62 protein-coding genes (1 of these 62 running past the window's edge) are annotated in these 57,671 nt (G+C 38.5%); 27 read left to right on the top strand and 35 right to left on the bottom strand.

Going from position 1 to position 57,671, the window contains the following annotated elements:
* The 19 genes from BIZ36_RS16900 to BIZ36_RS16810 all read right to left on the bottom strand — a co-directional run.
* Positions 1–179, bottom strand: partial view of a GNAT family N-acetyltransferase gene (locus BIZ36_RS16900; protein ID WP_187459077.1) — the beginning only. It extends 421 nt beyond the left edge of the window; the window shows 179 of its 600 coding nt (coding positions 1–179); its start codon is at positions 177–179; its stop codon lies beyond the left edge, outside the window.
* Between the two features lie 92 nt (positions 180–271).
* Positions 272–1,027 carry an imidazole glycerol phosphate synthase subunit HisF gene (gene hisF / locus BIZ36_RS16895; protein ID WP_187459076.1) on the bottom strand — a complete coding sequence of 252 codons (756 nt, stop codon included), beginning with the start codon at positions 1,025–1,027 and terminating at the stop codon, positions 272–274.
* A 120-nt stretch (positions 1,028–1,147) separates the two neighbouring features.
* Positions 1,148–1,879 carry a 1-(5-phosphoribosyl)-5-[(5-phosphoribosylamino)methylideneamino]imidazole-4-carboxamide isomerase gene (gene hisA, locus BIZ36_RS16890; RefSeq protein WP_187459075.1) on the bottom strand — a complete coding sequence of 244 codons (732 nt, stop codon included), beginning with the start codon at positions 1,877–1,879 and terminating at the stop codon, positions 1,148–1,150.
* Positions 1,880–1,950: 71 nt separating this feature from the next.
* Entirely contained in the window at positions 1,951–2,541 is a 591-nt protein-coding gene (hisH, locus tag BIZ36_RS16885) for an imidazole glycerol phosphate synthase subunit HisH (protein ID WP_187459074.1), read from the bottom strand.
* A 74-nt stretch (positions 2,542–2,615) separates the two neighbouring features.
* Positions 2,616–3,752, bottom strand: coding sequence for a bifunctional histidinol-phosphatase/imidazoleglycerol-phosphate dehydratase HisB (hisB, locus tag BIZ36_RS16880; RefSeq protein ID WP_187459073.1), 1,137 nt, complete (start codon positions 3,750–3,752; stop codon positions 2,616–2,618).
* Entirely contained in the window at positions 3,749–4,795 is a 1,047-nt protein-coding gene (gene hisC / locus BIZ36_RS16875) for a histidinol-phosphate transaminase (RefSeq protein WP_187459072.1), read from the bottom strand. Before hisC ends, hisB begins: the two co-directional genes overlap by 4 nt.
* A gap of 12 nt (positions 4,796–4,807) precedes the next feature.
* The gene (gene hisD / locus BIZ36_RS16870) at positions 4,808–6,094 is read right to left on the bottom strand and encodes a histidinol dehydrogenase (protein WP_187459071.1); all 1,287 of its coding nucleotides are present in this window, start codon (positions 6,092–6,094) and stop codon (positions 4,808–4,810) included.
* Between the two features lie 2 nt (positions 6,095–6,096).
* Positions 6,097–6,519, bottom strand: a complete 423-nt coding sequence (locus BIZ36_RS16865) for a GNAT family N-acetyltransferase (protein WP_222937447.1) — start codon at positions 6,517–6,519, stop codon at positions 6,097–6,099.
* On the bottom strand, positions 6,519–7,376 hold the full coding sequence (gene hisG / locus BIZ36_RS16860; RefSeq protein ID WP_187459070.1) for an ATP phosphoribosyltransferase: 858 nt from the start codon (positions 7,374–7,376) through the stop codon (positions 6,519–6,521). Before hisG ends, BIZ36_RS16865 begins: the two co-directional genes overlap by 1 nt.
* Positions 7,377–7,577: 201 nt before the next feature.
* Positions 7,578–8,393: a prohibitin family protein gene (locus tag BIZ36_RS16855; protein ID WP_187459069.1), complete on the bottom strand. Its 816-nt coding sequence runs from the start codon at positions 8,391–8,393 to the stop codon at positions 7,578–7,580.
* A gap of 9 nt (positions 8,394–8,402) precedes the next feature.
* Positions 8,403–10,427: a vWA domain-containing protein gene (locus BIZ36_RS16850; RefSeq protein ID WP_187459068.1), complete on the bottom strand. Its 2,025-nt coding sequence runs from the start codon at positions 10,425–10,427 to the stop codon at positions 8,403–8,405.
* A gap of 61 nt (positions 10,428–10,488) precedes the next feature.
* Positions 10,489–11,235, bottom strand: coding sequence for a 3-oxoacyl-[acyl-carrier-protein] reductase (gene fabG / locus BIZ36_RS16845; RefSeq protein ID WP_187459067.1), 747 nt, complete (start codon positions 11,233–11,235; stop codon positions 10,489–10,491).
* A gap of 116 nt (positions 11,236–11,351) precedes the next feature.
* The gene (gene sucD, locus BIZ36_RS16840; RefSeq protein ID WP_187459066.1) at positions 11,352–12,224 is read right to left on the bottom strand and encodes a succinate--CoA ligase subunit alpha; all 873 of its coding nucleotides are present in this window, start codon (positions 12,222–12,224) and stop codon (positions 11,352–11,354) included.
* A gap of 97 nt (positions 12,225–12,321) precedes the next feature.
* A complete protein-coding gene (locus BIZ36_RS16835; protein ID WP_187459065.1) occupies positions 12,322–13,254 on the bottom strand; it encodes a UDP-3-O-(3-hydroxymyristoyl)glucosamine N-acyltransferase in 933 nt (310 codons plus the stop codon).
* Between the two features lie 22 nt (positions 13,255–13,276).
* Positions 13,277–13,843, bottom strand: a complete 567-nt coding sequence (gene efp, locus BIZ36_RS16830) for an elongation factor P (RefSeq protein ID WP_187459064.1) — start codon at positions 13,841–13,843, stop codon at positions 13,277–13,279.
* Positions 13,844–13,894: 51 nt separating this feature from the next.
* Positions 13,895–14,680, bottom strand: coding sequence for an acyl-ACP--UDP-N-acetylglucosamine O-acyltransferase (gene lpxA, locus BIZ36_RS16825; RefSeq protein ID WP_187459063.1), 786 nt, complete (start codon positions 14,678–14,680; stop codon positions 13,895–13,897).
* A gap of 1 nt (position 14,681) precedes the next feature.
* A complete protein-coding gene (locus tag BIZ36_RS16820) occupies positions 14,682–16,067 on the bottom strand; it encodes a bifunctional UDP-3-O-[3-hydroxymyristoyl] N-acetylglucosamine deacetylase/3-hydroxyacyl-ACP dehydratase (protein ID WP_187459062.1) in 1,386 nt (461 codons plus the stop codon).
* Complete coding sequence (gene lpxD, locus BIZ36_RS16815) at positions 16,048–17,124, bottom strand: UDP-3-O-(3-hydroxymyristoyl)glucosamine N-acyltransferase (protein ID WP_353616854.1); 1,077 nt, start codon at positions 17,122–17,124, stop codon at positions 16,048–16,050. The genes BIZ36_RS16820 and lpxD overlap by 20 nt, the downstream gene beginning before the upstream one ends.
* Positions 17,121–18,332, bottom strand: coding sequence for an HD domain-containing protein (locus BIZ36_RS16810; RefSeq protein ID WP_286174907.1), 1,212 nt, complete (start codon positions 18,330–18,332; stop codon positions 17,121–17,123). Before BIZ36_RS16810 ends, lpxD begins: the two co-directional genes overlap by 4 nt.
* 160 nt (positions 18,333–18,492) lie before the next feature.
* On the opposite strand from BIZ36_RS16810, the gene porX reads away from it, so the two are divergent.
* The 6 genes from porX (at position 18,493) to BIZ36_RS16780 (ending at position 23,351) form a co-directional block, all read left to right on the top strand.
* Entirely contained in the window at positions 18,493–20,034 is a 1,542-nt protein-coding gene (porX, locus tag BIZ36_RS16805) for a T9SS response regulator signal transducer PorX (protein ID WP_187459060.1), read from the top strand.
* A 12-nt stretch (positions 20,035–20,046) separates the two neighbouring features.
* Entirely contained in the window at positions 20,047–20,457 is a 411-nt protein-coding gene (tsaE, locus tag BIZ36_RS16800) for a tRNA (adenosine(37)-N6)-threonylcarbamoyltransferase complex ATPase subunit type 1 TsaE (RefSeq protein ID WP_187459059.1), read from the top strand.
* Between the two features lie 203 nt (positions 20,458–20,660).
* Positions 20,661–20,801 carry a hypothetical protein gene (locus BIZ36_RS16795; RefSeq protein WP_187459058.1) on the top strand — a complete coding sequence of 47 codons (141 nt, stop codon included), beginning with the start codon at positions 20,661–20,663 and terminating at the stop codon, positions 20,799–20,801.
* A gap of 88 nt (positions 20,802–20,889) precedes the next feature.
* Positions 20,890–21,564, top strand: a complete 675-nt coding sequence (locus BIZ36_RS16790) for a hypothetical protein (protein ID WP_187459057.1) — start codon at positions 20,890–20,892, stop codon at positions 21,562–21,564.
* Between the two features lie 101 nt (positions 21,565–21,665).
* Positions 21,666–22,865 (top strand): alanine dehydrogenase, encoded by a 1,200-nt coding sequence (locus BIZ36_RS16785; protein ID WP_187459056.1) that lies wholly within the window; start codon positions 21,666–21,668, stop codon positions 22,863–22,865.
* Between the two features lie 105 nt (positions 22,866–22,970).
* Positions 22,971–23,351 carry a DUF4258 domain-containing protein gene (locus BIZ36_RS16780; RefSeq protein ID WP_187459055.1) on the top strand — a complete coding sequence of 127 codons (381 nt, stop codon included), beginning with the start codon at positions 22,971–22,973 and terminating at the stop codon, positions 23,349–23,351.
* Between the two features lie 40 nt (positions 23,352–23,391).
* On the opposite strand, the gene BIZ36_RS16775 is transcribed toward BIZ36_RS16780, so the two are convergent.
* Complete coding sequence (locus BIZ36_RS16775; RefSeq protein WP_187459054.1) at positions 23,392–24,558, bottom strand: proline dehydrogenase family protein; 1,167 nt, start codon at positions 24,556–24,558, stop codon at positions 23,392–23,394.
* A 127-nt stretch (positions 24,559–24,685) separates the two neighbouring features.
* Here BIZ36_RS16775 and aroB point away from each other — a divergent pair, with 127 nt between their 5' ends.
* Positions 24,686–25,750: a 3-dehydroquinate synthase gene (gene aroB, locus BIZ36_RS16770; RefSeq protein ID WP_187459053.1), complete on the top strand. Its 1,065-nt coding sequence runs from the start codon at positions 24,686–24,688 to the stop codon at positions 25,748–25,750.
* Between the two features lie 114 nt (positions 25,751–25,864).
* Complete coding sequence (locus BIZ36_RS16765; RefSeq protein WP_187459052.1) at positions 25,865–26,194, top strand: hypothetical protein; 330 nt, start codon at positions 25,865–25,867, stop codon at positions 26,192–26,194.
* Between the two features lies 1 nt (position 26,195).
* On the opposite strand, the gene BIZ36_RS16760 is transcribed toward BIZ36_RS16765, so the two are convergent.
* The 4 genes from BIZ36_RS16760 to BIZ36_RS16745 all read right to left on the bottom strand — a co-directional run bounded on the left by BIZ36_RS16760 (position 26,196) and on the right by BIZ36_RS16745 (position 29,364).
* Positions 26,196–27,083 carry a YihY/virulence factor BrkB family protein gene (locus BIZ36_RS16760; RefSeq protein WP_187459051.1) on the bottom strand — a complete coding sequence of 296 codons (888 nt, stop codon included), beginning with the start codon at positions 27,081–27,083 and terminating at the stop codon, positions 26,196–26,198.
* Positions 27,080–27,595 carry a DinB family protein gene (locus tag BIZ36_RS16755; RefSeq protein ID WP_187459050.1) on the bottom strand — a complete coding sequence of 172 codons (516 nt, stop codon included), beginning with the start codon at positions 27,593–27,595 and terminating at the stop codon, positions 27,080–27,082. The genes BIZ36_RS16760 and BIZ36_RS16755 overlap by 4 nt, the downstream gene beginning before the upstream one ends.
* A gap of 69 nt (positions 27,596–27,664) precedes the next feature.
* Positions 27,665–28,144, bottom strand: coding sequence for an Lrp/AsnC family transcriptional regulator (locus BIZ36_RS16750; RefSeq protein ID WP_187459049.1), 480 nt, complete (start codon positions 28,142–28,144; stop codon positions 27,665–27,667).
* Between the two features lie 92 nt (positions 28,145–28,236).
* On the bottom strand, positions 28,237–29,364 hold the full coding sequence (locus BIZ36_RS16745) for a M14 family metallopeptidase (protein ID WP_222937446.1): 1,128 nt from the start codon (positions 29,362–29,364) through the stop codon (positions 28,237–28,239).
* A 289-nt stretch (positions 29,365–29,653) separates the two neighbouring features.
* Here BIZ36_RS16745 and BIZ36_RS16740 point away from each other — a divergent pair, with 289 nt between their 5' ends.
* Together BIZ36_RS16740 and BIZ36_RS16735 are read left to right on the top strand one after the other, a co-directional pair.
* Positions 29,654–30,037: a helix-turn-helix transcriptional regulator gene (locus BIZ36_RS16740; protein ID WP_187459048.1), complete on the top strand. Its 384-nt coding sequence runs from the start codon at positions 29,654–29,656 to the stop codon at positions 30,035–30,037.
* A gap of 33 nt (positions 30,038–30,070) precedes the next feature.
* Positions 30,071–30,502, top strand: a complete 432-nt coding sequence (locus BIZ36_RS16735) for a hypothetical protein (RefSeq protein WP_222937445.1) — start codon at positions 30,071–30,073, stop codon at positions 30,500–30,502.
* 160 nt (positions 30,503–30,662) lie between these two features.
* Here BIZ36_RS16735 and BIZ36_RS16730 read toward each other — a convergent pair whose 3' ends face one another.
* The 4 genes from BIZ36_RS16730 to BIZ36_RS16715 all read right to left on the bottom strand — a co-directional run bounded on the left by BIZ36_RS16730 (position 30,663) and on the right by BIZ36_RS16715 (position 36,741).
* A complete protein-coding gene (locus BIZ36_RS16730) occupies positions 30,663–31,619 on the bottom strand; it encodes a sterol desaturase family protein (protein WP_187459047.1) in 957 nt (318 codons plus the stop codon).
* Positions 31,620–31,727: 108 nt separating this feature from the next.
* Positions 31,728–32,159 carry a large conductance mechanosensitive channel protein MscL gene (gene mscL, locus BIZ36_RS16725; RefSeq protein ID WP_187459046.1) on the bottom strand — a complete coding sequence of 144 codons (432 nt, stop codon included), beginning with the start codon at positions 32,157–32,159 and terminating at the stop codon, positions 31,728–31,730.
* A gap of 3 nt (positions 32,160–32,162) precedes the next feature.
* Positions 32,163–34,853, bottom strand: a complete 2,691-nt coding sequence (locus BIZ36_RS16720) for a DNA gyrase/topoisomerase IV subunit A (RefSeq protein ID WP_187459045.1) — start codon at positions 34,851–34,853, stop codon at positions 32,163–32,165.
* A gap of 25 nt (positions 34,854–34,878) precedes the next feature.
* Positions 34,879–36,741 (bottom strand): DNA topoisomerase IV subunit B, encoded by a 1,863-nt coding sequence (locus BIZ36_RS16715; protein ID WP_187459044.1) that lies wholly within the window; start codon positions 36,739–36,741, stop codon positions 34,879–34,881.
* A gap of 222 nt (positions 36,742–36,963) precedes the next feature.
* Here BIZ36_RS16715 and BIZ36_RS16710 point away from each other — a divergent pair, with 222 nt between their 5' ends.
* Complete coding sequence (locus BIZ36_RS16710) at positions 36,964–37,869, top strand: DnaJ C-terminal domain-containing protein (RefSeq protein WP_187459043.1); 906 nt, start codon at positions 36,964–36,966, stop codon at positions 37,867–37,869.
* Positions 37,869–38,159, top strand: coding sequence for a chaperone modulator CbpM (locus BIZ36_RS16705; protein WP_187459042.1), 291 nt, complete (start codon positions 37,869–37,871; stop codon positions 38,157–38,159). The genes BIZ36_RS16710 and BIZ36_RS16705 overlap by 1 nt, the downstream gene beginning before the upstream one ends.
* 8 nt (positions 38,160–38,167) lie before the next feature.
* Here BIZ36_RS16705 and ychF read toward each other — a convergent pair whose 3' ends face one another.
* Entirely contained in the window at positions 38,168–39,262 is a 1,095-nt protein-coding gene (gene ychF, locus BIZ36_RS16700) for a redox-regulated ATPase YchF (protein ID WP_187459041.1), read from the bottom strand.
* A gap of 125 nt (positions 39,263–39,387) precedes the next feature.
* On the opposite strand from ychF, the gene BIZ36_RS16695 reads away from it, so the two are divergent.
* Complete coding sequence (locus BIZ36_RS16695; protein ID WP_187459040.1) at positions 39,388–42,066, top strand: TonB-dependent receptor; 2,679 nt, start codon at positions 39,388–39,390, stop codon at positions 42,064–42,066.
* A 68-nt stretch (positions 42,067–42,134) separates the two neighbouring features.
* Here BIZ36_RS16695 and BIZ36_RS16690 read toward each other — a convergent pair whose 3' ends face one another.
* Positions 42,135–42,488 (bottom strand): 4Fe-4S dicluster domain-containing protein, encoded by a 354-nt coding sequence (locus tag BIZ36_RS16690; protein WP_187459039.1) that lies wholly within the window; start codon positions 42,486–42,488, stop codon positions 42,135–42,137.
* 111 nt (positions 42,489–42,599) lie between these two features.
* On the opposite strand from BIZ36_RS16690, the gene BIZ36_RS16685 reads away from it, so the two are divergent.
* The 6 genes from BIZ36_RS16685 to BIZ36_RS16660 all read left to right on the top strand — a co-directional run bounded on the left by BIZ36_RS16685 (position 42,600) and on the right by BIZ36_RS16660 (position 47,450).
* A complete protein-coding gene (locus tag BIZ36_RS16685) occupies positions 42,600–43,640 on the top strand; it encodes an acyl-CoA reductase (protein ID WP_187459038.1) in 1,041 nt (346 codons plus the stop codon).
* Between the two features lie 130 nt (positions 43,641–43,770).
* On the top strand, positions 43,771–44,835 hold the full coding sequence (gene serC / locus BIZ36_RS16680; RefSeq protein ID WP_187459037.1) for a 3-phosphoserine/phosphohydroxythreonine transaminase: 1,065 nt from the start codon (positions 43,771–43,773) through the stop codon (positions 44,833–44,835).
* A gap of 51 nt (positions 44,836–44,886) precedes the next feature.
* Positions 44,887–45,837: a D-2-hydroxyacid dehydrogenase gene (locus BIZ36_RS16675; protein WP_187459036.1), complete on the top strand. Its 951-nt coding sequence runs from the start codon at positions 44,887–44,889 to the stop codon at positions 45,835–45,837.
* A gap of 103 nt (positions 45,838–45,940) precedes the next feature.
* A complete protein-coding gene (locus tag BIZ36_RS16670; protein ID WP_187459035.1) occupies positions 45,941–46,564 on the top strand; it encodes a DUF937 domain-containing protein in 624 nt (207 codons plus the stop codon).
* 97 nt (positions 46,565–46,661) lie between these two features.
* On the top strand, positions 46,662–47,120 hold the full coding sequence (locus tag BIZ36_RS16665; RefSeq protein WP_187459034.1) for a DUF6146 family protein: 459 nt from the start codon (positions 46,662–46,664) through the stop codon (positions 47,118–47,120).
* 27 nt (positions 47,121–47,147) lie between these two features.
* Complete coding sequence (locus BIZ36_RS16660; protein WP_187459033.1) at positions 47,148–47,450, top strand: DUF6787 family protein; 303 nt, start codon at positions 47,148–47,150, stop codon at positions 47,448–47,450.
* Positions 47,451–47,470: 20 nt separating this feature from the next.
* Here BIZ36_RS16660 and BIZ36_RS21335 read toward each other — a convergent pair whose 3' ends face one another.
* The 5 genes from BIZ36_RS21335 to folE form a co-directional block, all read right to left on the bottom strand.
* Positions 47,471–48,352: a sterol desaturase family protein gene (locus BIZ36_RS21335; protein WP_187459032.1), complete on the bottom strand. Its 882-nt coding sequence runs from the start codon at positions 48,350–48,352 to the stop codon at positions 47,471–47,473.
* A 44-nt stretch (positions 48,353–48,396) separates the two neighbouring features.
* Positions 48,397–48,882, bottom strand: a complete 486-nt coding sequence (locus BIZ36_RS16650; protein WP_187459031.1) for a monoheme cytochrome C — start codon at positions 48,880–48,882, stop codon at positions 48,397–48,399.
* The gene (locus BIZ36_RS16645; RefSeq protein WP_187459030.1) at positions 48,882–50,102 is read right to left on the bottom strand and encodes a sulfite oxidase; all 1,221 of its coding nucleotides are present in this window, start codon (positions 50,100–50,102) and stop codon (positions 48,882–48,884) included. Before BIZ36_RS16645 ends, BIZ36_RS16650 begins: the two co-directional genes overlap by 1 nt.
* A gap of 384 nt (positions 50,103–50,486) precedes the next feature.
* Positions 50,487–50,786, bottom strand: coding sequence for a hypothetical protein (locus BIZ36_RS16640; RefSeq protein ID WP_187459029.1), 300 nt, complete (start codon positions 50,784–50,786; stop codon positions 50,487–50,489).
* Positions 50,787–50,854: 68 nt separating this feature from the next.
* Complete coding sequence (gene folE / locus BIZ36_RS16635; protein ID WP_187459028.1) at positions 50,855–51,454, bottom strand: GTP cyclohydrolase I FolE; 600 nt, start codon at positions 51,452–51,454, stop codon at positions 50,855–50,857.
* Between the two features lie 175 nt (positions 51,455–51,629).
* On the opposite strand from folE, the gene BIZ36_RS16630 reads away from it, so the two are divergent.
* The 8 genes from BIZ36_RS16630 to BIZ36_RS16595 form a co-directional block, all read left to right on the top strand.
* The gene (locus BIZ36_RS16630) at positions 51,630–52,307 is read left to right on the top strand and encodes an ABC transporter ATP-binding protein (RefSeq protein ID WP_187459027.1); all 678 of its coding nucleotides are present in this window, start codon (positions 51,630–51,632) and stop codon (positions 52,305–52,307) included.
* Positions 52,308–52,316: 9 nt separating this feature from the next.
* Entirely contained in the window at positions 52,317–52,871 is a 555-nt protein-coding gene (locus tag BIZ36_RS16625) for a CPBP family intramembrane glutamic endopeptidase (protein WP_187459026.1), read from the top strand.
* Positions 52,868–53,632: a TIGR02757 family protein gene (locus tag BIZ36_RS16620; protein WP_187459025.1), complete on the top strand. Its 765-nt coding sequence runs from the start codon at positions 52,868–52,870 to the stop codon at positions 53,630–53,632. Before BIZ36_RS16625 ends, BIZ36_RS16620 begins: the two co-directional genes overlap by 4 nt.
* Before the next feature lie 104 nt (positions 53,633–53,736).
* Positions 53,737–55,011: a hypothetical protein gene (locus BIZ36_RS16615; RefSeq protein ID WP_187459024.1), complete on the top strand. Its 1,275-nt coding sequence runs from the start codon at positions 53,737–53,739 to the stop codon at positions 55,009–55,011.
* 80 nt (positions 55,012–55,091) lie between these two features.
* Entirely contained in the window at positions 55,092–55,553 is a 462-nt protein-coding gene (locus BIZ36_RS16610) for a GyrI-like domain-containing protein (RefSeq protein WP_187459023.1), read from the top strand.
* 1 nt (position 55,554) lies between these two features.
* A complete protein-coding gene (locus BIZ36_RS16605) occupies positions 55,555–55,974 on the top strand; it encodes a DUF1801 domain-containing protein (protein WP_187459022.1) in 420 nt (139 codons plus the stop codon).
* Between the two features lie 76 nt (positions 55,975–56,050).
* Positions 56,051–56,809 (top strand): SDR family NAD(P)-dependent oxidoreductase, encoded by a 759-nt coding sequence (locus BIZ36_RS16600; protein ID WP_187459021.1) that lies wholly within the window; start codon positions 56,051–56,053, stop codon positions 56,807–56,809.
* Between the two features lie 6 nt (positions 56,810–56,815).
* Positions 56,816–57,671, top strand: an 856-nt coding sequence (locus BIZ36_RS16595) for a helix-turn-helix domain-containing protein (protein WP_286174898.1), incomplete at its 3' end; no start/stop codon positions are given.

Below are 57,671 nucleotides of genomic sequence, written 5' to 3'. Positions count from 1 at the left end.
ACGTATCCCGTACGGTACGACTTGTCGAATAAATATTCCATCAGCACACGCATCCGTTGCTTTCGTTTGGCATCTTGCTTTACTACAAAATTGATAGAACTATCATCATGTATGGGTTCAAAGGCGTCCATTAAGATGTCTACCACTAAGTCTCTGTCTTCTTTGGTTGCTTTTATCAATTGTATTCTTTTTACTTAATCATCAGGATAAATTTTCCCAACAATGCTCAAGTTGCCACTTTAAAAAAGTGCATCTGGCTTGGGAATTAAGGTTACATCCTAACGGGAATTCCTTCTTCCTTTAATTCCTTTTTTAAATCTCCAATACCTATTTCCTTAAAATGAAAAACGCTGGCAGCCAATGCTGCATCTGCCTTTCCTTCTTTAAATGTATCTGTAAAATGCACTACTTTCCCTGCTCCTCCCGAAGCTATTATTGGAATATTCAACTCTTGGGAAAGTTTGGCCAAGGCCTCATTGGCAAAACCATCTTTGGTACCATCGTGGTCCATGGATGTAAATAAAATTTCTCCGGCTCCGCGCTCTTCCACTTCTTTGGCCCATTCAAACAACTTGCGTTCCGTGGGTACCTTTCCTCCTACCAAGTGCACGATCCACTCCCCCTCTATTTGCTTGGCATCAATGGCCACCACTATACATTGGGAGCCAAATTTAGCCACCAAATCATTGATCAATTGTGGATTTTTTACGGCGGATGAATTGATGGAAACTTTATCCGCTCCATTTTGAAGCAGGACATCCACATCTTCCACAGACGAAATTCCACCACCAACGGTAAAGGGAATGTTTATTTTTTCTGCAACCCTATATACAAGGTCTGCCAAGGTTTTTCGTTTTTGCTCAGTAGCGGAAATATCCAGAAAAACCAATTCGTCCGCTCCCTCTTTGCTATAAATTTCAGCAAGTTCCACGGGGTCACCTGCATCACGAAGGTCAACAAAATTGACACCTTTTACAGTTCTTCCGTCTTTAATATCCAAGCAAGGTATAATTCTCTTTGCCAGCATTGTTTCTCTTCTAATTTATCGAAAAGGATGGTTTTTTCAGCCGATTTTTAATTCAAAAGCCCCCAAATTAATAACAAATTTGAAATCTAGTCGCACACCTAAAGTGTTTTTTCTTCTTTTTTAAGCACCATGTTCCAAAACAAATCCTTCCAATTGCTTCAAAGAAATTTTATTTTCATAAATGGCCTTCCCAATAATAGTCCCCTCACAACCCATTTCCGCTAATTTTGGGAGTTCATCAAAAGTTGAAATTCCACCAGAAGTAATCAATTTTACCTCTTCACACTCGCCCAAAATTCTATTGTAGAGTTCAAATGACGGCCCTTGAAGCATACCATCTTTGGAAATATCGGTACAGATAACATAGGAAACCCCTTCTTTCTGATAGCCTTGAATAAAAGGAATAAGCTCTTCATTGGATTCTTCTTGCCAACCGGACACAGCAATTTTTTCATCCATGGCATCCGCGCCAAGGATAATCTTATCTGCTCCGAATTTTCGTAACCAATTCACAAAAGTATTGCGGTCCTTAACGGCTATACTCCCGCCAGTTATCTGGTTGGCCCCGCTCTCAAAGGCTATTCGAAGGTCCTCATCGGATTTTAGTCCACCCCCAAAATCAATTTTCAAACTAGTTTTGGTGGCAATTTGTTCCAAGATTTTATGATTGACAATATGTTTGGACTTTGCACCATCTAAATCTACCAAGTGCAAATACTCAATGCCATGATCCTCATAGGCTTTCGCCATTTCCAAAGGGTTTTCATTATATACTTTTTTGGTATCGTAATCTCCTTTGGAAAGTCTAACACATTTACCCTCAATGATATCTATGGCAGGGATTATTCTCATTATTTTGTACTTTTTCGTTGTTCGTTGCTTCTAGTTCATCTTGGAAATGCAACAAATTGATTATACTAACACTAATTGGATTTTATGCCTAAAAAGTTTTTCAATATCTGTTCGCCCACTTCGCTACTTTTTTCTGGGTGAAACTGAACCCCATAAAAGTTATCTTTTTTCAAAGCGGCGCTGTAGGCCACATCATATTCTGAAGTAGCAATGGTCTCATCACAGAGCGGAGCGTAAAAACTATGTACCAAGTAAATGTGTTCCTTGTCGTTAACCTTATCGAATAGTCCACTTTTTAATGAGGTTATCTGGTTCCATCCAATTTGTGGCACTTTTACATTTTTTGAAAAGCGAATTACATCCACATCAAAAATACCTAACCCACTGGTGTTGCCTTCTTCAGATTTATTGCACATAAGCTGCATTCCCAAACATATACCTAAGACCGGTTGTTTTAATTCGGGAATCAATGCTTGCAAACCACTTGAGTTTAACATTTTCATAGCACTGCTGGCCTCCCCTACGCCTGGAAAAATGACCCTGTCCGCACTATTAATTTCTTCTGGGTCATCACTCAAAACGGCCGTATGCCCTAAGCGTTGAATGGCAAATTTTATACTTTGTATATTTCCTGCGCCGTAATTGATAATTACAATTTTCATTTATTTGGTATTGAGTATCAAGTGATGAGTACAGAGCAAATATTAAAAATCAAATACTTTGTACTCACTACTGTTTAAAGCATTCCCTTGGTACTGGGAAGCACCATTTTTTCAGTATCCCTTTTTACGGCCATTTTTATGGACTTGGCGAAAGCCTTAAAAATCGCTTCTATTTTGTGGTGTTCATTGGTGCCTTCGGCTTTTACATTAAGATTGGCCTTGGCCCCATCAGTAAACGATTTAAAGAAATGATGGAACATTTCAGTAGGCATGTCCCCCACCATTTCACGATTGAATTGAGCTTCCCAAACCAACCAATTCCTTCCTCCAAAATCGATAGCTACTTGGGCAAGACAATCATCCATGGGCAAACAAAAGCCATACCTCTCAATACCCAATTTATTGCCAAGGGCTTGGGCAAAAACCTCCCCAAGGGCAATTCCTGTATCTTCAATGGTGTGGTGTTCATCTACTTCTAAATCACCATCTACTTTTATAGTCAAATCCATTTGTCCATGTCTGGCCAATTGGTCTAACATGTGATCAAAAAATGCAAGTCCCGTTTTAATATCACTCTTTCCGGTACCGTCTAGGTTTAAATCAATGAAAATATCGGTTTCATTGGTTTTTCTTCGGATGCTTCCCGTACGGTCCTTCAGCTTTAAAAACTCATATATCTTCTGCCAGTCATTGCTTTCCAAGGCGATATAATCATCCAACTCCTCCCGTTTTACGGTGATTTCACCTGTTCCCAAGTTGGTTTGGTCATTGATAAAAATACCTTTTCCGCCCAGGTTTTTGGCCAATTCCACGTCGGTCAATCGGTCGCCAATGACAAAAGAGTTTTCCAAATCGTATTCCTCTGAAAAATAATCCGTAAGCAAGCCAGTACCTGGTTTTCTGGTATTGGCATTCTCGTGGGGAAAGGTCTTATCAATAAAAACTTTATCAAAAACAACTCCCTCGTTTTCAAAGGCTTTCATTATAAAATTATGTACGGGCCAAAAAGTATCTTCCGGAAAGGCATCAGTACCTAAACCATCTTGATTGGTTATCATTGCCAACTCATAATCCAATTCTTTGGCAATTTTGCCCAGCCAAGTAAATACCTTGGGGTAGAACACCATTTTATCAAAGGCGTCTATTTGTTCGTCTACTGTCTCTTTTATGATGGTACCATCACGATCTATAAAGAGGACTTTTTTCTTCATTTACTCAAACTTTTAAGTGCTGTCACCAGCTTTATATTTTCATCTTTTGTCCCAATAGTAAGTCTTAGGGTATTTTCACAAAGCGGTTGCGTACTTCTATTTCTCACAACAACACCTAATTGCAACAATTCATTGTAGCGTTTTGTGGCGTCATCTACTTTTACAAGAATAAAATTGGCATCAGAAGGATAAATTTCTGTTACGAAATCTACTTGAGGCAGAACGCTCAGCAATAACCTTTTCTGCTCCAAAATTTCATTTACTTCGGATAGAATTCTTGCGGGATTGGAAACCCGTTTCAAGGCATGGGCCTGGGTAAGCTCATTAACATTATAAGGGGGCTTAATTTTATTCAGAACAGAAATGATTTCTCTGGAAGATATACATATTCCCAATCGGATACCTGCCATTCCATATGCCTTTGAAAGGGTCTGGGTTACCACTAAATTCTCGAAATCATCCAATCTGCTTGTCCACGACATCTGATTGGAAAAGTCAATATAGGCTTCATCAACAATCACCAAACCGTCAAAATTATTCAGTATTTCTTCGATTGCTTCGGTCTTGAAACTATTTCCCGTTGGGTTGTTTGGTGAACAGATAAAAATGATCTTTGTGTTCTCATCTACCTTGTTCAAGATTTCCGAAACATGTGGTTGAAAATCGGTAGTTAGTAGTACTTCCCTATTTTCAATATTATTGATATCCGCCAGTACCTTATACATACCGTAAGTGGGTGGCAATGTGATAATATTGTCCTTACTAGGCTCACAAAATGCACGGAATAATAGGTCCAAAACTTCATCACTACCATTTCCTAAAAGAATATGGAGCGTACTTATCTTTTTTTGCTCTGCCAACACCGATTTTAAGTTTCGCTGCTGTGGATCGGGATACCGGTTTACCCCGTTCTCGAAGGGATTCTCATTGGCATCCAAAAAAATCATTCGCGAACCATCGCTCACGTACTCATCACGCGCAGAAGAATAGGGTTTTAATCCCTTTACGTTTTCCCTTGTGATATTTTCTAAACTAAAGCTCATTTGCCTTTCTTATTATTTCGCTAGACTTTTTAGCCGTAAGGTTACGGCATTTTTGTGTGCTTCCAAACCTTCGGCAGCTGCCATTAACTCTATTGCTTCGCCAATTTCTTGTATGCCCTCTGCCGATATTTTTTGAAAAGTCATACTCTTCATAAAACTATCCAAATTTACTCCACTATACTGTTTGGCATATCCATTAGTAGGCAAGGTGTGATTGGTACCCGATGCATAATCTCCTGCACTTTCAGGGGTATAATTGCCAATAAAGACCGAACCTGCATTATGAATTTGATCAATAAAATAATTCTCGTTCTCTACACAAACAATATAATGCTCTGGACCGTACACATTAATCAGTGCTGCAGCTGTTTCGTCATCCGAAACATAGATAAGTCTGCTATTGTCAATAGCTTTTTGGGCGATGTCCTTCCTGGGAAGTTTTTCTAACTGTAGAGCTACTTCTTTCTCCGTTCTTTCAATCATTTCTATGGAAGTAGAGACCAAAATCACCTGACTGTCCACACCATGCTCCGCTTGGCTCAATAAATCGGAAGCAACAAATGAGGCATTGGCACTATCATCTGCTAGTACCAATAACTCGCTGGGACCTGCAGGCATATCTATAGCCACGCCATATTTGGTGGCCAATTGCTTGGCAACGGTTACATATTGGTTGCCAGGCCCGAAAATTTTATAGACCTGAGGAATACTTTCCGTACCAAAAGTCATCCCGGCAACTGCCTGAATTCCACCTACCTTAAAAATTTGGGTAACCCCACAAAGGTGGGCCGTGTAGAGAATTGCAGGGTGAATCTTTCCTTTTTTGTTGGGGGGAGAACACAAAACAATTTCTTTGCATCCAGCAATCTTAGCAGGAATGGCCAGCATCAAAATTGTTGAAAACAAAGGAGCCGTACCTCCAGGAATGTAAAGTCCCACTTTCTGAATGGGTCTTTTTTCCTGCCAACATTGAACACCGGGAGCCGTTTCTAAAGAAACTCTGTCCGTAGCCTGTGCTTGGTGAAAAGCCTCAATATTCTTTTTTGCCAGTTGAATGGCATTTTTTAGGTCTTCAGAAATAACTGTACTTGACTCCGCAATCTCTTCTTTTGTAACCAATAGGTTTTCTACCAAAACCCCATCGAACTTCTCGGTATATTTTTGAAGTGTTTGGTCCCCGTTTTCTTTTACTTCCGTAAAAATAGCTTCTACAGTATCTTCAATATCCGCTAAGGTTTGCGTGGGTCTTTTTAAAACTTCACCCCAGATACTCCGGTCCGGATTGTATATCTTGTTCATTTTTAACGTAATTTTTTTTGGTAGTGATAACCAATAGGTTTGTAACCCAAATTGGACCAAAATTTGTTTCCACCCTCATTCTCTATATAACAATTAAGCTCGGAAGCCTCACAGCCTTGCTCCTTAGCGTAATTAAGAATCCATTCCACCAACTGATTTCCTAGACCCTGGCCCTGATATCCTTTTTTTAAATACACATTGTCCAATTCTACATGTTTACCAACGTAGTACTTGATCAATATCCAAATCCCAGAAATACCAATTAATTTTTCGCCGTCATAGATTCCGGCACAATGGTAGTTATGGGCTATCATTTCTTTTTGCCGGCTTCTTAGAATTTCTTCCGTTATATGCGGATTCAATTCTCGTAAGAGTGGAATGGTGACTTCCAATTGGTATTGTGGTATGATTCGGATTTGGTACACTATAAAACCATTTTCTCAATGGGGCACACCAAGATACCTTCCGCTCCAGCTTCTTTCAACTCACCGATCACATCCCAAAATTTCTCTTTGTTGATTACGGTATGTACAGAGCTCCAACCTTCTTCTGCCAAGGGCAAAACGGTAGGGCTGCGCATGCCCGGCAAAAGCGCTAAAATAGCATCTAATTTATCATTGGGAGCGTTTAAAAGTACATATTTGGACTGGCGTGCCTGTAAAACCGATTGAATCCTAAATTGCAATTTCTTAAGGATTTCTTTTCGTTCTTGGGAAATTTGAGGACTTACGGCCAAAACCGCTTCGCTGGTCAACATCACCTCTACCTCTTTGAGGTTGTTTTTAAAAAGCGTACTGCCGCTGGAAACTATATCGCAAATGGCATCAGCAAGACCAATATTTGGAGCGATTTCCACAGATCCGTTGATAATGTGTAAATCTGCTTTAACCCCGTGTTTATCCAAATACATGTTAACGGTGTTGGGGTACGATGTTGCAATACGCTTCCCTTCAAAATCGTGAACCGATTTATATTTTACGGATTTTGGTACCGCCAAACTCACTTTACATTTAGAAAAGCCTAATTTCTCAACAATATCAATGTCCTCCCCTTTTTCAATAAGAACATTTTCTCCGATAATGGCAATATCAACTACCCCATCCCGCAAATATTGCGGAATATCCCCATTACGTAAATAGAAAACCTCCATTGGAAAATTACGAGCGGAAGCCTTTAACTGATCCTTCCCATTGTCTATGGAGATACCACAGTTCTGCAAAATAAGTAGGGAATCTTCATTCAACCTTCCCGATTTCTGAATAGCAATTCTAAGTTTTGTCATTTTCTACTCTGTTGTGTTCAAATTTTGTCACTTATTCTAAAAAGAAAACCCGTTTGATTTCTCAAACGGGTCGTAAATATGTTGTAACACTACAATACATTATTACCTCGCTTGAGAGCAAGTGCAAAAATGATGATGTGTGTTTCTGTATTTCATTACGCTCGTAAAATTAAAACTTAATTTTTACCGTACAAATTTATTTTAGTTATTTCCCAAAATCAAAGGAAGTCCGCTTTCACCAGAACCAACCACGACTACTTTGGCATTGGGCGATTTTGAAAGTTCTAGCGTTGCATCAATACCCTTATCCTGCAAAATTTTATCTGTCAAGGAGGCACTTAAAATTCGGTTGGCATCTGCCTTACCTTGGGCTTCAATACGTACTTTTTCCGCTTCCTTTTCAGCCGTCACCAATCGGAATTCGTATTCCAAAGATTCTTGCTCTTGCTTTAATTTACGCTCAATAGCTTCCTTTATGGTGGTAGGTAGCGTTACATCTCTCACCAAAATTTCATTTAATTGAATGTACTGGCCATCCACAATTTTTTTGGTCTCTTCAAAAATTTCACGTTGAATGGCATCCCTTTTACTGGAGTACAATTGTTCTGGGGTGTACCGCCCTACTACACTACGTGCCGCCGAACGAATAGCAGGCAGTAAAATGCGCTCTTTATACATCTCGCTCTTCTCCTTATGCAGCCTTCCTAAATCCTCATATTTAGGCTGAAACCAGGTTGAGGCCTCTAGTTGAATGTCTAGTCCGTTGCTGGAAAGCACTTTCATTTTTTCGTATACTTCTTGTTGGCGCACCTCGTAAACGAATACTTTGTTCCAAGGCGCTACAATATGAAAACCTTCACCCAAAGGAGGTTCATCGGTAACCACACCGCCCGAAAAGGTTTTATAAAGCACGCCTGCCTCCCCGGAACCTATGGTTACCGCAGATTTTGATATAATGATTACAAGTACAATTAATGCGAATATCGCCGGAAGGGCGATTTTTGGTAATTTATCCATGAGTCAAGTTTAGATTAATCCTATATATTTTCTAATAAACCACTCCGCCGCCAAGGAAATAGCTATGATGACCAGCAGTATTTGAAAATCTATCAAAGATACGATATTTTGACTGCTAACTTGGGTGGGCACCAAGCGCTGGTCATTACTTAAAGTATCTTTTAAAGCCTCCAATTCTTTTGGAAAATAAAGATTCCCATTGTTACGTTCAGAAAGTCTTTGTAGCTTTTTATAATTGGTAGACAGGAACTGCTTTTCTATATCAAAATCCAAGATGGTAAAACTACCTGATTTGCTTAAATTTTCATTTTTCACCGAAACGGTAAAGTCATACTTTCCCGGTTTTAAATTGCTTAAATCCGCCTCGTAATACTTATTTTTGAGAAGCATGGGAATTTCCTGTTTGAATTTTCCATCTGCATTCTTTAAGGAAATATTCAGGTTTGCATCGGCATTAAAGACAAAAGTATTATCAAAATAAGATGCACCAATTTTAGCCTCCCTACTTCCTTCAAAAACAGTTTCGTAGTCCAAGGTAAGGCGCTCCTTGGCCTTATTACTGGCTAAGAAAAGAACGAGCTTACCAATAAATTCGTCAAAGCGTTCAAAATTTTTATCTGCCCGGTACGTTTGCATTCGCCATTTCCAAAGACCTGCACCATAAAAAACCGCCTGTCTTTTTTTTCCTTCGTTATAAAGAGTCAATAGTGGCTCATCAATTTCTACTCCTTTAACCGTTTGCCCAATTAACGTTTCAGATTCCGTAAAGTCTACCACTTCTCCCAGATTACTTTCAATTGGCGGATAGTCGTCCACCGAAAAATCGTCCAAACTAAATAGGGTAAATCCTGAATTTAATACAGGGCTCACTTCCTCGGTTTGATCATAACTATTTTTTGAAAATGAGTTTTGGGCTTGATTGATGAAATCCCAATCGGTTTCACTGCCAGTAACGGTAAAAACGTTGGTGTTGGATTTTTCCACAAACTCATAAATGGGTTTAAACTGTGGAGTGGGCTGATAGAGTATGAACAAATCTACGTTTTGCATTTTTTCTGAACTTACGGAAGATGATACTAAAGAAACTGAACGTTGTTCATTACTTTCTATGGCTTTTTTTAGTGCAGCAATGTCTGGATGAACCATATCAGAAACTAAAAGGATATTGGTCTTTTCATCAACAACCTCTACGGCCACTTCCCTCTTATTGTTGGTTGTATTTTTCTCACTGGGAAGCTCTTGAACCGAAGCAACCACATTTTTTAATCCTATGGAACTGGCTTTAATAAAATTGGTAACAACCTTACTGTTGGAAATACCATCTAATTTTAATTGTTGGCTCTTTACTGTGTTTCCATCTACAGAGATCGATAATTCTGCGTTTATAGCTTTATCTCCCGAATAGTCAACAAAAATCTCAATAGGAAACTGGTTGTTTAAAAAGGCGAATTTATTGGCATTTATTTGTGAAATGGCCAAATCTTCATAGGTTGTTGTATCCCCTACTGCAACTGAAAATACGGACATTTGATTTCCCGTCTTAAAATAATCGAAATCTTGACCAACAGTCTGGTTCCCATCTGAAAACAGCACCGTAACCGCATTACTATTGGCAAAAATTTCATTTATGGATTCTAGTGCCTTGTTGATATTGGTTTCGTTTTGAGCAAATTTTAAACTGTCCGATGAAAGGTCCTTTCCAAAACCGTATGTGTGGAGATTAAATCTTTTGGAAATTCTGTCATCATTCCCAAAAGTGTTTACAGATTTTTTTAGAAATGAAGAATCATTTGCAATCGAAGTACTTTCATCCAACAATAGTATCAAATTAGCTTTCTCCGTGGTATATTGGTTTTTTACCAATTTTGGGTTGATAAGTAAAAGGAGAATTCCAAAAATCGTTATAAAACGTAAAAAAGAGAGCACCCAACCGGTTTGCCCTCTTTTTTTTTGAACATTAAAATACTGGAATAGAACGATTCCTAAAGCAATAATAACGGCCAAAAGAATAAGAAGAACTGTTTGAATCTGCATGAAATAATCAGTTTTTCAGTTATAGGCCGATGCGCTTTTTTAGAAATCTATTTATCTTTTTTTAGGTTAGCATACCTCCATCTACATTCAGGACCTGACCCGTTACATAGGCGGACAAATCCGAAGCAAAAAACAAACAGGCATTGGCGATATCCTCTGGAGATCCACCTCTCTTAAGCGGAATACCATCTCTCCATCCCTGAACGGTTTTTTCATCCAATTTTTCGGTCATTTCAGTTTCAATGAATCCGGGGGCAATGGCATTGCATCGTATATTTCTTGAGCCTAACTCCAATGCAACAGATTTTGTAAATCCTATCATACCAGCCTTGGAAGCGGCGTAATTGGTTTGTCCGGCATTTCCCTTGACACCAACTACACTGCTCATGTTTATAATTGACCCCTTGCGTTGTTTTAGCATAGTACGCTGCACAGCCTTGGTCATGTTAAAGACCGATTTCAAGTTAATTTCGATTACACTATCAAAATCAGCTTCTGACATTCTCATCAAAAGATTGTCTTTGGTTATACCGGCGTTATTTACAAGTACATCAATGGAACCAAAATCAGCAAGAACATCCGCCACTAACTTTTCAGCAGCTTCAAAACTTGCAGCATTACTTTTATACGCCTTGGCTTTTACGCCCAATTCATTTAATTCCTTTTCCAAAGCCTTTGCAGGAGCCTCACTAGAGCTATAGGTAAAAGCTACATTGGCACCTTGCTCCCCAAATACTTTGGCTATACCTGTGCCTATTCCTCTACTTGCTCCAGTAACGATAGCTACTTTTCCTTCTAATAATTTCATGCTAATTAATGTTTTCTAGGTCTTAGTATCAAATATAAGTTTTGTTTGTGCAAGAACGATAAAAAAATCCCGTTTCCGATATTTCGAAAACGGGACCTATCTTATAAAGAAAGGGATTAACCCAAAACCTCTTTTACTTTTTTACCGATCTCAGCAGGGGAATCCACCACGTGTATACCATGCTCTCTCATAATTTTCTTTTTGGCTTGAGCCGTATCATCACTACCGCCAACAATGGCTCCAGCATGCCCCATAGTTCTTCCGGCAGGTGCCGTTTCACCGGCAATAAAGCCTACAACAGGCTTTTTACTTCTACTTTCTTTGTACCACTTGGCGGCGTCTGCCTCTAGCTGACCACCAATTTCACCGATCATCACCACACATTCGGTATCCGGGTCGTTGATCAACAACTCCAAGGCTTCTTTTGTTGTTGTACCAATGATTGGGTCTCCACCAATACCAATTGCAGTGGTGATACCTAATCCTTGACGTACAACTTGGTCTGCTGCCTCATAAGTCAAGGTACCTGACTTGGATACAATACCCACATTTCCTTGCTTGAATACAAATCCTGGCATGATACCTACTTTAGCTTCCCCCGGGGTAATTACACCCGGACAGTTAGGTCCTACCAAACGGCAATCCTTATCTTGAATGTAATTATAGGCCTTAACCATATCTGCCACAGGGATACCCTCCGTAATCGTAATAATTACTTTAATTCCTGCATTAGCAGCTTCCATAATAGCATCAGCGGCAAATGCGGGTGGAACAAAAATGATGGTGGTGTCCGCACCAACTTTTTCTACAGCCTCCGCAACTGTATTAAAAACAGGCTTACCCAAATGCTCCTGACCACCTTTGCCAGGTGTTACACCTCCTACTACGTTGGTGCCATAATCAATCATTTGACCCGCGTGAAAAGTACCTTCACTACCGGTAAAACCCTGTACAATGATTTTGGAATCTTTATTTACTAAAACGCTCATGTTTTATGGAATTCGTTAATCGTTATTATTCTTTTTGTTATGATCATTCATAATGGTTGCCAACAAAAATATGGGATTGGCTTCGATTTCTAAAGGATTACCCGTCTAATTTCTTCAATATTTCCGGAATCTTTTTAACATAGGCAAGTTGCTTAAGCTTATCTCGGGATTCCTCAATGGGTGTTCCAAAATAACTTTTGCCTCCAGCCACCGATTTTGTTACTCCCGTTTGTCCCATGATGACGGCTTTTTTTCCAATAGTTATCCCACTATTAGTTCCTACTTGTCCCCATAAGGTCACTTCGTCCTCGATGATTACACAGCCCGCAATACCCGTTTGGGAAGCAATCAGGCACTTTTCTCCAATTACGGTATCGTGACCTACATGCACTTGGTTGTCCAGTTTTGAACCTCTCTTAACGGTAGTATCTCCCGTTACCCCTTTGTCTATGGTACATAGAGCGCCAAGCTCAACATCATCCTCAATTACGACCCTACCCCCAGAAATTAATTTATCAAAGCCCGTTTCCCTATTTTTGTAGTAAAAAGCATCACCGCCTAGAACCGTTCCGGCATGGATGATTACATTGTTCCCTATGACACAATTATCATAGATAGTTACATTAGGATGGATAAGACAATTATCTCCTATGGACACATTGTTCCCTATAAAAACATTAGGTTGTACGATAGTGTTCAATCCAATTTTGGCGGAGGAAGCAATTGCATTCAATGCCTTTTCAAAAGGCTTGAAATAATTGGTAAGCATATTGAAATCCCTAAAAGGATCATCGGAAATAAGCAGTGCCTTACCATTAGGACAATCCACCTCTTTATTGATAAGAACTATGGTCGCCTTGCTTCCCAAAGCTTTGTCATAGTATTTTGGATGATCAACAAAAACAATATCTCCCTGCTCAACTACATGTATTTCATTCATACCCAGAACAGGAAAATCATCTGCACCCACGTAGGCACAATCAATGATAGCAGCAATTTGCTTTAAGGTATGGGCTACAGGAAATTTCAATGATATTACGTTTTGATTGAAATTATTCCTTTACACGCTCCATGTAAGAGCTACTGGAAGTGTCTATTTTAATTTTGTCTCCCTCATTGATGAATAAAGGTACATTTACCTCTGCCCCGGTTTCCACTTTGGCAGGTTTGGTAGCATTGGTAGCAGTATTTCCTTTTACGCCGGGTTCCGTATATGTTACTTCAAGAACAACACTCGCAGGCATATCTACCGATAAAGGCATACTATCCTCCGTATTGAAAAGGATGGTTACTACTTCTCCCTCCTTTAAGAGACCAGGATTATCCAAGGCACTTTCTTGTAAGGTTATTTGGTTATAGTCATCCGTATTCATAAAGTGGTAGGTTTCCCCTTCCGCATACAAAAATTGGTAAGAACGCGTTTCAACGCGTACATCTTCAATTTTATGACCAGCAGAAAAGGTATTATCCAAAACTTTACCATTACTCACACTTTTCAGTTTTGTCCTTACAAAAGCTGGTCCCTTTCCGGGTTTAACGTGAAGAAACTCAATAATTTTATAGATGTCGTTATTGTATCTAATACAAAGTCCTTTTCTAATGTCTGATGTTGATGCCATATATTCTTTGGTCTAAGTTGTTTTTTAAAAGGCCTTTTATAGTGCCTAAAATTAATTGTTGCTAAAATACCCTTTCATTATACCACGTTGCGAATCACGAATAAACTGAAGAATTTCGTCTCGCTCTGGAGTGGCTTCCATTTCGGCCTCTATAATCTGCGTGGCCTGGGTATTATTATAATTCTTTTGATATAGAATTCTGTAGATATTCTGAATTTCCCTAATTTTTTCAGATTCAAACCCTCTTCGCCTCAATCCAACGGAGTTTATTCCCACATAGGATAGCGGTTCACGTGCCGCCTTTACGAAGGGAGGTACATCCTTACGAACTAAGGACCCACCAGTAACAAATGCGTGCTGACCAACGGAAACAAATTGATGCACTGCAACCAACCCGGCCAATATAACATTGTCTCCAATTGTCACATGCCCCGCTAAAGTGGAGTTGTTAGAGAAAATACAATTATCTCCTACTAAACAGTCGTGAGCAACGTGGCAATACGCCATGATAAGGCAATTTTTACCTATCACGGTTTTATTTCGGTCCGATGTACCCTTATGGATGGTAGCGCACTCTCTAATAGTCGTTCCATTTCCAATATTTACGGTTGTCTCTTCTCCCTTATATTTTAAATCTTGCGGGGGCGCCGAAATTACTGCGCCAGGAAAAATATTGCAGTTCTTTCCAATTCTGGCGCCTTCCATTATGGTAACATTAGAACCGATCCAAGTACCTTCACCGATTGTTACATTGTTATGAATGGTGGTAAAAGGCTCTACTACCACATTTTTAGCAATTTTAGCTCCTGGATGTATGTAAGCGAGGGGTTGGTTCATACTATTTTACTTTAGAAATTTGCGCCATTAATTCCGCTTCGCATACTAATTTATTATTGGCATAAGCATAGGCTTGCATATGACATATTCCCCTTCTTATAGGTGAAATTAAACTACAATGGAATATTAAGGTATCTCCCGGAAGTACTTTTTGTTTGAACTTTACGTTATCCATTTTCATAAAGAACGTAAGATAATTTTCTGGATCGGGAACCGTACTTAAAACAAGTATACCACCTGTTTGCGCCATTGCCTCTACCTGCAGAACTCCCGGCATTACGGGAGCCCCCGGAAAGTGCCCAACAAAAAAGGGCTCGTTCATGGTCACATTTTTCATTCCAACTACATGTGTATCGGACAATTCCAAGATACGGTCCACCAATAAAAATGGAGGACGATGGGGAAGCATGGACATGATTTTATGCACATCCATCAGCGGCGGTTGGTCCAAATCATATTTAGGAATCCTATTTCTCTTTTCCATTTTAATGATTTTGGCCAACTTTTTCGCAAATTGGGTATTTACATAGTGGCCTGGCTTATTCGCAATCACCTTACCTTTAATTCTTGTTCCCGCCAGTGCAAGGTCTCCTACAACATCCAACAGTTTATGTCTTGCCGCTTCATTAGGCTGATGCAAAGTAAGATTGTCTAAAATGCCGTTTGGTTTAACCGATAATTTCTTCTTATCAAAAGCTTTTTCCAACTTCTGCATTGTTTCCGAGGAGATTTCTTTGTCCACATAAACAATAGCATTATTAAGATCGCCACCTTTAATAAGCCCGTTCTCCAACAACATTTCCAATTCATGTAGAAAACTAAAGGTTCTTGCGGAAGCTATTTCGGATTTAAAGTCGGAAAGTTTTTCCAAAGTAGCATTTTGGGTACCCAATACTTTGGTTCCAAAATCTACCATAGTGGTCACTTGATAGGTATCCGAAGGAATCACGGTTATTTCACTTCCGGTAGCTTCGTCCTTATAAGTTATTACATCTTTTACGACATATTCCTCACGTTCCGCTTCCTGCTCAACAACTCCGGCTTCTTCCAAAGACTCTACAAAAAACTTTGCCGAACCATCCATAATGGGCGGTTCCGGGGCATCAAGCTCGATAAGTACATTATCTATTTCTAGACCTGTTAGCGCTGCCAAAACATGCTCTGATGTCTGGATTTTAACTCCTCTTTTCTCAAGATTGGTACCTCTTTGAGTGTTTACGACATAGCTGGCATCTGCCTCCACAATAGGCTCGCCTTCTAAATCTACCCTCTTAAATGCGTATCCGTGATTTTCTGGTGCTGGTACAAATTTCATGGTCACCTCGGCACCGGTGTGTAGCCCCACACCTTTAAGAATAACCTCTTTCTTAATGGTTCTCTGTCTCATTCTTGTATTGCTCGCTGTATTTTTTTTCCAGTTCGTCAATTCTATTTGAAATTTTCGGTAAGTTTTTAAAGTACACGTAGGATTTATTATAATCACCATAATTTAAAGCTGGTGAGCCCTGAAGTACTTCATTGTCCTGAACATTTCTCCCTATGCCGGACTGTGCTTGAATTTTTACATTATTACCGATGGTAATATGACCCACAATGCCCACTTGACCACCGATCATGCATCTCTTTCCTATTTTGGTAGAACCTGCAATACCGGTTTGGGCCGCAATTACGGTATGCTCCCCAATTTCAACGTTATGGGCAATCTGTATTTGATTGTCCAGCTTTACCCCCTTTCTTAAAATGGTGGATCCTAGTGTAGCCCTATCGATGGTAGTACCCGCACCAACATCTACATTATCTTCCAAGATAACATTACCGGTTTGTGGTACCTTTTGAAACTCCCCATCTTTATTAGGGCTAAAGCCAAAACCATCTGCGCCAATAACCACCCCGCTATGTATAACACAATTGTTGCCAATTACAGATTCTGACTGCACTTTTGCACCGGCAAAAATGGTAACATTATCTGCAATTTTTACATTGTCCCCTATATATACGTTTGGATGGATCTTAACATTATTCCCAATAGTCACATTTGTGCCCAAATATGAAAAGGCGCCCATATAGAAGTCGTCTCCATAGGTGGCCGTTTCGGAAATAAAAACAGGTTCTTCAATACCTATTTTATTGTTTTTTACCTGATTGTAAAACTCTAGGACCTTTGAAAACGCTTCATAGGCATCTTCTACTTTTATTAAAGTGGTTTCCAGCTCTTGGTCTGGTTTAAAATCCTTATTTACAATAGTTATAGAGGCCCTAGTTGTATAAATATGTGAAGTATACTTAGGGTTTGCAAGGAAGGTTAAAGCTCCTTTTTCACCTTCTTCTATTTTAGCGAGTTTATGAACGGCTATCTCTGGATTTCCATCGAGTTCGCCCTCTAAAATTCCCGCAATCTGACCTGCCGTGAATACCATGAGCACAAAAGTAAGAAAAATTGTCAAACAGATTCTTTGGGGTAACAGATATAATATTTTGTTACGGTATTTGAAAGAGCCGTTAAATTCAATTGGTCGCTGGCCTTGGCCACATCTATCAATTTACCGTTCTTTTTTAGGATATTAATATGTTGTTTTTCCTGATCATAGGCCTTATTCTCTATTTCCCCGGAAAAGACAAAGTAAGAGGTTTCATGCTCGCTTAATCCATGTCTTCCCATAATTTTTTCAGTGTATCTTTTTAAGCGCTCACCGTCAATTGGTTTACTCTTCAACTTAACCTTTAACAATTTTCTATTGAGTAGCATGTTACACAGTTCTGAAAGAACAAAATCACCACTGTATTTCCATGTCTTAACGGCAGACAAGATATCTACATCATCAAGCTGCGCGAACATATCAAGAATTTTATGGTCAAAATGTGCTCCTCTTATTTTATTTTCCAAAAAGTATTGCAGGGGTCTGTTACAAGCCTTTAAATCTTCTTCCTTCAATATTTCCTTTGCCCTTTTTAATATCCTAATCAAAAGCTGTTCTGCAACTATACTTGTTTTGTGTAGATATACTTGCCAGTACATAAACCTTCTGGCTATCAAAAATTTTTCTACGGAGTAGATAGCCTTCTCTTCTACGACTAGATTGCCATCAACAACATTTAGCATGGATATCAATCTTTCGGAATTAATATTTCCTTCCGCCACACCGGTATAGAAGCTATCTCTCTTTAAATAATCCAACCGGTCCATATCCAATTGACTAGAGACCAATTGCACCAAAAACCTTTTGGAATGTTCCCCTTTAAATATGGCGATAGCCGTATTCAATTTTCCCTTAAACTCGGCATTCAACTCTTCCATAAACTGTAGGGAGATATATTCATGCGAGGTACCTTCTACAATACTGTGCTCCATGGCATGGGAAAATGGACCATGGCCAATATCATGAAGTAAAATGGCACAATAGAGTCCATTTTCTTCTTTTTTGGTAATCTTTACACCTTTTAACCTTAAAACCTGTACGGCCTTTTGCATGAGATGCATGCTACCCAAAGCATGATGAAATCGCGTATGATGGGCACCGGGATACACCAAATATGAAAGCCCCATTTGCGAAATTCTGCGCAACCTCTGAAAATAAGGATGGGCTATTAAATCAAAAACGAGAGGATTGGGGATAGAGATAAATCCGTAAATTGGATCATTGAAGATTTTCAATTTCCTAGAGCTTGTCAAAATAGTATTCGTTTGCCGTATTGGTAGCCAAAGTTAGGTAAAGAACCAACAATAATCAGTGGGAATATCATATTTATAAGATAATTTTAAGGTATATTTTAATCGATTTACCTTACTATTATCGTATAAAGTTAAAAACAGAATGAACAAGATATCCATTCTCTGGGTAGATGACGAAGTAGATCTACTAAAACCACATATCATATTTCTTGAAGGAAAAAATTATAAAGTAACTACTTGCAAGAGCGGTCAAGAAGCTTTGGATTTTTTAAAAACCACCAGCGTAGATATTGTCTTCCTGGACGAGAATATGCCTGGAATTTCGGGATTGGAAACTTTAAGCGAAATTAAAGTGATAGATTCTTCGCTTCCCGTGGTAATGATTACCAAAAGTGAAGAGGAGTTTATTATGGAGGAAGCCATTGGTTCCAAAATTGCAGATTATTTGATCAAACCGGTTAACCCCAATCAAATTCTGTTATCCCTAAAAAAGAACCTTGATCATTCCAGATTGGTGTCAGAAAAAACTACGGCCAATTACCAGCAGGAATTCAGGAAAATTGCCATGGACCTGAGCATGGTAAATACCTTTGAAGAATGGGTAGAACTTTATAAAAAGTTAATCTACTGGGAAATGCGACTCGAAGATATTGAAGACAACAGTATGTTTGAAATTCTAGAGTCTCAAAAAACGGAAGCCAACAACCATTTTGGAAAATTTGTAGACCGCAATTATACGGATTGGTTTCAGGGAGATGGACCTGTAATGTCCCATACACTATTTAAACAATGTATAGAGCCAGAACTGGGTGAAACACCTACCCTACTTGTTGTTATTGATAATTTAAGATACGATCAGTGGTACGCGTTTGAGGATATTGTTTCAAACTTCTACAAAAAAACCAAGGAGAACTCTTATTTCAGTATACTACCTACGGCCACCCAATATGCTAGAAATGCCATTTTTTCAGGTTTAATGCCTTTGGATATGGAGAAAAAATATCCTCAATGGTGGAAAAACGACATAGATGAAGGAGGCAAAAACCTGCATGAAAAAGACTTTCTTGAAGCGCAAATAAAACGTTTGGGACTGACCATAAAATGGGAGTACCATAAAATCAGTAGCCTTAAACAGGGTAAGCAATTATCACAAAATTTCAGGTCGCAAAAAGAGAATGATCTTACGGTAATTGTTTATAATTTTGTAGACATGCTTTCGCATGCCAAAACGGAAATGGAAGTCATAAAGGAATTGGCCAGCAATGATAAAGCCTACCGTTCCTTGACCCAAAGTTGGTTCAAAAACTCTCCGCTACTTGATATTATACAACAAGCGCAGTCCCTAGGTATGAAATTAATTATCACTACTGACCATGGTACCATAAATGTTAAGCAACCTAGCCGAGTCATTGGTGATAAAGAAACCAGCTTGAATTTACGATATAAAACAGGGAAAAGCCTTACCTATGAAGAAAAAGAAGTATTGGCGGCAAAAAACCCTGAACAGATTCACTTACCCCGAATCAACGTAAGTAGCTCCTTCATTTTTGCAAAAAACGATATGTTTTTTGCCTATCCCAATAACTACAACCATTATGTAAGTTATTACCGGAACACCTACCAACACGGAGGAGTCTCCTTGGAAGAAATGATCATTCCTTTTGTTGTACTTTCGCCAAAATAAGTACTTTTTTGTATGGAAGTAGAATTTAAAAAAACAGAGTTAAACCGTATCGCAAAGTTGATTTTAGAGAAGGGGAAGTATAAAACCTTTGCTTTTTATGCACCTATGGGAGCAGGGAAAACAACATTGATCAAGGCCATAGTAAAAGAATTGGGTGCCTCGGATTCCGGTAGCAGCCCTACTTTTGGTATTGTTAATGAATATCATAGTAAGGTTGGTGAAATATTAGGCTATCATTTTGATTTTTACAGACTGAATGATGAAATGGAAGCTTTGGATATGGGCCTGGATGACTATCTAAACCAAGACTGTTTTGTGTTTATAGAATGGCCGGAGAAGATTTCTTCCTTGTTACCTTCTGATATTCAAAATGTTAGTATTGAAATTGTAGATTTCGACACTAGACGATTGGTGCTTTCCTGAATCCTTCATAAAAACTGTCCAAAAAGGTTCGAGCACATCGTCACGGTTAAAGGTTTATTGTATGAATGCCGTTAAATTCGACAAAAGGCTATTTTTTTACGATAAACTGTAAAATTTTATGGATAAATAACATTTCGTTAGTGGTTTTTTTCCTACTTTTGATGAAAAGAAACCTATTTTTTAACCGAAAAAAACCCTCGAAAATGAAAAAATTCGTATTTGGCCTTTTGGCATGTGTAACTTTGTTAGCCGTATCTTGTGAAACCAGTTCTACTGCTGATGATGATCAACTTTATGAGCAAGGAGTTGATAAGACCAAAATACCTTCCCAAGGGAGAAAATAAAATTATTTTCATTCTTTTTCAAAAGGGCAATCAATAAATTGCCCTTTTTTTCGTTTCTTGAAGTAGCACTGAAGGATGCAGACGTAAAATGGCAGAAAACACCAAGAAAAATAGAAGGAAAGCACGCAAAAGAATTTTGTTCGATTCCATTGGTATTCTATTTATAATTCTTTCTCCATTTATTTTTAAACTTCACCAATACCTTTCAACGGATCCTGATTCTACTTTGAGTTTGTTTGGGTTTGTTATTGATAATCATGGTTTTGCCGATTTAAACACTTTTGCTTGGTTTTTACTAAGTAAAATAGTTCCCTTCTATTTATTCATCATTTGGTTTTTAACGTGTAAACATTGGTGGTACCATATTATTTTGATTCCCGCTACTATGTACGCCTTTCAAATATTCGAAGTCTTGTATTCCGATGATAATATCGTTGACACTCGTAATATCATGTGGTTACTTCCTGTATGTATGGTGGTCATTCCTGTAGTCTACTTTATTAGAATAAAATTAGTAGATAAATATGTTCATGGCATAGACCTAGAGGCCATGGAAACCGAACTGAAAGAATTAAAGGAAAAGCAAGCAGAGGATCAGGCCAAAAAACTGAAAAAAAGTGATTTCAGCTCAGAATCCAAGGGTGAGGTTATTCCCCCCTCCATTTCTGAAGAAATTGATGAGCGACTTTCCACACATAACATAAACTCTAAGTTTAAGCGCTTTCAAGGCCAGTTAAATAATTGGCTTCATCTTAAGTTCTGAAATTCATAGTTAGACTTTCCGCCTTTAATTCAAAGTTTAATACCTCTATTTTTCCCTAAATTGTCGTATTTTTACTGTTAATCGAAACGTGACGATTAACAATGAACCAACCTACTTCACCTTTCAGCAAACAACAATTGCTACCTCAGGAAGAAACCCTTGAAGTTTTAAAGCAAAAAAGAGATTTGTTCATTGGTATTCCCAAGGAAAACCAATACCAAGAACAACGTGTTTGCCTAACGCCAGATGCTGTTAACGCCATTACCTCCAACGGGCACAGAGTTTTAATAGAGTCCGGTGCCGGAGAAGGGGCACACTATTCTGATTTAGATTATACCAATGCGGGAGCGGAAATAACCCGGGATACCAAAAAAGTATTCTCCTGCCCTATCTTATTAAAGGTTGAACCACCTACTTTCTCGGAAATTGAAATGCTAAATCCGCAGGCAACCGTAATTTCGGCTCTACAGATTAAAACGCAGCAAAAAGCCTATTTTGAAAAGATGGCCAAAAAGCGGGTGACGGCAATTGCATTTGAATATATTAGGGATGAAGATGGAAAATATCCGGCTGTACGATCCCTTAGTGAAATTGCTGGTATTTCTTCAGTTTTGATTGCTTCTGAACTTATGGCTGCTACCAATGATGGTAACGGACTCATGTTTGGAAATATAAGTGGGGTACCTCCCGTTGAAGTTGTCATCATTGGTGCTGGCACCGTGGGCGAATTTGCCGCCAGATCGGCTTTAGGGTTGGGAGCTAATGTGAAAATCTTTGATAATTCCATTACTAAGCTTAGAAACATTCAGGCTTGTCTAAGACAAACGGTTTATACTTCAACCATTCAACCAAAAAACTTAATCAAAGCATTAAAACGATGTGATGTTGCCATAGGTGCTACCAGAGGTAAAGACCGATCTCCAGTCGTAGTTACCAACTCTATGGTAGAGCATATGAAAAAGGGTGCCGTAATTATAGATGTTAGTATTGATATGGGGGGCTGCTTTGAGACCAGTGAGGTTACTACACACTCCAAACCAACCATTGAAAAATATGGGGTTATCCATTATGGGGTTCCCAATATCCCTTCTAGATACCCAAAAACAGCAACACTTTCCATCAGTAATATTTTCACTCCTTACCTCCTGGAATTGGGAGAAAATGGAGGAATGGAAAATTCATTACGTTTTAATAAAGGTCTTCGCAACGGACTTTATATGTATCATGGTATACTTACCAATAAATCTGTTGGTGAATGGTTCGATCTGCAATACAGCGATATCAACTTTCTCATTTTTTAGGTCAAAGGTCATATATGAAACCCTTTTTGTGTAGAAATAAAAGGCGGATTTGTATTTTTGTGCCCTCTTATTAAAACACGCCTTTAGGCGTAATAAACAAGAAGTATGGCTTTTATAAAACGATTGGGATATTATTTGGTAGGCTTATCTATTGGAATAGTGTTTCTTACCTTTTTTCTCAAAAATAAGTCTAAAGAAACCAATAGTGAATTTTGCTACTTCCCCAATTGTAGGGCTCTAAAAGATTTGAGAAGCAAGCCCATTTCTTTTTCAGACCAAGTGAACGAAGATATGAAAGTCAATGGTTTGGATACCCTTAACATCACCAAATTTTTAAAAGATGGAGAGGTAGATTTTAGTCAAAGTGATACCAAAACCAAACCTTGTAAGACCTACATCGTAGAAGGAGAGCTTAAAGATGCCCCCGCAATCTTAAAGTTTAAAAACTGTTCTAACAAGGTAATATTAGAGGAAATAAATCGCTGAACCATCTTTCTAACCTTATTTACCTTATAGGACTTCAAAATTAGATTTTTCTACGTTTTCTTTCCTTTTCCAATAAATCCAATTCCCTACTGGTCTGCCCTGCGACGGATGTGTTCTCATCGGCTCTTCTAATAAGATACGGCATTACGTCACGTACGGGACCAAAGGGCAAATATTTAGCTACATTGTAGTTTAGGTTCGCCAGATTAAAAGAAATATGGTCGCTCATACCATACAGTTGCCCAAACCAAACTCTACTATCATTGGCTTCAATACCTCTTTCCCGCATAAGTTCCATTAATCTATACGAACTATTTTCATTGTGGGTCCCGGCAAAAATTTCCATATCCTCCAAATGGTCTATCATATAGGCGATAGCATTGTCAAAATTGATATCCGTTTCTTGCTTTGAAGCGCAAATGGGTGTGGCATATCCTTTTTCTTCGGCACGTTCATTTTCTTTTTCCATATACGCTCCCCGAACTACCTTAAAGCCCATTTTAAAGTCTTCTGCTTTTGCTTTTTTATGGAGTTTTTTTAAATAATCTAATCGGTCCCAACGGTACATCTGCAGCGTATTAAACACAATGGCCTTTTCCTTGTTGTATTTTCTCATCATGTCTTCGACCAGCAAATCCGCAGCATCTTGGATCCAACTTTCTTCTGCATCGATTAACAGGGAAACCCCCAATTCATGTGCCTTTTTGCAAGTTTTATCAAAACGGGCCACTACCCTTCCCCATTCGGCTTTTTCCTCTTCGGTCAGAGATTTTCCTTCATTAACTTTATAAAAAAGCGAAAATCTGCCATACCCTGTTGGTTTGAAAACCGCAAAAGGAATAGCATCTTTTTCTTTTACAAAATCCAATACTTTTAGTACCATAGAAAGGGCGTCATCCAAAGGATCTTCAGAATCTTTTCCCTCTACGGAATAGTCGAGAACCGAGCAAACATTTTTCTCGTACATGCGGTCAACAGTTGGTAGACAATCAAATTCATTTACCCCTCCGCAAAAGTGATCAAATACGGTTGCCCTTATTAATTTCTCTACTGGAAGATGAGATTTAATGGCAAAATTAGTTATTGCCTTACCAATACGAACTAAAGGTTCATTAGCAATCATCTTAAATATAAAGTAAGCGCGTTCAAGTTCAGAATCTGTCTTCAACGCGAAAGCAGTAGCTGTGTCTTCAAATATTCGCTTCATTCCCGAGTATTAAAATGGTGGCAAATATAAAAACACAAATCATATTCCTAGGCCAAAAAATATCCTTTATTTTGCACTTAACATTTTATTGGCCTTTGGGCTTAAAAACCAATCTATTTTTAACATAATGCAATCCATCACATCAGATTCCTACGCTGTACATTTCAATCATAAAGCATATGAAGCGTTGAACGATCACCTTTCCCAAAAAGGGTACTCCAAAGTGTTCATCATGGTAGATGAAAATACACACGAGCATTGTCTGGCACCATTTATGGCAAATATCGTTGGTGAATACGATTTTGAGATTATAGAAATTGAATCTGGTGAAATAAATAAAACCATTGAAACTTGCACCCAAGTCTGGCATGTTCTTTCTGAATTGGAAGGCGACAGAAAAAGTGTTCTAATTAATTTGGGCGGGGGCGTTTTAACGGATTTAGGTGGCTTTGTTGCTTCTTGCTTTAAAAGGGGCATCGACTTTATTAATGTTCCCACTACTCTATTATCAATGGTGGATGCTTCTGTAGGTGGAAAGACCGGAGTAGATCTTGGATCTTTAAAGAACCAAATTGGAGTAATTAACCAACCTGAAATGGTACTTATCATTACAGATTTTTTAAAAACACTGGAAGAGCGACAATTACACAGTGGTTTTGCGGAAATGTTAAAGCACGGACTTATCAAAAGTGAGAATTATTGGAATGATCTTAAAGAAGTAGAAGATTTCGATGATCTAGATGAACTCATTTATCAATCCGTAGTCATTAAAAATGAGGTGGTTTTAAAAGACCCTACGGAACAAAATATTAGGAAAATGCTTAATTATGGCCACACCCTTGGGCATGCCATAGAATCATATTGCTTGGAACACCCAGAAAAAGATACCTTGTTACATGGCGAGGCCATTGCTGTAGGAATGATTTTGGAAGCCTTTCTCTCCAAAGAACTTAGACAATTGCCAGATAGTGTGCTAGAAGATATAAAAACAACCTTTTTAAATCGCTATACCAAAGTTACTTTTAGTAATGAGGACATTAATAAAATCTTAGGTCTGTTAAAATTCGATAAAAAGAATTCTCATGGAAACATCAACTATGTACTTTTAAATAGTTTGGGAAATCCTGAGATAGATGTGAAAGTTCCAGACGAATTATATAGCAAAGCATTCGCATACTACGCTGAACCCTAAGTTGATATACTGAAATTTGCGGTTGACAACTCTTTAAAGGGTTGAAGTGAAAAATTGAATATTTTAGGTAGTGATAAGATTATCTAAAGTATTTTTTATTTAAACCCTACTGTTATGTTACGCAAATTGATTGACTACAAAAAGCTGGATCACGCTTTGGCCGCCCTATTGATTGAAAGTTATCCAGATGGATATGGAGATGACGATATAATCATTTTTAAAAATTTGAAGGGAGAGACGGTGGAAGCTGTAGAATTAAGAACTTCGGATACCATCTATTTGGTCAAAATAAGTAAGAGTCTTTCGGAATTTATTGCAAATTTTGATGAAACCATTGAAAAGGAATTGGATTCAAAGCCCTCCAAAAAAATGGAAGAAGAGGATGATAAAGAGTACAAGGGCGAATTCGAAACTGATATGGAATACGACGAAGACTTCGATTAAACTACTTGTTTTTGGTCAGTCCATTTTCATTGGGTTCCACCTTTTCCTGTATAAAGTTGGCATATTGATAAGTGAACTCTGCACCAAAAAACATGATGATACAGGTATAGTAAACCCACAATAAAATCAATACTACAGAGGATGCCCCTCCATAAACTGAAGTAGGGTCGCTTTGAGTAAAGTAATAGCCTAATAAATATTCCCCCACCAAGAATAAGGCCGTAGTAAGACCAGCACCCCAAAAGGTAGTCTTCCAGCGTATGTGAACATCGGGAAGTAATCTAAAAAGTGCTGCAAAAAGCCCGGTAATGACCAAAAAAGGCAATAATAGACTAAAAAAATTGGCAATAACTACAGCAATATCCGGTGCAAAACTGGAAATATAGGCACTTAAAGTTTTTAGAACCACAGATAACACAAGGGAAATCAGAAAAAGAAACCCTAAGACCAAGACCATTCCAAAGGAAATCATTCTGTCCAAAAACATCTGTATCCAAACTTTCTTTTTGGATTCTACCCCCCAAATATCGTTCATGGCCATTTTTAACCTTACAAAAACCCCAGTGGCCCCAAATAACAACATTCCTCCCCCCAATATTACTGTGACTGTAGAGCCTTCACTAACTGAAGCATTGGCTATCATACCTTCTATAGCCTCGGAAACCCCTTCTCCAATTAGTCCCCCAATTTTATCCACAATTTTACCTTTAACAGCTTCTACCCCATAAATGGAGCCAGCAATCCATGCTACCATCATTAATAACGATGGTAGTGAAAACAGGGCATAGTAAGCTACAACGGCACTTTTGCCAAAAGGGTCATTATCTACCCAGGCCAATGCCGTTTTTTTAACGAGTATAAAAAATGTCTTGAGTCTCCTTACTATCATAAATATCGTTCTCGCAAAATATTTCTGTGATGTCTTTGATGACCACAAATTGCAAAACCAACAGATGCTACAGACCAAGGCAAACTACTTGCAGTACCTACTCTTAAGAGAGTTTCCTCGTCTAGATGGGAAAAAAGTGAAATAGTAGCTTTTCTTACAGTTGTGTATTCCTCTATGATACTTTGCTTATTTCTAGATGCTGCATTTGAAAAGGGAACATAATCGTCTTGCTCAAAACCTGGCAATGGAGTTTGGTCTACTCTAGAAAACCGCAAGGCTCTATATTGAAAGACTCTTTCCGAATCAATAATATGCAAAAGTACTTCTGCAATGGTCCATTTGTCCGGTCCGTACCTTAAGCTCATTTTTTCTTCAGGTATGCTATTGATAAACTGAGGAAAGTTCTGAAGTTGATTTGTCATTATATCCAACAGTTCTTCATCTTTTAGGGTTTCAATATACCTTTTGTAAAAAGGAAGGGGCTCTGTAAATTTCAATTCTGATGGTTTCATAAAATCTAAGCTAAAAAAAATCCCGAACGGTCATGTTCGGGATTAAGTTAATAAAGAACGTTATTGTTATTAGAGTTCATTAAAAATGGTATGCATTAAGCGTTTTTTGTCATTAATGCTTTCCTCCAATGAAATCATGGTTTCTGTTCTGCTAATACCATCAATATCATCGATTTTAAAGATGATGTTTTTGGCATGATTGGTATCTTTTGCCCTTATTTTACAGAAAATATTGAATTTACCGGTAGTGATATGCGCTACGGTAACGTTCGGTATTTCCTCTAATCTTTCCAGTACAAATTTGGTTTGATGGGTTTTCTCCAAGAAAATTCCAACATAGGCTATAAACGCATAACCTAGCTTTACATAATCAAGGGTTAGGGACGACCCCCTAATAATCCCAGCTTCTTCCATTTTCTTAACTCGTACGTGAACGGTACCAGCTGAAATTAAAAGTTTTTTTGCAATGTCCGTAAAAGGAGTTCTGGTGTTGTCAATCAACATATCCAGAATCTGGTGATCAATTTCGTCTAATTTTACTTTTCCCATAATGGTTAGAATTTCAGCAAAAATAAAAAATTATAAAATAAAATGCACCAAAACTTTGATTTTTATAATAAAAACGTAACGAAAACGATTTTTTAAGATAAACTTTGAAAACAAGAAGAAATAACAGGGTAAAAGTTTTGGCTTTTAAGAGCTTGTAAATCACTCTTTACTGCGCAATCATATATAGCATGAAAATAAAAATTTTTCAAATCAACTTCTTCTTGTAATTCAGGTACAAATTCTATTTTACCGTCAATTAACGTTTCCTTAAAATGAAAAGCACAAGAATTGAGGGCACTCCCTACCCCTGTCAAGCTTTGTACATTTTTTAATAAAATATCTAAATATAACTTTTGGTTTTCAGGAATCTGCTGATAAATCTCCAAGTCAAATTGATTCACTTTATCCTCAGAAATTACCGAAACACCTTTTAACAAGGCTTGAAATATATACCTTCTGGTTTCTTCCCTTTCGTAATCATTAGGGTAGTGACCAGATTCAAACAAAATGGTGGGTGTATTTAACATTTGAAAAGTATCGCCCACACAATTTGCATTAAAACTATCATCGTACCTGCCAACATGGTTAGGTATTAACTTCTGTAACGTATCGTTCATGGCAACAATGAGCTTCATACTCATTGCACGGGAAGGAGAAATACTCCTTTCTTCATTATATGCTGGAGCTAAAAAAGAAACTGTTGCCGGTTTTGAAGTGTCACCTACATTAAAAATAGTTCTTTGATCATGTAGATTGAAGCAAAAATGAGGTAAAAATTCCTCGTAAACTTTTCTCAAAATGATACTCTCCGGTTGGGTACGGTTTTGAGCATCCCTATTTAGGTCTACTTCATTTGCATTCACCCTGGTGTAGGCATCCGCACCATCTGGGTTTAGCATGGGAATAATTTTAACGGTACAATTTTCTACAATCTGCTGAGCTGATTCTGCATCTGTCCTTAGAAAATTTATGAAATCGAATACGGCTTTAGTGGTGGTAGATTCGTTCCCATGCATTTGGGACCACATTAGAATTTTGGTTTTTCCTGTGCCCAAGGTAATGGTATGGATATTTTTTTGCTGAACAGAAAAACCTACCTCCTTAATATCAAAATCTTGTTTGATAGATTCAAGATACTTGGCAACCATCCGGTGCGAAAGATATCTTCCGTAAACCGATTTCTCTTTTATTTCTTCGTAGCTGGTCAAAGGTAAAATCATGCTCTTTTTTTATGGAAGCACAAAAATAAGATATAGAAAATTTACAATTGTAACATTTTTCATGTCCTAACGGACGGCGGAAATTAAAGTCGGTAAATCCGAATTTTACAAATGTATACATCAAGGGAAACTTAAATCCCAATAACTATATTTGATATTTTAAAATCCTTATATTCAACGTATAAAACTATTTAAATTAAATTGAAACTTTATCTAATTATATCGTTATTAGGTGATTTTTAATTTATTTGTAATTTTGAAATAATTCTTGATTTTAAAATAATTTACATTGGTAAACACGAGTGAATTTGTAGAAAGGCTTGAGACACTATTAACGTATTACGACCTAAGTGCTTCTGCTTTTGCGGAAAAGGTGGACGTACAACGCTCCAGTATTTCACATTTACTTTCAGGGAGAAATAAGCCAAGTTTGGAATTTGTTCTAAAGGTAATCAAAGCTTTTCCTGAAGTTAATCTGTATTGGCTCCTTAATGGCAAAGGTTCCTTTCCTTTAAACGAGAGTTTTACGGATAAAGCCGCTCCTCCTTCCTTTGAAAGAGAAAGAACTCAAGTAAAGGAAACACCTTTAGGTTTACCTCCAAAGCAAAAGAAGATAGATAGAATTGTCCTATTTTATTCTGATGGTACTTTTGAGTCCTTTGATTCAAATTAATTCAAACAGAGGATACGCAAAACATATCTCTTTATGTTTTCAATTTTAAGTATGAAGCTCGTTTGGAATTTGGTTATTTTTGTTCTGATGATACTACGAAGCATTTTTATCGCAGTCCTTTTGCTAATGATAACCTCATGTTACCAACCAGAACGCAATTGCAAGGATTTCAAGAACGGAACTTTTACTTTTACGAGCTCTATTGATGGAGAAGAGCAAACTACCACTTTTGTTAGGAATGAAGACTTAGAGGTGGACTATTTTGAAGGAAAGGCGGACTCGGCCTCCATAAGGTGGATAAATGATTGTGAATACATTGTAAAAAAATTAAATCCCCAGAGCCGAGCCGAGGAAAAATCTATACATATGAAGATTCTTTCCACTACGGAGAATTCCTATACTTTCGAATACAATATTGTTGGAGAAAGTCAAAAATCTAGAGGTACTGCAATTAAACAAAAATAAGCACACATTCACTTTCTGGAAAATACATTGCTAATGCCCATGCCCTGCTAAAAAGCATCACTTTTTCTATTTAGGTAAGAGACACTTTATAAATTTTCATCCATTTTTTCTGGAAGCAATTCCCCTGTTTACAATAATCCTCTAAATAGAGGTTTTAGATTTAATTAGGTCTACTAAATGCTGCTTCTGGATTTTGTGATTTATGCTCCCTAAATAAACGTTGTTGTTGTTTCACTGTTAATGTACTGCCGTCCGGACTCCATCCAGGAGGTCCAAAGATGTACATAAGTTTGTGGGAGAATTTTTTAGCTTTTTTTACATCCGCCCAGATATCCTTAAACTCATGGGTCAATATAACAATGGGATTGTAGGAGTTTGGTGCGTGGATGACACCAAATTTCACTTCTATATCGTCATCCAACTCTTTCCAAGTTCCGAATATCTTATCGAAAATATTTAAAAATCCACCGTGGTTCTTATCCAAATATTCCACATTCTGGCTATGATGTACCTGGTGCATAGTATGGGTGTTAAAAATTTTTTCTATCCACCCCATTTTGGGCACGTATTGGGAATGCAACTGAAATTGCCATAAAGATTCTATCGCCAAACAAACAATTACCATTTCTACAGGAAATCCAATGGCCGGCATCCACATATAGAAAAAAGGCTTATAAAGAAGTGTGAACCAACCGTTTCTCACCGCTGTACCCAAGTTGAAGTTGTCCGAAGAATGGTGTACAATATGTGCCGCCCACAAAATCCTTATTTCATGATTGGCCCGGTGGAACCAATAATAGGTAAAATCATCTGCCAATTGACAAAGCAGCCAAACATACCAAGCATACCCAAAGGATTTATAACCCATAATGTTGGTGCGAACACCATCTACTATAGGATTGAAAAGCTCATAAGTAAATTCAAAAACAACTATTAAAACGGTTACCTTGATCAAAGGGCCCAAAATAGCCGAACCTATACCCATTGCCCCACTGGCCATTAAATCTTTCCAAACATAAAGCCCTTCATGACCATGGGTTTTGCTATATGTCAATTCTAAAAGTATAAAGGCGATAAAACAAGGAACGCCGTAAACCAGGGGGTTTGTAAAATCCATTTAATTAGTGTTTCGGGCTAAGATAATGATATTAAAGACTTATTGGCAAAAACAATAACGGTAAGCTCGATAATAAGATAGGTTTTATCGATGCACACTAAAAAAGTACTACTTTTCTTTCGACTTTAGAATTTCATTCTGTTCCTGCATCAGCCTCTCCAGATTGGAAAGAATCTCTATATTTTTGGGGGTTACAACTTCTTTATTTTCAGGGTCTTCTGATTTTGATTTAAAGCGATTAATACCTTTTATAACAACGAAAATGGTAAATGCTATAATTAAAAAATCTATCAAGACCTCAAACATTTCGCCATAGCCGATCGCCACTTCTTCTACTCCTTCGGAAGCCTCTCTAAGAACATATTTTCTGTTAGAAAGTTGAACGTCATCCGTCAGCAAAGATAAAGGCGGCATAATAATTTTCTTCACCAAAGTATTGATGACTTCGTTAAAGGCCGTACCTATTATAATACCAATGGCCATGTCAATCATATTGCCCTTTATGGCAAAATTTTTAAACTCCTGATAAAAGTTCCTCATGAATTAATCGAATAAAGTTCCTTGAGGTCTATCTCCTCCATCCTCACTCTTGTCTTTTCCAACATTTTCTTCATCAATTACCTCAATTTCCTCTGTTTTTGGAGGCTCTGGAGGTTCATATGGTAAGGGTTCCAAAGGGTTGATCTCCAAGACTTTTTCTTTGGTGAGCTGGTTGCCCATGGCAGTAATGCCCTTTACGGAAATGAATTCTTCCAAATCCACTTCCCAATTGTCCTTTCTGTCCTGTCCACGCTTTTTGGCAAATACTACCTCCACCACCGGTCTAAAATCTGTGGAGAAAACCTCCAATCTTGATTTTGGATGGTCTGTTAACACATTTTCTTCCTTGTCAGGATGGTCAATCAAAAAGCGTTTCACATAGAACAATTCTTTTTCTCCTTCCCAGTAGACTAGTGATAATGGCTTTTTAGGATTCCACTTTTCAAGAACGATGATATCATTTTCAAAATGTAGGGTAAGTTCTGGAATTACAGTCTTAACTTGGCCGGTTTGGGTAACGATCAATAACCTATCATCACTGGTAAATTCTCCTAAAAACTCTCCTCGGTCATCTATGTTGAGGCGTTGTACCGTCTCATCAAACCACAGTTTTCGAGGTTTTAAGGTTGAAAGCCCTTTTTCCTTTAGCTCCACCCGCTTTACGGAGTATTTGGTAACGATATTGCCCTTACTACTTCTGCCTTTAATTAGCACATCGGCAAAATCCACGTCCCATTTAAGCTTTTTAATGCTTCCTACATTTCGCAGGTTTATGGTGACCGTTTCTGCTTCGCCATTTGGGTTTGCAGAAAAATAATAGACCGAAGTTCCAGGTTTCCCTTGGCCCATTTCATAAATCTTATCCCGGGTAACACTGGTGACGTTAAACCGCTTGATGTAGGTGGCACCACCTTTTCCATCACGGTAAATCATGTTGTAGATAGTGCGCTTGTCCTTTTTCTTAAAAACGGCAACATGAATAATTCCTTTGCCAATAAAGGTTTTGGAATCTACTTTAAAGACCATCATTTGACCATCTCTGGTAAAAGCAATGATATCATCAATATCGCTACAGTCCGTTACATATTCGTCACGCTTTAAAGAGGTGCCCACAAAACCTTCTTCCCTATTAACGTAAAGCTTTGTGTTTCGTATGACAACTTTTGTAGCCTCAATATCTTCAAAGAGCCTTATCTCTGATTTTCTCTCCCTACCCGCCGCGTATTTTTCTTTTAGATTTTGGAAATAATCAATAGCGAAATCTACCAAATGCTCTAAATGGTGTTTGATTTCGGCAATCTTCTTTTCAAGATTATCAAGGTTTTCCTGAGCTTTATCAAGGTCAAATTTTGATATTCTTTTTATCCTTATTTCTGTTAATCTAACAATATCGTCTTCGGTAACGGCCCTTTTCAAGTTCTTGGTAAAGGGTTTTAATCCTTCGTCTATCGCCTTAATTACGCCCTCCCAAGTTTCTTGCTCTTCAATGTCCCTATAAATACGGTTCTCTATGAATATTCGCTCCAAGGAAGCAAAATGCCATTGTTCTTCTAGTTCACCCAGCTGAATCTCCAATTCTTGCTTAAGCAAATCAACCGTAGCATCCGTAGAACGACGCAACATTTCCGAGACTCCAATAAATAAAGGTTTATTGTCTTCAATGATACACGCCAAGGGAGAAATGGATGATTCACAGGCCGTAAAAGCGTAGAGCGCATCAATGGTTTTGTCCGGGGAGATGCCAGTTGGGAGATGCACCAAAATCTCTACATCAGCAGCGGTATTGTCCTCAATTTTTTTGATTTTAATCTTGCCTTTATCATTGGCTTTTAAAATAGAATCAATTAAAGAAGAAGTGTTGGTTCCATAGGGTATCTCACTTATTACCAACGTATTCTTGCTGTGCTGGGAAATTTTTGCACGTACCCTGATCTTACCTCCCCTAAGACCATCATTGTAATTGCTTACGTCTATAATTCCTGCCGTAGGAAAATCTGGAAAAAGCTTAAACCGTTTTCCTTGCAGATGCTTTATGGAAGCATCTATGAGCTCCACAAAGTTATGGGGCATAATTTTCGTTGAAAGCCCAACTGCTATACCTTCCGCACCTTGTGCCAATAACAATGGAAACTTTACCGGCAACTGAACGGGCTCTTTTTTTCGACCATCATAGGAGAGTTGCCATTCCGTAATTTTTGGGCTAAAAACAACTTCTAGGGCAAATTTGGATAAACGCGCCTCAATATACCTGGAAGCAGCGGCACTATCCCCTGTAAGAATATTGCCCCAGTTTCCTTGGGTATCTATCAATAGATCTTTTTGACCTATCTGCACCATGGCATCTGCAATACTGGCATCACCATGGGGGTGATATTGCATGGTATGCCCTACCACATTGGCTACCTTATTGTACCTTCCGTCATCCAATTCCCTTAAGGAGTGCATGATACGGCGCTGTACCGGTTTAAAACCATCTTCAATTGCTGGTACGGCACGCTCTAAGATTACGTAAGAAGCATAATCAAGAAACCAATCCTTATACATTCCCGTTACTCGGGTAAGCGCCTCACCTTGTTCCTCTATATTTTCCGCAGAACTATCATTGTTTTGTTCCTGCTCACCTCCCAAACCTTCTCCGCCTTCATTGGACGGATTGTGCTCTTGGGATTCGTTCAAATCGTCATTTTCTTCCATTCAGAAAAATACGTATCTCTATGGTTTATAATTGGTTTTCTTCAACTAGGTCAACTTCTACCTTAAGGTTTTCAATAATAAATTCCTGACGGTCCGGAGTATTTTTACCCATGTAGAACCGCAGTAACTCTTCAATTGACATGGCTTTATCCAACATTACCGGCTCTAAACGGATATCATCACCAATGAAGTGCTTGAATTCATCCGGAGAGATTTCACCCAATCCCTTAAATCTGGTAATTTCAGGTTTTCCTCTCAACTTATCTATAGCGTTTCTTCGCTCCTCGTCACTGTAACAATAGATAGTTTCCTTTTTATTTCTTACCCTGAAAAGAGGAGTTTGTAAAATAAACAAATGTCCTTCCTTAATCAATTCAGGGAAAAACTGTAGGAAAAACGTAATGAGAAGTAAGCGAATGTGCATTCCATCTACATCGGCATCCGTAGCAATTACAATATTATTATATCGCAAATCTTCCATAGACTCCTCAATATTCAAGGCTGCCTGCAACAAGTTGAATTCCTCGTTCTCGTAAACAATTTTTTTGCTCATCCCAAAAGAATTCAATGGCTTACCACGCAAACTAAAGACTGCCTGGGTATTTACATCCCTTGATTTTGTAATGGAGCCGGAAGCGGAATCCCCCTCAGTGATAAAGAGCGTACTATCTAAGCGACGATCATCTTTCATGTCTCCAAGATGCACCCTGCAATCACGAAGTTTTTTATTGTGCAGATTTGCCTTTTTGGCACGGTCTCGCGCCAATTTTCTAATTCCCGAAAGCTCTTTGCGCTCTTTTTCGGCCAAAATTATTTTACGTTGTAACTTTTCTGCCGTTTCCGGATTTTTATGCAGGTAATTATCTAAATATTTCCCAATAAAATCATTGATGTAGGTTCTTACCGTCGGTAAATCTCCGCCCATATCCGTAGAACCCAATTTTGTTTTGGTCTGACTTTCAAAAACAGGTTCCATTACCTTAATGGAAATAGCACTGATGATTGATTTTCTAATATCGGAAGCATCGTAGTTTTTACCATAAAAATCCCTCACCGTTTTTACGACGGCCTCCCTGAACGCCGCTTGGTGCGTTCCTCCCTGTGTGGTGTGCTGGCCATTAACAAAGGAGTGGTATTCCTCGCTATATTGCGTTTTGCTATGGGTCATGGCCACTTCAATATCATTCCCTTTTAAATGAATGACAGGGTACAGAAGATTTTCTGCATTGTTATTGTCTTCCAGCAAATCTTTAAGTCCGTTTTCCGAATAGAATTTTTCGCCGTTAAAAACAATGGTCAGCCCCGGATTGAGATAAACGTAGTTTTTGAGCATCCGCTCAATATACTCGTTGCGATATTTGTATTTTTTAAAGATGGTTTCATCTGGAATAAAAGTAACTTTGGTGCCTCTTCTTCGGGTGGTTTCTTCCAGATATTCTTCATTGGTGAGCTCTCCAATTTCAAATTCTGCCGCCTTTGATTTCCCATCCCTGGTACTCTCCACCCTAAAATAACTGGACAAGGCATTCACCGCTTTGGTACCAACCCCGTTTAGTCCTACCGATTTTTTAAACGCTCTTGTATCATATTTACCTCCGGTATTCATTTTGGAAACTACGTCAACGACTTTCCCCAAAGGAATACCCCTACCATAATCACGTACTATGACCCTATTACCCTGTACGGAAATCTCAATGGTCTTACCGGCGCCCATAACAAATTCATCAATACAATTGTCAATGGTCTCTTTTAAAAGGATATAGATGCCGTCATCTGCGGAAGAACCATCACCTAACTTACCAATATACATACCCGGACGAAGCCTAATATGCTCTTTCCAGTCTAACGATCGTATATTGTCTTCGGTATATTGTGAATTGTCGGACATAATGCGGGGTTTGGGTCAATAGTACCGCTAAAGATAATACGACTATTAAAAAGATAAAACCCTAAACCGTTAAAGTAATTAACAATAAAAAAAGCGCCTTTGTTGATATAAACGGTACTTTAAGACTCCTCTTACAGCCAAAAATGAACGTTTTAAAGCACCTATTTAAGTGGATTTCAAAAGAATATCTTACTATCTTTTATCCATATTTAGAAAAAGAAAATGGAATTTATAGATTACTATAAAATATTGGGAATTGCCGAAAATGCCTCAGAGGCCGAGATAAAAAAGGCATATAGAAAACTAGCCCGCAAATACCATCCGGATCTAAATCCCGACAACAAGGAAGCCCAACATAAATTTCAGCAGATCAATGAGGCCAATGAGGTCTTGAGCGACCCTGAGAAACGAAAAAAATATGATAAATACGGCAAGGACTGGCAACATGCCGACGCCTTTGAGGAGGCCAAAAGAAATCAATCTAATGCAAGGGATTATTCCGGGCAAAACACTTACGGAGGCGAGCAGTATTCTGAAAGTGATTTTTCGGACTTTTTTGAATCTATGTTCGGTGGTAGCGGTTATAGTAGAACTAGTGATAGAAACAGGTATCAGTTTAAAGGTCAAGATTATAACGCAACGCTTCGGTTGAACTTGACAGATGTCCTATCGACCCAAAAACAAACAATTGATCTTGGGTCAAAGAAAATAAGAATTACCATTCCGGCTGGAGTAGAAGATGGACAAACTATAAAGATTAAAGGTTATGGTGGTGAAGGTAGAAATGATGGTCCAAAGGGCGATTTGTACCTTACTTTTGAAGTACTAAACAATACACAGTTTCAAAGAGTGGGCAACGATTTATACAAAACAGAAGAAATTGGTCTCTATAAGGCATTGCTGGGAGGTGATTTGGAAATAAGTACGTTGACCGGAAAGGTGAAACTGAAGATAAAACCAGAAACCCAAAATGACCAAAGAATCAAACTTAGTGGTAAGGGTATGCCCAAATATAAAAAAGAAGGTGAGTTTGGTGATTTGTATGTGACCTACAAAGTAAAAATGCCCCAGAAGTTGAGTGAAAGAGAAAAAGAGCTTTTAAAGGAACTAGCTAAAATTAGAGAGTAATGATAGACGAGAATTATATTTTAGTAAGGCATTATTGCGAAAAGACAAATACACCCCATTCCTTTATAGATTCCTTATGGGAATTTGGTCTCATAGAGTGCAAATCTATAGAGACCGAGGTTTATCTGTTTACGGATGACATTCCCCATATAGAAAAGCTAAATCGAATGCATAACGAATTGGGAATCAATTTAGAGGGCATAGACGCACTTACCCATATGATGCAACGAATGCAGCAAATGGAAAAAGAGCTAAAAAACCTGAGAAACAGACTTAGAATTTATGAATAACCAGAAAGTTAGACATTAAAACGAAAATGCATCACATCACCGTCTTTTACAATATACTCCTTACCTTCTACTCGCATTTTTCCGGCTTCTTTTACCTTGGCCTCACTTCCTAGAGCTACATAGTCATTATAGGCAATGACTTCAGCACGAATAAAACCCTTCTCAAAATCTGTATGGATAACACCGGCCGCCTGTGGTGCCGTAGCACCAACGGGAATGGTCCAAGCCCTAACTTCCTTCTCTCCGGCCGTAAAATAGGTTTCCAAGTCAAGTAATTTGTACGCCCCTCGTATTAATTTCGCGGAACCCGGCTCTTCCAATCCTAAATCCTCTAAAAACATTTGGCGCTCTTCGTAAGACTCTAGCTCCGTAATGTCGGCTTCCGTACCTACGGCCAAGACCACTACTTCCGCATTTTCATTTGCTACGGCATTTTTCACCTCTTCAACATAAGCATTTCCGGTGGCAGCAGCACCTTCGTCCACATTACAAACGTACATAACGGGCTTGTCCGTAATAAACTGTAATGGCTTTACATATTCCAAACGCAGTTCCTTTTCAATATCAACAGCTCTAACCGAAACACCGCTCTCCAGTGCATCTTTTAGCTTTAATAAGACGGATTCCTCTTTTTGAGCTTCCTTGTTGCCGGTCTTTGCAGCGCGTTTTACCTTATCGAGCTTTTTCTCTACAGTCTCTAAATCTTTTAACTGAAGCTCCATATCTATGGTTTCCTTATCTCTGATAGGATTAACGGAACCATCTACATGCACAATGTTATCGTTATCAAAGCAGCGCAATACATGAATAATGGCATCGGTTTCCCTAATATTTCCAAGAAATTGGTTTCCCAATCCTTCACCTTTACTGGCTCCTTTTACCAAACCGGCAATATCAACGATTTCTACCGTTGCGGGAATGACCCTTTCCGGGTTTACCAAGGATTCCAACTTCTCCAAACGGGAATCTGGTACGTTTACCACGCCTATATTGGGTTCAATAGTACAAAATGGGAAATTGGCGCTCTGTGCTTTAGCATTGGAAAGACAATTGAAAAGAGTCGATTTGCCCACATTTGGCAATCCTACGATACCTGCTTTCATAACGGTTTATTAGGGATGTTTTTTAATTCGGGCGCAAAGATAGTGTTTAAAAGTTTTAAAATCTCAATGCTTTGTTTTAACACTATTAGTATTACTTTAGTTAAAGAACTCCTAACATTAAAACTATGAGAACACAACTATTTTTAACCATTTGCGCATTGCTTTTAACCTCTTTTAGCATTGCTCAAAATACGATTACCGGAACGGTAACCGACTCCGAGGGCGCACCACTGCCCGGTGTGAACATTTTAGAAAAGGGCTCCACCAACGGTACTGTCACCGATTTTGATGGAAATTATTCTTTAGAAATTGACGGTGATGCCATTTTAGTTTTCAGTTATATTGGATTTAATACCGAAGAACTAAGTACAGAGGGAAAAACCGTTATCAATCTAAGCATGTCCGAAGGCGTTTTGCTGGATGAAGTTATGCTTGTTGGCTCCAGAAGCCCCAAACGAACCTCTACCGATACAGCCGTACCAGTGGATGTCATAGATATTGCGGAGGTGGCTACACAGAGTGGGAAAATCGAAGTGAACGAGCTATTGCAATATGCCGCTCCCTCTTTCAACGCCAATAAGCAGTCCGGATCAGATGGGGCCGACCATATCACCCCTGCTACCCTAAGAGGACTGGGGCCCGATCAAACCTTGGTATTGGTCAACGGGAAAAGAAGACACCAATCCTCCTTGATTAATATTTTTGGAACCAAAGGACGTGGCAATACCGGTACAGATTTAAATACCATCCCCGTAGCGGCCATTAAGCGAATTGAAATTCTTAGGGACGGGGCAGCAGCTCAATACGGTTCCGATGCCATTGCCGGTGTCATCAATATTGTTTTAAAGGACAAGACCGATGGCGTAACCGGAAATATCAGCTACGGAGCCTACAACGCCAATGCTCAGGGTGATTTTCCCGAGGGTTTTCCTAACACAGAGGGTAATAGACTGGATACCGACGTTGACGGGAACCAGATAGGCGACGACCAGAATTTTGACGGCGGCTCCGTAAAGGCGGCTATCAATTACGGCGCAGGATTAGGGGAAAACGGTTATCTAAACTTCACTACTGAATACATCAACAAAAACAAAACCTTACGCCCGGGATTCGATTTTAGAAGGGGTTTTGGGGAGGCCGCCATTCAAGGATTTAATTTTATGGTCAATGGGGCTTATTCCGTATCCGACAACACGGAAATCTACGCCTTTGGTGGTAGAAATTTTAGGGATACAGACGCCTATGCCTTCACCAGAAATGGTGGTGAGCGCGTGGTAACTGCCATTTATCCTGATGGATTCAACCCACGGATTACTTCCAATATCATAGACAACTCTATTTCTGCCGGTTTAAGAACAGAACTTGATAATGGTTGGAAATTAGATGTTAGTAACACCTACGGAAAGAACAACTTTCATTATTATATCAAAGGAACCTTAAATGCTTCCTTGGAAGAAGCCTCGCCAACCGATTTCGATGCGGGTGGACATAGCTTGAGCCAAAATACCGTAAATCTAGATTTCTCTAAATACTATGATGATGTTTTGGAGGGAATGAACCTTGCTTTTGGTGCCGAATATCGCACCGAAAACTTTATCATTTTTTCTGGGGAACCTGGTTCATATGGAACCTTTGATGAAAACGGAATTATAATCACGGATCCCGCCAATCAAACCCAGCCAACAATTCTAATTGATGGCGAAGAAGTACCAAGACCAGGAGGCTCCCAAGGCTTCCCGGGATATGGACCGGCAAACGAGGTAGACCGAAGCAGAAGTAATTTTTCATTATATGCCGATGGCGAATTTGACCTAAGCGAGGCTTTTTTGCTGAGCGCCGCGGCAAGGTTTGAAAATTATAGCGATTTTGGCAGTACCCTTAACGGTAAATTGGCCGCTAGGTTAAAGGCTTCGGAGAATATAAACATTAGAGGTTCTGTCAGCACAGGATTCAGAGCTCCTTCCCTAGCCCAGATTTATTATAATTTGCGGTTCACCAATTTTATTGGGGGCGATGCCATTGACCAGTTGTTGAGCCCAAATAACAGTCCCGTCACGGCCTCTTTTGGAATCGACCAGCTAAACGAGGAAAAAGCCGTGAATGCCGGTTTAGGTTTTACAGGTACTTTCGGAAACTTTACCGCGACAGTGGATGGTTACTACATCAATGTAAAAGACCGAATTGTACTCACAGGAAACTTTGATACCACAGCTATCCCCGGAGTATCGGCAGCGCAATTTTTTGTGAACGGGGTGGATACCGAAACTACTGGTTTGGACATTGTTCTCTCGTGGAGAAAACCATTGGAAAACGGAAACTTGTCGGCCACTTTCACCGGCAACTTAAACAATATGGATATTACAAGTGTGAATAATGGCAATTTGGATGCTGAAACGTTTTTTGGAGAAAGGGACAAGGCTTTCTTATTAGCTTCTGCTCCTGAAAGTAAGTTAGCGCTCAATTTAAATTACTCCCACAATAAATTTGATGCAGGCCTTGCCTTTACAAGATTTAGTAGCATTGAGCTTCTGGATTTTCAAATGTTGGAACCTACTGCTGATTACGGAAGTCTGGCAAACAAAATTGCCGCAGCCACGGACAGCTATACACCTAAAGTGGTCACCGATTTAGTTTTAGGCTATCAAATTTGCGAAGATGTAAAATTGCAAATTGGGGCCAATAACTTATTCAATGAATATCCAAGTCCGCAAGATGACTGGGTAGAAGGCGGTGGTGTTTGGGATGCCGTTCAAATGGGTTTTGGCGGAGCCTATTACTATACACAATTGGCATTTTCCTTTTAATTAATGAAACCTATAGCCATAAAAAAACCGGACAATTGTCCGGTTTTTACTTTTTATGATTTTACATTTTAGCCTTCCGGGTGCATAAATGCTTGCTTAGCTAAAAGGGTTTCTTCGCTTTCTTCATGATCCTCATCAGGAACACAACAATCTACAGGACATACTGCCGCACATTGTGGTTCTTCATGAAAGCCCATACATTCGGTACATTTGTCAGGTGAAATATAGTAAAACTCGTCGCTTATAGGCTCTTGGGCCTCTTCTGCATTTACAGCCTTACCGCTAGGCAAAACAACCTCCCCCTCTAAAGAGGTTCCGTCTGCATAACGCCATTCATCGGCACCTTCATAAATTGCCGTATTAGGACATTCTGGTTCACAAGCCCCACAATTTATACATTCATCGGTAATTATAATAGCCATAGTAATTTACTTCTTCTGGTTAAATTCAGCATCCCGTTTAAATTAGGTATGCTTACTTTTGCAATCATTTAAAAAACAAAGGTACAGTCTAGTCCCAATTATAGCAAATATATGAACGAGCATCATAAAACATTTATTGCTTTCGTTAAACTTGGAACGTTTTTACGAGAATTTTGTAATTCACAACAAAATGAGGACGAATGGTCAGTAAAACTGAATCAGGCCATAGAGCTAAGTAAACATAAAAATGGTTGGTTCACTAGAGAGAATGTAATGTTCGCCCTTGAAAATTGGGGAGAGCTGCTTACCGAAAACAATCTACACGCTTGGCTATCCAAATATTCCCTATCCGAAAACCGACCAAAGACTGTCGCTTTGATTTTAGCCGGAAATATTCCTTTGGTAGGATTTCATGATTTTTTATGTGTTCTTTTAACCGGGAATAAAGTATTGGCGAAGCTATCTAGTAATGACGAGGTACTTATTAAATTCATAACAGCGTATCTCACCTTCATAGATCCAATTTTTAAGGATTTAATTGTGTTTGAAAAAGCGCAACTCAAAGAATTTGATGCTGTGATTGCTACGGGAAGTAACAACACTTCACGCTATTTTGAGCACTATTTTGGTAAAGGACCGCACATAATCAGAAAAAATAGAAGTTCTGTAGCCGTTATCAACGGCGAGGAATCACCCGAAACTCTAAAAGAATTAGGAGAGGATATATTTAGATATTTTGGATTAGGTTGCCGCAGTGTGTCAAAGATTTTTGTACCAAGAAATTATGATTTTGACCTATTTTTTAGGTCCATCTTTGAATTTAATTCCATTGTTGAACAGAATAAATATGCCAACAACTACGATTATAATAAAGCCGTCTATCTTATGAGTGAATTTAAAATTTTAGATAATGGCTTTCTTATTTTAAAAGAAGATGAAGGTTACACCTCGCCCATCGCTTCTCTATTTTATGAATTTTATGATGAACCGGAAGAATTAAAAAACCGGTTAATTGCGGATAAAGAGCAATTACAGTGTGTTGTATCGCAAGGTTTTATGGAGGATGAAGTAGCCTTTGGTCAAACTCAAAAACCTAGTTTAACAGATTATGCAGATAATATAGATACTGTTGACTTCCTGTTGAGAACCTAGGTTTATTTTTTCCCTTCCCATATGGAAAATTGCATTTAATTCAAGACCTTTAACGTCCTATTTTCAAAAGTACCGGAAAGAAGTTCGCAACGGTCATTTTTGAACAAACAACAACTAAAATCAACACCCAATGAAAAAACATAATTTTAGTGCAGGCCCATGTATTTTACCTCAAGAAGTACTTCTTAAGGCTTCAGAAGCCGTAATGGACTTTAATGGATCTGGTCTCTCACTAATAGAAATTTCACACCGTAGCAAAGACTTCGTGGAAGTAATGGAGAACGCTAGAAGCCTTGCCTTGGAAATTCTTGGTTTGGAAAACAAAGGTTACAAAGCCTTATTTCTTCAAGGTGGTGCTAGTATGCAGTTTTTAATGACCGCCTACAACCTTTTGGATAAGAAAGCGGGATATTTAAACACAGGCACATGGAGCTCCAAGGCGATAAAAGAAGCCAAACTGTTTGGGGATGTTGTAGAAGTAGGCTCTTCCAAGGACGAAAATTTCAACTATATTCCAAAAGGATATTCCATTCCTGAAGGTTTGGATTATCTTCACCTTACTAGCAACAATACTATTTTTGGTACGCAGATAAAGAAGTTTCCAAAAACCGATGCTCCTTTGGTATGCGATATGAGTTCCGATATTTTCTCAAGACAATTGGATTTTTCTCAGTTCGATTTAATCTACGCAGGCGCACAAAAGAATATGGGCCCCGCAGGTGCAACCTTAGTGGTTATTAAAGAAGAGGTTTTAGGAAAGGTAAGCCGTCAAATTCCTTCCATGTTGGATTACGCGGTTCATATTTCAAAGGATAGTATGTTCAACACGCCGCCGGTATTTGCGGTTTATACTTCCATGCTTACCTTAGAGTGGCTTAAATCTAAAGGTGGAATTTCGGCCATTGAAGAAGTTAATGAAAAGAAGGCCCAATTGGTCTATTCTGAAATTGACCTGAATCCCTTGTTTGAAGGTTTTGCGAAGAAAGAAGATCGCTCTCATATGAATGCGACTTTTAACTTGGTAGACGACCGTTTGAAAGAGACTTTTGATTCGATGGTGAAGGAAGCAGGAATCAATGGAATTAACGGTCACCGCTCCGTAGGTGGATATAGGGCGTCCATGTACAACGCCCTGAGCCTAGAAAGTGTTGGCATTCTAGTAGATGTCATGAGCGAGTTGGAACGAAAGGGATAAACCTAAAGTTTTACTTAAATAGTTTCATTCAATTAATTAAAAACCAACAACATGAAGGTTTTAGCTAATGACGGAATTGCCCAAGCTGGCATTGAAAAACTGGAGGAATCAGGATTTGAAGTACTGGTAACCAGAGTAGCCCAAGAGCAACTTCAAAATTATATAAACGAAAATGGTGTTGAGGCACTTTTGGTTCGTAGTGCCACTAAAGTAAGGAAGGAACTTATTGATGCCTGCCCCAATTTAAAATTGATTGGTCGTGGCGGCGTTGGCATGGACAATATTGATGTAGACTATGCAAAAAACAAGGGTTTGCACGTAATCAATACGCCTGCAGCTTCCTCCGGGTCAGTTGCTGAACTTGTTTTTGCCCATTTGTACGGAGGGGTTCGTTTCCTCTACGATGCCAATAGAAATATGCCCTTGGACGGAGACAGTAAATTCAAGGAACTCAAAAAATCCTATGCCCGTGGAAGTGAACTTAGAGGAAAGACCTTAGGTATTATCGGGTTTGGCAGAATTGGTCAGGCAACTGCTAAATTAGCCATTGGGGTAGGTATGAAAGTGGAGTTTTATGATCCGGTTATCAATGAAGCCAATTTAGAATTGGAATTTTTTGACGGCCAATCCATTTCATTTCATTTAACCTCCAAAACCAAGGAAGAAGTTATTTCCTCCTCAGATTTCATTTCTCTGCATGTACCCTCTCAGAAAGCGTATGTAATTGGGAAGAGTGAATTTAACTTGATGAAAGACGGTGTTGGCATAGTCAATGCCGCAAGGGGAGGTATTTTGGACGAAGTAGCACTGGTTGATGCCCTTGAGAGTGGAAAAGTGGCTTTTGCTGGATTGGATGTATTTGAATCGGAACCCTCGCCAGAAATTAGAATATTAATGCACCCAAATATATCCTTAACTCCGCATATTGGTGCGGCTACCGGAGAAGCACAAAAAAGAATTGGGGTAGAATTGGCAGAACAAATCATAACCTTAATGAAATAAGGAGTTGAGACCTTTTTCGCCTTAAGGCAATTACAAAAAAAGTACCTGTAAAAAGGTACTTTTTTTTGTATCTTGTAAACTCATTAATTATAAAACTAAACACATGTCTGGATTATTAGACTTACTTAACAGCCCTATGGGCAAACAACTCATTAGTGGTGCCGCCTCACAAACCGGCCAATCTACTGATCAAACAGGTAGCGTTTTAAGTATGGCTCTACCTTTGTTGATGGGTGCCATGAAAAAAAATGCTTCTTCCCCGGAGGGTGCACAAGGATTGATGAATGCCCTTTCCGGTAAACACGATGGAAGTATTCTTAATGATTTGGGCGGACTTTTTGGCGGTGGAGTGGATGATTCTGTGATGAACGACGGAGCCGGAATTTTAGGTCACGTTCTTGGAGGAAAGCAAGCTCAGGTAGAATCTGCCCTAAGTGCAAAATCTGGTATGGATGCTGGTTCTGTAGGAACCATTTTAAAAATGGCCGCACCTTTGTTAATGGGATATTTGGGTAGCCAGACCCGCCAACAAAATATAAGTGACTCCAATGGTTTGGGTAATCTTCTAGGAGGTCTTATGGGCGGTGGAAACCAACAGCAATCGTTAATTGAGTCCTTTTTGGATTCTGATGGGGATGGTAGCATTCTTGATGATGTAGCTTCCATGGCTCTAGGAGGTAAAAAAGGAGGAATTGGTGGTCTGTTAGGGGGGCTATTCGGAAAATAAAATAGTTATTACTGTATATCAAAGGTCGTTTGTATTCAAACGGCCTTTTTTTGTACCTTGAATGGTATAAAAATTGCGCAGAACTAGAAAAAAGAAAATGAAAAAGTGGTTGACATATTGTGGGGTAAGTATTTGCTTCAGTTTTTTGATGGTGTCTAGTTGTACTGGCAGCAAACAAGCGGTAGATATTTCGGATAAGGAGAAAATGGCTTTTGATCAAACCAAAGGTGATACCATTTCCATTTCTAGTGATAGCACGGAATACGAAATCATAATCATAGAACCGGGCTTTAATTTTTGGCTTCAAAGCATTGCCAGACCGGAAGGGTATTATTCCCAATCATTTTTGGAAAATAGAAACCAGATTTTTGTAATCAATTACAATCAAAGGGTGTTACAGCCCAATAGGTATTCTGCCGGACTCTATGAATGGCAGATTGATTATGATCCCAATATAGACTACGGATACGAGGTAAATTACAAACTCTACAATTATTTTATTTACTTCCAGAGAAAATACAATCAACGATTAGGTCCTTTTATACCACGGATTTGATTAGTATATTTGCCGCATTGAAAAGTTATGGAAAAACTTAAGAAACGCTGGGGTATTGACTCCAATTTTCAATTAGCAGTTATATTTATCGTTTTTGCGATTACTGGCTCAACTGCCGCCAAACTGGCAGCTCCCCTTTGTGAGCTTATTGGTTTGCATAGGGAATCTACAGGAGGTTGGTTGTATTGGACCGCAAGAATATTACTTATTTTCCCTATCTATCAAGTACTTCTTGTATTTTTCGGTTGGTTGTTCGGTCAATTCAAATTCTTTTGGAATTTTGAGAAAAAAATGCTCAACCGTATGGGATTAGGTTTTCTATTTAAATAGATTGCTGGCTAATAAGTTGCTTATTGGGTTTTGTTCCTTTTAAACCCATAAAATAGTTGTCCCCAAAAGCTTTGTGGTATTTCATCATCACCTTGAAAACCTAAAGCGACCTTTCCACTTTCTTCGGGTATATAATTGGTTTTAAAAATATAGTCCCACAAGCTAAGGCTTATTCCAAAGTTGACCCCATATCTATGGTTTTCGGGTAATGTGTAGGCATGATGATACAGGTGCATCACAGAGTTATTTAAAATATATTTTAAGGGACCCCACGTAATTTTTATATTGGAATGATTTAAGTGCCCAATAGTAATTGCCATAAAATGAACTATATAGGCCTGTTCAGGTTCAAATCCGCCCAAAATCATGACTCCAAAGGTCTTTAGGGGTTTATATAGAACATTTTCCATCCAATGAAATCGCATGTGGGCTGCAAAACCCATTTCTTTTACACTGTGATGAATTTTATGAAACTGCCACAGTACTTCATACCTGTGCAATAAAATGTGGGTAAACCACTGTACAAAATCCAATACCAAAAAGAAAACGATGAGTTGAAACCACATGGGCCAATGACCCATATCTATGAGGGATAAACTTTCTATTGAAATACCAAACTCTAAAAATAACGTTTCCAGTAATTTATAAAATCCACTTATAGCGATAGCGAATAGAAAAAAATTGAAAAAAATATAAAAGGCATCCAACCAAAAATCTTTTCTAAAAATACTCTGGTCCTTTCTCCATGGGAATAAAATTTCCAAAATCCATACGGTCAACGATAAAAGGATAATTCCGTAAAAATAATTGGTGTACCAAGGCACCTCAAAAAGTATGGATTTCCAGGTCCAATTTACCGTACCGTTAAAACCTTTTAAAAATGCATCTATATACTTTTCCACACCATTGAAAGCTACTATCCTTTTAACTGAGTCGGTAAAATCAACTATTCCTTAAGTTGATACCATTCAATATTGGTTAAATTTTCCCTCCTCCCCTTTTCCCTGGGCGGATAATTGGTAACTAAATAATCAATAATGATATCTTCATTCTTACCAAGATCCCATAAGTTCTGGGTTTCTTGCATCCATTTAATGGTTGTTTTCCAGCGTTCTTTGGTCATTCTATTTTGTATGACCAGTTTTGATGAATGGCAATTGGTACAATTTTGAATGGTCTCTTTCATTCCTGGAGCATCAACAAATCCTGTAGCTACATGAATACCATTTTCAATTTTTTCGTAGTCCTCCCCATCATTTTGCAGGATAATTTCCACACTATCTTCGGGGTTGGCCATTTCATTATCGAAAAAATTGGGATTAATTATCAAATATCCCAATAGAAGAGAAAATACCGCAACAATTATTGCGGTAACCACCACCATACGGAACACTTTTTCAAATTCGTTATTAAGCTTACTTCCGTTTTTCATTAAGCAACTTTTACAGCAATTCTATGACAGGCATTATTTAAATATCCCTTGGGGTTCCAGCCGGGTAATAACATGGGTTGCGATTTACCACGGGAATCCGTAGCCCTTGCCCATATTTCGTAATAACCTTTCTTGGGAAAGCTCACTTCTGCATTAAAATGTTGCCAAGCCAACCTATTAACAGGTTTTTCAAGGGTACAGGATTGCCATGTTGATCCGAAATCTATTGAGTATTCCATTTTCTCGACCTCCAGCTCTCCAGCCCAAGCATGACCATTGATTTGAAGTTTTTGGCCTTTCTTTAGGATAGCACCCGTTTTGGGACTTGTAATCAACGATTTTACAGGCATGGATTCTATGATGCACATATCTTCATCTGCCACTTTTTCTCCCGGAGCAACAGTTTCACAGGGAACACGATAAGAGGTACCCCCCATTTTAGGTCCGTCATGAACTTTATTACGAATGCTGATCTCTGTTAGCCATTTTCCGGAAACGGAAGCAGGCCAGCCACCAGCCACCAAACGTAGCGGGTAGCCATGTGCCAACGGGATATCTTCACCATTCATTTTAAAAGCTATAAGGGTTTCGTCCTGTAGGGCCTTTGCCATTGGGACTCCCCTTGAAATAGGTTCTTTTTCAGGATTTCTACTTAGATGAATATCCGCTGCGTGGTAACCAATATAGACTGCATCATCCTTGATTCCCGCGTCCTCCAAAACATCGCGTAAACGAACACCCGTCCATTCCGCACAGGAAACTGCACCAATGGTCCATTGATTACCCTTCGCTGGAGGATTAAATTCACTACGGCCATTACCCCCGCATTCGAGTGTTAATTGATAGGTATGGGTATTGAATTTAGATTTGAGCTCCTTAAGGGTAAAGGTCTTTTCCTTTTGTACGGATTCTCCGTTAATAGTTAATGTCCAGCTGTATAAATCAATTTCCTCAGGAATCAGCCCATTATTCCTTAGGAACATTTTAGAACTTGGTGTTACCTTATCGTTCAACAAATGCGCCTGGGCCTCCATATTCCATGGTTTGTCGTTGAGTACGACCATGTCTTTGTCTTTGTTGAACAATTTAAATGGATCTGGATCTTGCAGCGCCAAGGGAACATATCCTCTTGGTATTTTTAATCCGTAAACGATTTCGGTTCCGACCAGTCCTGTAATAGAAGCTAGTGTAGTTCGTTCTATAAATTTTCTTCTGTTCATTTGGCAGGGTTTGATTTCACCCAAAATTATTGATAATTGGTTTACAAAGACAAGCCTATTTCACTGTTTACATAATTTTCAGACTTATTTTATACTAAATTCTTAACTATAATTTGGTAAAAACATAACTGCTTAGGTAAATAAAAAGGGCTGTTGTCAGAAAGAAAATTTACTAACCTATTAAGAACGAAATAGGTATGAAATTACCTACTAAAGCGATAGATTTGCTGATAAATTTGAGTGCTTAAGGCAAAGGAATCAATTAAATATTATGAAAATTTTATGATTATAAAATATTCAGAAAAGACCCATATTCTAATAATTTGGAAAAAATGGACCTGAAAAAAGCACGAAAAGGTGCTTTTTCATAACAAATTATCTTAATTAGACTTCGATTGTCTTTTCTAGAGTTGATTTTTTAAACACATAGGTATAGAACCACATGATAGTAAAGGTGGGTATAATATCCAATCCTGGAATAATTTCTTCTAGAAAAGTGAACAATCCTGCACCCTGCCCTATCTTCCCTTTATACATTCTTGTCATTAACCAACCCGCTAAAGGAGCCCAGATAATATCTGAGAAATCCCCAATAAGTGGAACGGTAAAGGATAGCATTCCTATGGCATCAAATAATAACCCAAAGAAAAGCTTCCGGTATTTATTGTCTTTTGTTTTTGTCATGATGAATGAATTTTAAATTCCATTCTAAAATAACAATAAGAATGCCAAATTTTTAAGCACTCCGTATTCTACGATAAATCTGAACTGATTAATTTTAAAAATTCGTTCCGTGTTTCAATTTTTTCAAACTGTCCCCTAAAACCAGAGGTTGTGGTAACGGAATTCTGTTTTTGTACTCCACGCATCATCATACACATGTGGGAAGCTTCTATGACTACTGCTACACCTTTTGGTTTCAAGGTATTGTTAATGCACTCCAAAATATCATGGGTCAAGCGCTCTTGAACCTGTAACCTTCTGGCAAAAACATCCACTACCCGAGGTATTTTACTCAATCCAACTATATGTCCGTTTGGAATATAGGCAACATGGGCCTTCCCAAAGAACGGAAGCATATGATGCTCACAAAGTGAATACAATTCTATGTCCTTAATAATGACCATATCGTCATAATCTTCTTTGAACATGGCACTTTTTAAAATTTCTACGGCGTCCTGTTTATAGCCCTGTGTCAAAAACAACATGGCTTTGGCGGCTCTTTCCGGGGTTTTAAGAAGCCCTTCCCTACCTACATCTTCTCCAATTTCTTTTATAATCTTGGAGTACCTATCCTTGACCTCCCCTGTTACTTCTAAATTGTATTCTTCTAAATTTCTATATGGAGCCATAATTTTTTTGTTTACCTATTTTACACAATTATTAAACAAAAGTAAGTTTTTCTTATCAATTCAACTGAACTCTTCCGTAAATATAGTTAGCCTATAAAAGTTTAAGACGCTACAGCCAAATTTCCTTACTTTTATCCATTCAAGGACCTATTTACAAATAAAATTATCCTATAGAATGATCAGAGCCTCCAATATTCAAAAATTTTATGGCGATTTACAGGTATTAAAAGGTGTAGACCTGCATATAAAAAAAGAGGAAGTTATTTCTATAGTTGGTGCCTCTGGAGCAGGAAAAACTACTTTATTGCAAATTTTAGGTACACTTGATGTACAAAGCAACTCAAAGGATAGCGAACTTTTAATTAATGGAATAGATGTCACCAGGTTGTCAGAAAAACAGTTAGCCAAATTTAGAAATGAACATATTGGTTTCATCTTTCAATTTCATCAGTTACTACCAGAATTTACAGCTTTGGAAAATGTTTGCATTCCTGCCTTCATAAAAAAAACACCCAAGGCCCAAGCCGAAAAACGGGCCAAGGAACTATTGGATTTTTTAGGTCTTTCAAAGCGTTATGGTCATAAACCGAACGAACTTTCAGGGGGTGAGCAACAAAGGGTGGCCGTTGCCAGGGCGTTGATCAATGAACCTTCCATCGTTTTTGCCGACGAACCTAGTGGTAATCTAGATTCTGAAAGTGCAGACAATCTTCACAAATTATTTTTTGACCTAAGGGACCAATTTGCACAAACCTTTGTAATCGTTACTCACAATCAGGAGTTGGCGGATATGGCCGATAGAAAACTGACCATGGTAGATGGCCTTATTGTAAACAAAGAGGTGGTTGTGTAAATACCAATTATGTTAAGGGAAGTCTGGGAATTTTTAATAAATCCGATATATTGGGAATATCCTCGAAAAGATTTAAATTTTCTACTTCCAAAATTTGTCGTATTGCTGGGCTATGCCTTGCTTTTAAGCTACGGATTTGGAATTTTGAACAGTGCATTACAATCAATTTTAAATTTAGATATTGGTGACCACGCTAGTGAAGAATTCATAAACGGACCTACCATTTATCTTTTTGGCATGGCTGTTATTCTGGCCCCCCTAATGGAAGAAACTATTTTTAGAGGTCCGTTATTTTTCTTGAAAGAAAGTCCTTATTTCAAACCTATTTTTTATGTAATAACCCTACTTTTTGGTTTTTACCATATTTTAAATTTTGAATTGACCCCTACTACCCTATTGGTTTCCCCATTATTGGTTGCTCCCCAAATTAGTGTAGGTATTTTTTTAGGCTTCGTTCGCGTTCGGTTCAATTTATTATGGGCCATTGTCTTTCACGCACTCTATAATTTCATACTTATGACTCCTCTATTATTATTTAAATTATTGGAAATACCTATTAAATGAATCGAGTAGAGCTAAAGGAATTTTTAGATGCTAAAGTTCTAGAATATGAACATCCAAAGTTTTTGGAAACAGACCCCATTCAGATACCTCATTTATTTTCCCAAAAAGAGGATGTCGAAATCAGCGGGTTTCTAACCGCCACCATAGCTTGGGGAAACCGGAAAAGCATTATCAACAATGCCCATAGGATGATGACCTTAATGGGAAATACACCGTATGACTTTGTCATTAATCATACGGAAGATGATTTGGCTATGCTCAACAGCTTTGTGCACCGGACCTTTAACGGCGAAGATTTGAGCTATTTTATTAAAAGCTTGAAGAATATCTACGAACATCACGGGGGTATTGAGTCCGTTTTTGCCAAACATGCCAAAACGAATAGTCTGCAATTGGCCATATCTGAATTCAAAAAAGTATTTTTCTCCATGGAACACGCTAAACGGAGCACCAAGCATGTGAGCGACCCCTTAAAAGGTTCCGCAGCCAAAAGAATCAACATGTTTTTACGTTGGATGGTCCGTGACGCCAATGCAAACGTTGATTTTGGTATTTGGAAAAGCCTTCACCCCTCACAACTTTCTTGTCCGTTAGATGTGCATTCGGGAAATGTGGCTCGCAAACTAAGACTACTCAGGAGAAAGCAAAATGATGCCAAAGCTCTTGCCGAGCTGGATAAAAACCTACGGAAATTGGACCCTACAGACCCCGTTAAATATGACTTTGCACTCTTTGGACTGGGAGTTTTTGAAAAATTTTAATCTGCATATATCTTCCTGTTAATTGCATTAAAATTTCATTTTTTAGAAGCTTTTGCTCTTTTTGAATATGGATAGCTTTACAAGGTTCAATCAGCTACGACCAAATGATAAAGAAAGTCCTTATCTCCGTTTTATTAATTGTCATAATATTCCTTGTTTTAGTATACATATCGCTAGGTTCCACCAACAAAGAATTTAGTACCTGTGAAATTTTGGATTTCTCTCAAGTGGAAAAAATTGACTTTAAAGAACATGATTCCGTGCTAGTTGCAGCTAGTACGCTCTACAAAGGAAATCCCTTAAAACATTTAATGCAAGGTGAACAATACAGAAAAGCATGGGAAACCCCAGTGAACGTTCCTATCGTATTCTTAGATACTTTAATGGGAGGCGTTCAAATTTTGGAAGAAGGAGGTGGTCAACAAACACATTCTTTAAAGATAAAGATCAAGAACGGACAAGTCTATACCTTGCGTAGCGTTACTAAAAATCCGGAACCTTTGATCCCAGAATTTGCGAAAAAATTAGGTCTTGAAAACATCGTGGTAGATGGTATTTCCGCGCAACATCCTTATGCAGCCCTAGCCGTAGCCGAACTGGCCAAAAGAGCTGGTCTCTTATCCACCCATCCTCAATTACTATTTGTACCAAAACAAGAAACCTTGGATTCTTTAAACCATAAGTTCGGTAATCGAATTTTCTTGCTTGAACATGAGGATAAAGGAAACGCCCAATGGACGAAAATAAAGGGAGCTACCGAAATTGTTGACACCGAAGATCTTCAAGAATTAAAACTTGAAAAAGGGAAACAAATAGAAATAGACGAAAATTTAGTAGTGCGTGCACGACTGTTCGACTTACTCATTGGCGATTGGGACCGCCATACCAAACAATGGGGTTGGGTGTTGAAAACTGAACAAGACCAAACGTTGGCCGTGCCGTTGCCATGTGACCGAGATAATGCCTTTTTTAATATTGAAGGGATTTTGCCTTCTATTATTTCCCATAAATCCATTACCCCGGATCTTCAAAATTTTGAAAAGGAAATTGATTACATGCCAGGTCTGGTAATGGATTTTGATATATACTTCTTAAAAACCATTGATGCTAAAATTTTTGAAGAAGAAGCCAAATTTTTACAGCAAGAACTTACAGAGGATAATATTAAAGAGGCTTTTCAGGTTTGGCCGAAGGCCATTTATGATTTGAATGCTCCCGAGATAATGGAAAAATTAATTGCCAGAAAAAATCGGCTGGTAGAGGATGCTCTCAAATTCAAACAAGAAATTGACAAAAAGGAATTTTTAAATGACCCCCTCAAAGGTTCAAAAGACCTTGAACTTCCTTCAAGTCTCTTAAAATGTTTTGAGTGTCAATAAATTTTTTGGATCATATATTAACCCCTGACGTCATTCGTCATTGACCATTCCTACTTTTGACTTAAATCAAAAGAAAACAAATGGAAAAATTAGACGTAGCCTCATTGCAAATCATTGGAATCCAGGTAAGAACTACCAACCAGAACAATCAGGCTATCAATGATATTGGAGCATTGTGGGGAAAATTTATCCAACAAGGCATTTTGGAGAAGATTCCGAACAAAGTAAATTCCATTATTTATTGTCTCTACACAGATTATGAAGACGACCATTTACGGCCCTATACCACAGTAATTGGTTGTGAGGTAAGTTCTATTGATGACGTTCCTACTGGAATGGTAGCAAAGCCCATCAAAAAAGGCACTTATTTAAAATCTACTGCAAGAGGCGACTTGAGCAAAGGACTTATTGGCAATCATTGGTACCAGCTTTGGGAAAAAGTGATGGACAGAAATTACCAATCCGATTATGAAGTGTACGACCACCGTGCATCAAATCCTGCAAATGCCCAAGTAGATTTTTATATTGGTTTAAATTCCTAAAATGAATTTGATAAAGGATGATCGGTGGATTGAAATTTTTGAAAACTACCCTTCTAGGGTTCAAGATAGATTGACCTATCTAAGAAGCTTGGTTCATGAAACAGCTAAGAATTGTCCGGAAATAACATACCTGCAAGAAACCCTAAAATGGAACGAGCCCAGCTTTGTGACCAGTTGCGGAAGCACCTTGCGCATGGACTGGAAGCCCAAAACTCCACATCAATATGGACTTTACTTCCAATGCACTAGCAAGCTAGTAAGTACGTTTAAGTTGGTTTTTGGTAAAACTTTCAATTACGAAGGTAATAGGGCCATTATCTTTGATCTTGACCAATCTATTCCCGTAAAGGAATTGATAGCATGTATAAAAGCCTGTCTTACGTATCATAAAGTTAAACATCTACCCACTTTGGGTATTTGAACACAAATACCTTGGATACGGCTACATCTTCCCGCTCAATTTTATGCAATTTTGTATCAACAATTAAAAACAACAGATGAGCACAAAAATAGCATTGATAACAGGAGGAAGCCGAGGATTAGGAAGGGATATGGCTCTAAGCGTAGCAGCTAAAGGCGTTGACATAATATTCACTTATCACTCCAACGAAGAAGCGGCGAACAAGGTAGTCAAGGAGATTAAAGAACTTGGAAGAAAAGCTAAAGCTTTTCAATTGGACACCAGCGATATTTCTCAATTCGATGCCTTTTTTCTACGGCTTCAAACTTATTTACAAGGAGAATACGGAACGGTAAAATTCGATTATTTGGTCAACAATGCCGGTACGGGTATATATAAGCCTTTTTTGGAAACGACTGAAGAAGACTTTGATGAAATGCTAAACATTCATTTAAAAGGCGTTTATTTCTTATCGCAAAAAGCCGTTCCGTTTTTGAACGAAGGGGGCCGTATTATCAATATTTCTTCTGGGTTGGCGCGATTTTCACTCCCTAAATCAAGTGCCTATGCGTCCGCAAAAGGGGGCGTTGAAGTATTTACCCGATATTTGGCAAAAGAATTGGCAGATAAAAAAATTGCCGCAAATGTGGTGGCCCCGGGCGCCGTGGGAACCGATTTTGGTGGCGGAGAGAACAAGACCAATGAACAAAAAATCAAAACCATTTCTAACCTTACGGCCCTTGGGCGTGTGGGTGAACCGGAAGATATTGGTGGTGTGGTCGCTTTTTTATGCTCTGATGATGCCCGTTGGATCAATGGACAACGTATTGAAGTATCTGGAGGAATTTTACTTTAGTCGCATTTGAAAAACAGTATTCGGAAAATAGAATCCATAAAGGAAATGCACAGGTTACGGGGGCTGGAAAGTCCCCTTCACCCTCTGGTAAGCCTTATTGATTATGGGAAGACAAAAATTCTTCCCGAACATTTGGGGGAGCGCTGGAACTTAGGATTTTACTCTATTGGCGTAAAGCGAAATGTTGGAACTTTACGGTACGGACAGCAGCAATATGATTTTGATGAAGGGCTCATGTCCTTTATCGCTCCAGGGCAATTGTTGTGTATTGAACCCAATACCAGAAAAAATGTAACTCCCAAGGGTTGGCTGCTATTGATTCATCCAGATTATCTCTGGAATACTACTTTGGTAAAAAAAATAAAGCAATACGAGTTTTTTCAATACGCCATTAACGAAGCACTTTTTATGTCTCCTAGTGAGGAGCAAACAATTGAAGGTATTTTTCAAAATATCCAACAGGAAATTGCCAGTAATATCGATTCCTTTAGCCAAAACATTATTATTGCACAAATTGATCTTTTGTTGCAATATGCCGAACGCTTTTACCAAAGGCAATTCATCACTCGAAAAAAGGGAAATCATCAACTTTTAGGGCAATTGGAAGATTATCTTTTGCAAGCCTTTTCAGATGAGGAGTTAATAAAAAATGGGGTTCCTTCGGTTGTTGAAGTATCCAAGCATTTAAACCTCTCCCCCAATTACTTAGGTTCATTGTTAAAAAGTAGTACGGGATTAAACACCCAGCAATTTATACAAGAGAAATTACTCGAAAAGGCAAAAGAACGCTTATCCACATCTGAGCTAAGCATTAGCGAAATTGCCTTTAGCTGCGGTTTTGAACATTCGCAATCTTTTAGCA

Source organism: Cytophaga sp. FL35 (genome assembly GCF_014349235.1).
Lineage (GTDB): Bacteria > Bacteroidota > Bacteroidia > Flavobacteriales > Flavobacteriaceae > Euzebyella.
This window is presented reverse-complemented; position numbering and strand designations above follow the sequence as displayed.

Excerpts from the sequence above, each read along its gene's own strand:
- BIZ36_RS16675 (WP_187459036.1), top strand. The coding sequence starts at position 44,887 with ATGAAGGTTTTAGCTAATGACGGAATTGCCCAAGCTGGCATTGAAAAA.
- mscL (WP_187459046.1), bottom strand. The coding sequence starts at position 32,159 with ATGAGGAACTTTTATCAGGAGTTTAAAAATTTTGCCATAAAGGGCAAT.
- BIZ36_RS16730 (WP_187459047.1), bottom strand. The coding sequence starts at position 31,619 with ATGGATTTTACAAACCCCCTGGTTTACGGCGTTCCTTGTTTTATCGCC.
- BIZ36_RS16715 (WP_187459044.1), bottom strand. The coding sequence starts at position 36,741 with ATGTCCGACAATTCACAATATACCGAAGACAATATACGATCGTTAGAC.
- hisD (WP_187459071.1), bottom strand. The coding sequence starts at position 6,094 with ATGAACAAGATATACAATCCGGACCGGAGTATCTGGGGTGAAGTTTTA.
- fabG (WP_187459067.1), bottom strand. The coding sequence starts at position 11,235 with ATGAAATTATTAGAAGGAAAAGTAGCTATCGTTACTGGAGCAAGTAGA.
- BIZ36_RS16600 (WP_187459021.1), top strand. The coding sequence starts at position 56,051 with ATGAGCACAAAAATAGCATTGATAACAGGAGGAAGCCGAGGATTAGGA.
- folE (WP_187459028.1), bottom strand. The coding sequence starts at position 51,454 with ATGGCTCCATATAGAAATTTAGAAGAATACAATTTAGAAGTAACAGGG.
- BIZ36_RS16755 (WP_187459050.1), bottom strand. The coding sequence starts at position 27,595 with ATGAAACCATCAGAATTGAAATTTACAGAGCCCCTTCCTTTTTACAAA.
- BIZ36_RS16650 (WP_187459031.1), bottom strand. The coding sequence starts at position 48,882 with ATGAAAAACGGAAGTAAGCTTAATAACGAATTTGAAAAAGTGTTCCGT.
- efp (WP_187459064.1), bottom strand. The coding sequence starts at position 13,843 with ATGGCATCAACATCAGACATTAGAAAAGGACTTTGTATTAGATACAAT.
- hisH (WP_187459074.1), bottom strand. The coding sequence starts at position 2,541 with ATGAAAATTGTAATTATCAATTACGGCGCAGGAAATATACAAAGTATA.
- BIZ36_RS16660 (WP_187459033.1), top strand. The coding sequence starts at position 47,148 with ATGGAAAAACTTAAGAAACGCTGGGGTATTGACTCCAATTTTCAATTA.
- BIZ36_RS16760 (WP_187459051.1), bottom strand. The coding sequence starts at position 27,083 with ATGATAGTAAGGAGACTCAAGACATTTTTTATACTCGTTAAAAAAACG.
- BIZ36_RS16620 (WP_187459025.1), top strand. The coding sequence starts at position 52,868 with ATGAATCGAGTAGAGCTAAAGGAATTTTTAGATGCTAAAGTTCTAGAA.
- sucD (WP_187459066.1), bottom strand. The coding sequence starts at position 12,224 with ATGAGCGTTTTAGTAAATAAAGATTCCAAAATCATTGTACAGGGTTTT.
- BIZ36_RS16720 (WP_187459045.1), bottom strand. The coding sequence starts at position 34,853 with ATGGAAGAAAATGACGATTTGAACGAATCCCAAGAGCACAATCCGTCC.
- BIZ36_RS16625 (WP_187459026.1), top strand. The coding sequence starts at position 52,317 with ATGTTAAGGGAAGTCTGGGAATTTTTAATAAATCCGATATATTGGGAA.
- BIZ36_RS16630 (WP_187459027.1), top strand. The coding sequence starts at position 51,630 with ATGATCAGAGCCTCCAATATTCAAAAATTTTATGGCGATTTACAGGTA.
- BIZ36_RS16790 (WP_187459057.1), top strand. The coding sequence starts at position 20,890 with ATGGCAGAAAACACCAAGAAAAATAGAAGGAAAGCACGCAAAAGAATT.
- BIZ36_RS16795 (WP_187459058.1), top strand. The coding sequence starts at position 20,661 with ATGAAAAAATTCGTATTTGGCCTTTTGGCATGTGTAACTTTGTTAGCC.
- BIZ36_RS16695 (WP_187459040.1), top strand. The coding sequence starts at position 39,388 with ATGAGAACACAACTATTTTTAACCATTTGCGCATTGCTTTTAACCTCT.
- ychF (WP_187459041.1), bottom strand. The coding sequence starts at position 39,262 with ATGAAAGCAGGTATCGTAGGATTGCCAAATGTGGGCAAATCGACTCTT.
- BIZ36_RS16710 (WP_187459043.1), top strand. The coding sequence starts at position 36,964 with ATGGAATTTATAGATTACTATAAAATATTGGGAATTGCCGAAAATGCC.
- BIZ36_RS16705 (WP_187459042.1), top strand. The coding sequence starts at position 37,869 with ATGATAGACGAGAATTATATTTTAGTAAGGCATTATTGCGAAAAGACA.
- BIZ36_RS16745 (WP_222937446.1), bottom strand. The coding sequence starts at position 29,364 with ATGATTTTACCTTTGACCAGCTACGAAGAAATAAAAGAGAAATCGGTT.
- BIZ36_RS16855 (WP_187459069.1), bottom strand. The coding sequence starts at position 8,393 with ATGGATAAATTACCAAAAATCGCCCTTCCGGCGATATTCGCATTAATT.
- BIZ36_RS16780 (WP_187459055.1), top strand. The coding sequence starts at position 22,971 with ATGGCTTTTATAAAACGATTGGGATATTATTTGGTAGGCTTATCTATT.
- hisG (WP_187459070.1), bottom strand. The coding sequence starts at position 7,376 with ATGACAAAACTTAGAATTGCTATTCAGAAATCGGGAAGGTTGAATGAA.
- lpxA (WP_187459063.1), bottom strand. The coding sequence starts at position 14,680 with ATGAACCAACCCCTCGCTTACATACATCCAGGAGCTAAAATTGCTAAA.
- hisC (WP_187459072.1), bottom strand. The coding sequence starts at position 4,795 with ATGAGCTTTAGTTTAGAAAATATCACAAGGGAAAACGTAAAGGGATTA.
- BIZ36_RS16850 (WP_187459068.1), bottom strand. The coding sequence starts at position 10,427 with ATGCAGATTCAAACAGTTCTTCTTATTCTTTTGGCCGTTATTATTGCT.
- BIZ36_RS16615 (WP_187459024.1), top strand. The coding sequence starts at position 53,737 with ATGATAAAGAAAGTCCTTATCTCCGTTTTATTAATTGTCATAATATTC.
- tsaE (WP_187459059.1), top strand. The coding sequence starts at position 20,047 with ATGGAAGTAGAATTTAAAAAAACAGAGTTAAACCGTATCGCAAAGTTG.
- BIZ36_RS16750 (WP_187459049.1), bottom strand. The coding sequence starts at position 28,144 with ATGGGAAAAGTAAAATTAGACGAAATTGATCACCAGATTCTGGATATG.
- BIZ36_RS16665 (WP_187459034.1), top strand. The coding sequence starts at position 46,662 with ATGAAAAAGTGGTTGACATATTGTGGGGTAAGTATTTGCTTCAGTTTT.
- BIZ36_RS16640 (WP_187459029.1), bottom strand. The coding sequence starts at position 50,786 with ATGACAAAAACAAAAGACAATAAATACCGGAAGCTTTTCTTTGGGTTA.
- hisB (WP_187459073.1), bottom strand. The coding sequence starts at position 3,752 with ATGAAGAAAAAAGTCCTCTTTATAGATCGTGATGGTACCATCATAAAA.
- BIZ36_RS16610 (WP_187459023.1), top strand. The coding sequence starts at position 55,092 with ATGGAAAAATTAGACGTAGCCTCATTGCAAATCATTGGAATCCAGGTA.
- BIZ36_RS16685 (WP_187459038.1), top strand. The coding sequence starts at position 42,600 with ATGAACGAGCATCATAAAACATTTATTGCTTTCGTTAAACTTGGAACG.
- BIZ36_RS16645 (WP_187459030.1), bottom strand. The coding sequence starts at position 50,102 with ATGAACAGAAGAAAATTTATAGAACGAACTACACTAGCTTCTATTACA.
- BIZ36_RS16820 (WP_187459062.1), bottom strand. The coding sequence starts at position 16,067 with ATGAGACAGAGAACCATTAAGAAAGAGGTTATTCTTAAAGGTGTGGGG.
- BIZ36_RS16735 (WP_222937445.1), top strand. The coding sequence starts at position 30,071 with ATGTTTTCAATTTTAAGTATGAAGCTCGTTTGGAATTTGGTTATTTTT.
- aroB (WP_187459053.1), top strand. The coding sequence starts at position 24,686 with ATGCAATCCATCACATCAGATTCCTACGCTGTACATTTCAATCATAAA.
- BIZ36_RS16785 (WP_187459056.1), top strand. The coding sequence starts at position 21,666 with ATGAACCAACCTACTTCACCTTTCAGCAAACAACAATTGCTACCTCAG.
- BIZ36_RS16690 (WP_187459039.1), bottom strand. The coding sequence starts at position 42,488 with ATGGCTATTATAATTACCGATGAATGTATAAATTGTGGGGCTTGTGAA.
- BIZ36_RS16670 (WP_187459035.1), top strand. The coding sequence starts at position 45,941 with ATGTCTGGATTATTAGACTTACTTAACAGCCCTATGGGCAAACAACTC.
- porX (WP_187459060.1), top strand. The coding sequence starts at position 18,493 with ATGAACAAGATATCCATTCTCTGGGTAGATGACGAAGTAGATCTACTA.
- BIZ36_RS16775 (WP_187459054.1), bottom strand. The coding sequence starts at position 24,558 with ATGAAGCGAATATTTGAAGACACAGCTACTGCTTTCGCGTTGAAGACA.
- BIZ36_RS16765 (WP_187459052.1), top strand. The coding sequence starts at position 25,865 with ATGTTACGCAAATTGATTGACTACAAAAAGCTGGATCACGCTTTGGCC.
- hisF (WP_187459076.1), bottom strand. The coding sequence starts at position 1,027 with ATGCTGGCAAAGAGAATTATACCTTGCTTGGATATTAAAGACGGAAGA.
- BIZ36_RS16605 (WP_187459022.1), top strand. The coding sequence starts at position 55,555 with ATGAATTTGATAAAGGATGATCGGTGGATTGAAATTTTTGAAAACTAC.
- hisA (WP_187459075.1), bottom strand. The coding sequence starts at position 1,879 with ATGAGAATAATCCCTGCCATAGATATCATTGAGGGTAAATGTGTTAGA.
- serC (WP_187459037.1), top strand. The coding sequence starts at position 43,771 with ATGAAAAAACATAATTTTAGTGCAGGCCCATGTATTTTACCTCAAGAA.